Here is a 55,584-nt window from a genome sequence, read left to right as displayed (position 1 = left end):
AGGGCGGGACCAGCGAGTTCACCGCTGCTGCAATCGTTTTCGGCATCGGCGCGGCACTGGTTCTCGACGAGTTCGCGCTCATCCTGCACCTGGAGGACGTCTACTGGGCCGAGGACGGCCGCGCCTCGGTGGACGCGGTGTTCGCCGCGATCGCCGTCGCCGGGCTGCTGATCATGGGTTTCAACCCGCTGTCGTTCTTCGACATCGGGATCTGGCGGGCCGACGATTCCGTCGGCGCGCGCACCCTGGTCGTCGTGCTCGCCGTGCTGACGCTCGCGCTGGCCGTCGTGGTGCTGCTCAAGGGCAAGGTGTGGACCGGCCTGATCGGGATGTTCATCACGCCGCTGCTGATCATCGGTGCGATCCGGCTGTCCCGACCGCATGCGCCGTGGGCGCGCTGGCACTACCAGGACAAGCCCAGGAAGATGCACAAAGCCCTGGAGCGGGAACGCTACATGCGCCGCCCCGTCGTGCAGGCCAAGTTGTGGTTGCAGCACATCATCGCCGGTGAGCCGAGCTTCCCGGCCGACGCCGAGGTCGACGCCGAGCTCGACAAGGAGATTCACGCCGCGCCCGCGCCGCCGAACCGGGCCGAGGCGACGGGATAGGGTGCGGCCGGTGCGGTACTTCTACGACACGGAGTTCATCGACAACGGTCGGATCATCGACCTGATCTCGATCGGCGTGGTGGCCGACGACGGACGCGAGTTCTACGCGATCTCCACCGAGTTCGACCCGGACTCCGCAGGCCGGTGGGTGCGCACCAACGTCTTGCCGAAGCTCCCGAGCCCGTCGTCGCAGCTGTGGCGCTCGCGCCGTCAGATCCGGGAGGGTCTGGAGGAGTTCCTGGGTATCGACGGCGACGAGCCGATCGAGCTGTGGGCCTGGGTGGCCGCCTACGACCACGTCGCGCTCTGTCAGCTGTGGGGGCCGATGACCAGCCTGCCGCCGCAGATCCCGCGGTTCACCCGCGAGCTGCGCCAGTTCTGGGAGGACCGCGGCAGCCCCCGGATGCCGCCGCGACCGCAGGACACCCACGACGCCCTGGTCGACGCCCGCCACAACCGGCGCCGGTATGTGCTGATGACCACCGGCGTCGACCTGGGTGCGACGCCGGTCAGCCGGTAAAAGGGGATGCGCGGCCCGGTTACCATGGACGGGTGAACTGGACCGTTGACGTACCGATCGAGCAGCTGCCGTCGCTCCCGCCGCTCCCGGCTGACCTGCGCGGACGGCTCGATGCGGCGCTGACGAAGCCGGCGCTGCAGCAGCCCAGCTGGGATCCCGAGCAGGCCGCCGCGATGCGTACCGTCCTCGAGAGCGTGCCGCCGGTCACCGTGCCGTCGGAGATCGAGAAGCTCAAGGCGCAGCTGGCCGACGTGGCCCTCGGCAAGGCGTTTCTGCTGCAGGGCGGCGACTGCGCCGAGACCTTCGTCGACAACACCGAGCCGCACATCCGCGCCAACATCCGCACCTTGCTGCAGATGGCCGTCGTGCTCACCTACGGCGCGAGCATGCCGGTGGTCAAGGTGGCCCGCATCGCCGGCCAGTACGCCAAGCCGCGCTCCTCGGACACCGACGCGCTGGGGCTGAAGTCCTACCGCGGTGACATGGTCAACGGTTTCGCCCCCGACGCCGCGGTGCGCCAACACGATCCGTCGCGGCTGGTCCGCGCCTACGCCAACGCCAGCGCCGCGATGAATCTGGTGCGGGCGCTGACGTCGTCGGGCTTGGCGTCGCTGCACGCGGTGCATGACTGGAACCGGGAGTTCGTCCGGACCTCGCCGGCGGGTGCCCGCTACGAGACGCTGGCCAGCGAGATCGATCGCGGCCTGCGCTTCATGACGGCCTGCGGCGTCAATGACCGCAACCTGGACACCGCCGAGATCTACGCCAGCCATGAGGCGCTCGTGCTGGACTACGAGCGCGCGATGCTGCGAATGGATGCCGACGCCGTCGGTGGGCCCAAGCTGTATGACCTGTCGGCGCACTACGTCTGGATCGGGGAGCGCACCCGCCAGCTCGACGGCGCCCACGTGGCGTTCGCCGAGGTGATCGCGAACCCGATCGGCGTCAAGATCGGCCCGACCACCTCACCGGAACTGGCGGTGGAGTACGTCGAGCGGCTCGACCCGAACAACGAGCCCGGCCGGCTCACGCTGGTCAGCCGGATGGGTAACGGCAAGGTGCGCGATGTGCTGCCGCAGATCATCGAGAAGGTGCAGGCGTCGGGCCATCACGTCATCTGGCAGTGCGACCCCATGCACGGCAACACCCACGAGTCCTCAACGGGCTACAAGACCCGCCACTTCGACCGCATCGTCGACGAGGTGCAGGGCTTCTTCGAGGTGCATCGCGCGCTGGGCACCCATCCCGGCGGCATGCACGTCGAGATCACCGGCGAGAACGTCACCGAATGTCTTGGTGGCGCGCAGGACATCTCGGATTCGGATCTGGCCGGGCGCTACGAGACGGCGTGCGATCCACGACTGAACACCCAGCAGTCACTGGAGCTCGCGTTCCTGGTCGCGGAGATGCTGCGCGACTAGCCGATCAGGCCTTGCAGGTTGGTGCCGAGCGTCCAGCCGGCTGCGGCCATCCCGCCGGTCAGCAGCAGCACGATCAGAGTCCAGAACATCAGCGCCCGCCGGGCGCGCTGCCGTTCCCAGATGAATTCACCGATGTCGATACCGGCGAATTGGCTTGCGAGTTCCGGAGTCTCGTCGTCTGCGGCGTCCGGCTGCCAGTCCTGCGGGTCGCGAATGAGCTGCCGGGTGGGATTCTTGACGGCCGGTGGCGGCGCCAGCGGCGGCGGGGTCTGCGCAGGCACCGGTCGCGGGACCGGGTGGAAGTCGACGGTCGGTCGGCTGTGTAACGCGGTGGCCGCGGCGTGCTGAGCGGAGTTCTTGGGTGCAGGCACCCGGAACTTCGGCAGCGCCAACTCCACGGCGATCGCGTCCAGATCCTCGGCCATCTCCGCCGCGTCGGCGAACCGGGCCTCGGGGTCGCGAGCCGTTGCGCGCGCGATGAACTCGTCGAACTGGGGCGGCACCCCGCTGATCGCCGCACTCGGCGGCGGGACATCGTGGTCCATCCGCTGGTATGCCACAGTCAGCGGATTGTCACCGTTGAACGGCGTTGCGCCGGTGATCAATTCGTAAGCCAGCACACCGACGGCATAGACGTCGCTGCGGGCGTCGGCGGCTCCGGTGCTGACCTGCTCGGGGGACAGGTAGGCCGCCGTGCCCAGAATCACGCTGGTCGAGGTGATCCCGGCTTCGGCAACCGCACGAACCAAACCGAAGTCGACCAGCTTGACCTCGCCATCGTCGGAGATCAGTACGTTCTCGGGTTTGACGTCGCGGTGCACCAGTCCGGCGCGATGTGCGGTGGCCAGTCCGCCCAGCAGCGGGCGCAGCACCGCCGCCGCCGCGTGCGGGGGCATCGGTCCGCGCTCGCGCAGTAACTCGCGCAGTGTGCCGCCCTCGATCAGCTCCATGACGAGGAAGGGGTGGCTGCCGTCCAGACCCTGGTCGTAGACCGCGACCAGCCCGGGGTCCTTCAACCGGGCCACCGCGCGGGCTTCCCGCTGGAAGCGGGTGAGGAATTGGCTGTCTCCCGCGTACCGCGCGTCCATCACCTTCAACGCGACCGGACGGTCCAGGCGTACATCCAGACCGCGGTACACCGTGGACATGCCGCCGGTGGCGATCTTGGCGTCGACGCGGTACCGGTCTTCCAGCAACACGCCGTTGAGGGGGTCCGACGTCACCGACACATGGTATGCCGAGGCCGAACAGTTCTAGACTGGGCCGGTGAGCAGCATTCCCGCCGGCGAAGACGTGCTGGATCCCGACGAGCCGGTCTACGAGCTGTCGGCGGTCGCCGAGTTATTGCACGTCCCGGTGACCAAGGTGCACCAGCAGTTGCGTGAAGGCCATCTGGTAGCGGTGAAACGCGGCGGGGTCCCGATGATCCCGAAGGCCTTCCTCAACGCCGAGGGCGAGGTGGTGAAGAGCCTGCCCGGCCTGCTGGCGGTGCTGCGCGACGGCGGCTACCGCGACACCGAGATCCTGCGCTGGCTGTTCACCGCCGACCCGTCACTGACCGTCACCCGCGATGGGTCGCGTGAAACGGTCAGCAACGCTCGCCCGGTGGATGCGCTGCATGCTCATCAGGCTCGTGAGGTGGTTCGGCGCGCTCAGGCGATGGCGTACTGACTCTCAGCGAGTACCAGGCCGCCAGAGCGCACGCGGTGGCCAGCAGCACATGGATCCACGAGTACATCCCGTGTGAGCCGTCCGGTTTGAAGATCACCATGATCCAGGTGGAGAACCCGGCGATCAGTGCGATCGCGGTGCGGGACTGTGCCAATGCCGACAGCACCGCCAGCGGCCAGGTGTAATACCACGGCAGCGCCGCGGGGACGAAGAGCACGACCACCAGCATCGCCCACGCGATGCCGGTCAGTGCTTCGCGATCGTCGTGCCGAAACCGCCACCACAGCAGGGGAAGTGACACGGCGATGATCGCGATGCCGACAATCCGGGTGACGTCGAGCACCGCGTAGAAGTTGACCGGCATGAACAGTCCGCCGATGGCGTTGGTGAGGTTCGCGACGGCCGTCGGGATGGTCAGCCAGTTGATGATTTTCACCGATCCGGCCAGCGCGGTCAGCCAGCCCAGGCCGACCCCGGCCACCCAGGACAGCACCGCGAACACCGCGACGAAGATCGCCACCGACGCCGCCGATGCGGTCACGAAAGCCGTTATGGCTCTTTGCTTTTTCCGGTCCCGCAGGTGCCGCATCCACACCCACACCATGAACGGCAGGGCCAGTACCGCGGTTGCCTTCACCGCGACGGCGATCGCGATCAGCGCCGTCCCGGCGGCGTGGTGGCGGGCGAACGTCAGCGCGATGCCGGCCATCATCAGGCCGACCATCAGCATCTCGTTGTGCACCCCACCCATCAGGTGAATGATCACCAGCGGGTTGAGCGCGCAAATCCACAGTGCCACCGCGCCGTTCGCGCCGATGTGACGAGCCACCCGGGGCGCCGCCCAGATCAGCATCGCCAACCCGGGGAGCATGCACAGCCGTAGCAGCATGGTGCCGGCCACCACGTGGTCACCGACCAGGGTGGTGACGAACCGCGCAACCAGGATGAACGCCGGGCCGTAGGGCGCGGTGGTGGTGGTCCAGATCGGACTCACGTTGTCCAGCAACGAGTTCTGGTTCTCCACCGGTCCGACGGCGTACGGGTCGAGACCATCGCGCAGCAGCGCGCCTTGCGCCAGATACGAATAGGTGTCGCGGCTGAACAGCGGAACGCTCAGCAGCAGCGGAGCCAGCCAGAACCCGGCGGTCGCGATCATCGCGAATTCGCTGATCTCGTTGTCCCGCCGAACGACGCGGCGGCCCACCCACAGCCATGCCACCAGCATCAGCACGACGCCGCCCCACAGCAGCACCGACGACACCACCAGGCCGTGGCCGAATCGCAACCAGGACAGGTGCATCGACTCGAGCAGTGGATCGTGCTGGCGGGTGCTGCCCGCGCCGAGCCCGCCGAGGGTGAGCAGGATCGCGCCGAGGAAACCGAGCAGGGCCGGGCGGCCCTCCTCGGCGGCGGTGAACGCCGCCAGGCGCGCGAGGCCGGCCCGGCTGGTCGGTGTGGTGGGTGTGGTGGCGGACATGGGCCTAGGCGGACCGGTTGGCGGCCAATCTGGCGAGTTCGGTCAGACCGGCTTTGGCCGGTGCGTTGATGGGCGCGCTCTCCAGCAGGCTCAATGCCCGGTTGGTCAGCAGTTCGATGCGGCCCTCCACCGCGGCCAGCGCGCCCACCGACTCGATCACGTCGCAGAGTTTGCGTACGTCGGCGTCGGACAGTTCGGTGCCGATTCCGGCGCGCAGCCGGTCCGCGGCGGCCGAATCCGAGGCGGTGGCCCGCTGCACGGCCTCGGCGAGCAGCACGGTGCGCTTGCCGGACCGCAGATCATCCCCGGACGGTTTGCCGGTCACGGCGGGATCGCCGAACACGCCGAGAACGTCGTCGCGCAGCTGGAATGCCACCCCGAGGTCGGTGCCGAGTTCGTAGAAGATGCGTTGGACGTCGGGCCGGTCGGCGGCGGCCGCGGCGCCGAACTGCAGCGGCCGCGAGATCGTGTACGAGGCGGTCTTGTAGGTGTTCACGTTCATCGCCGACTCGATGGACTCCGCACCGCTGGATTCGGCGACGATGTCGAGGTATTGACCGCCGAGCACTTCGGTGCGGATGTCCGACCACACCCGCCGGACGCGACGGCGGCCGTCGTCGTCGAGATTCGCCGCGGCGATGATGTCGTCGGCCCACACCAGGGAGAGGTCACCCAGCAGGATCGCGGCCGAACGCCCGAACTGCTCGGACGACCCGCGCCAACTGCTGCTGCGGTGCAAGTCGGTGAAGTGGACGTGGACCGTCGGCCAGCCGCGCCGTGTCGCCGAATCGTCGATGACGTCGTCGTGCACCAGTGCGCAGGCGTGCAGCAGCTCCAGCGCCGAGAACAGCCGCAGAGCGTCGTCTTCCACCGGCAGATCAGGGTCGGCGGTGACGGCGCGGTAGCCCCAGTAGGCGAACGCGGGACGTACCCGTTTGCCGCCCCGGAGCACGAAATCTTCGAGGGCGCCGATCAGCGCGTCGTAGTCGGTGCCGATGTAGGCGGCGTCGGCGCGGCGGCCGGCCAGGTACTTCCGAAGTTGGTCGGTGACGGCGCCGGCCAGCTGGACGGCAGACGGAGCTGCTTCGACGCTCAGCGCAGCGCCCCTTTCTGTGTACGAGCCGACGGGAGATCCGGGTGGAACCAGACTAGAACGTCGGCTAGCTGTCGGCCTGATCGGAGTTGGCGAATCGCGGCGAACGGTCCCTGCTGACCCAGGCCAGGCTGCCGATGACGCCGCACACCGCGAGCGCACCCAGCCCGAGCCAGAGCGCCGCCCCGGTGAACGACCTGGTGCTGGGGTCGGTGGCGCGGGCCTGGGCGCTCATCGTCGACACCACGCCTGGCTTGAGCTTCCACTCGACGACGTCGGTGTCGAGGCGGTCGCCGTTCGTGGACGTCACCTCCCCGGGGAAGGAAACCGTCAGCGAAACGTCAGCGTCGGTGTCGGTGACGCTGGTCAGGTCGACCCGGCCTTCGAGGATCACCAGATTGCCTGCCCGCCGCAGCGAGATGTCCACCCCGGCGGCCTCGCGGTTGAGGTTGGCCAGCTGCGGCACCTCGGCGAAGCTCAGGTTCGAGAACACCGCCTCGGAGCCGACGAAGTCGTCGGATTTGTACTTCGACACCGAGATCTTCTGGCTGAACGGCACGTTGAGGTCGAACTGCGGCCCCTGGTCGTCTGAGTCGCGGGCTTTGGCGGCGGCGATGATCTGACCGGAGACCTGGTCGTCCGGCGACACCGTGATCGAGGCGTGCACTCGCACGCAGCCGACCGCCAACGGCGCGATGATGAGCAGCAACAACGCCAGGGCGCGTAAGCGCAGGCGGCGGGATGGGTCGCGCACGTGGGTATCGTGCCAGATCCGCGCTACAGCGGGAGGCTACGACCCAGAATCGCGAACGCCCGCGGATCGCCGGCGAAGTGGTAGCCGCGGATCACGTCGGTGAAGCCGAGCCGCCGGTACAGCCGCCAGGCCCGGTTGGCCTCGCCGATGATTTCGGGGGTCGACAGCAGTACGTGGGACTCACCGCGGTCGGCCAGCAGACGTCGGGCCAGCGCTTCGCCCAGCCCGCGGCCCTGGGCGCTCGGGTGGATGTGGAGCTCGGTCAGCTCGAAGTAGCTGCTGGTCAACCTGCCGATCTCCTCGGCGGGCACGCCGATGCGGTGCAGCCCGGCGACCACCTGCTGCTGCCACCACTGGTCGGGGGCGCCGCAGTAGCCGTAGGCGATACCGAGCAGGGGAGCCGCCGACAGCTGCGCGGTCCCGGGCTCGGCGGCGGGTGCCACGTCGGCTTCCACGGCGGCGACGCCTTTCCACCCGTGCCGGCGGGTGTGCTCGAGCCACATCGCCGCCCGCTGGCCTTCGGTGCCGCGCGGGTAGCGCATGGCGTCGACGTACACGCTCAGTGCGTCGTGAAGACGCTGCGCCATGTCGGTGGGCGACAGATCGATGAGGAAAGTCGCCAACGCCACGATGCCTTTCTGTCTGCCGATCGATCCGGGGGTGCATGGCCATTATCAGTGCACTCGCGACCCGGCTCTGCCGCTGCTGTGGTGACCAGGCCCTTACGTGGCGATGGCGGGGACAGAACAACGCCTGGACACAGCTACAATCGGGTGGACCAACTAGGTGGTACGCCGCACATCTAGCTCGTATCATTTGGTTAGTCGCCCCGTACATTGCTGGGCAGCCAAGTTCTATCGGAATCGTGACCGGCCGTGTCGGCAAGGAGGGACGAATGCCACTCTCCGATCATGAGCAGCGCATGCTCGATCAGATCGAGAGCGCTCTCTATGCCGAGGACCCCAAGTTCGCCTCGAGTGTGCGGGGCGGAACTCTGCGGGCCCCCTCCACGCGCAGACGATTGCAGGGTGCCGGCCTGTTCGTGATCGGTCTGGCGATGCTGGTTGCCGGGGTTGCGTTCAAGGCCACGATGATCGGAAGCTTCCCGATTCTGTCGGTGATCGGCTTCGTGGTGATGTTCGGCGGCGTGGTCTTCGCGATCACCGGCCCGCGTGTCGCCGGCGGCCGGGACCGGTCGGGCCCGTCGTCACCGTCGTCCGGTTCGCGTCAGCGCCGGCCCAAGGGCGGCGGCGGATCGTTCACCAGCCGCATGGAGGATCGCTTCCGGCGTCGTTTCGACGAGTGACCGTCAGCGTCTCGAATACGGGGTAGCCGCTTCGGCTGCCCCGTTTTTGTTTGCCTGAACACCGCTCGGGCTGTTCGCCCTGCGCGATATCGACACGAGGGCTGTTGATCCGCCGTCGGAGTGACCGTGGTGTCGATCTCGCCGCGCGCCGATTACCCCCACTTCGCCCCACCGGCCGTTGAGCTGCGCTTTTGTGGGTCGATCCGACGGCCGGAGTGCCCGGGCCGGGGTAGAGGTGGCAGAGAGTGGCGGATGCAGATCGAAAACAGACCATTATGTGGAGCAAAGTGGGGGATTGTGGGGTATTGTGGCGGTCAACGGAGCGACGGCTCCGGGGCGTGAGGGCAAGGAGATGTGCACAGCATGTTTCTCGGCACGTACACGCCCAAGCTCGACGACAAAGGGCGGCTGACATTGCCCGCCAAGTTCCGCGACGCACTGGCAGGAGGGTTGATGGTCACCAAAAGCCAAGATCACAGCCTTGCCGTCTACCCGCGTTCGGAATTCGAACAGCTGGCCCGGCGGGCTTCGCAGACCTCGCGCAGCAATCCGGAGGCGCGTGCGTTCCTGCGCAACCTGGCGGCCGGCACCGACGAACAGCACCCCGACTCCCAGGGCCGGATCACGCTGTCGGCGGACCACCGCCGCTACGCCAACCTGTCCAAGGAATGCGTGGTGATCGGCGCCGTCGACTTCCTCGAGATCTGGGACGCCCAAGCCTGGCAGGAATACCAGGAGACCCACGAAGAGAACTTCTCCGCGGCCAGCGATGAAGCACTCAGCGACATCATCTGAGCCGGCTGCCCAGCCGGAGGTAGCCCGTGCATCGTGGTCTCTGCCCGAACCGACCCTGACGTACTTCCCCAACGCCAGGTTCACCTGTTCGGACAGGGACCTCGATGCAAGGGCACACGGTGCCCACCCAGAACCCGGAGGTCCCGTCGTGGTTGACGAATCCGACCCCCAATCAGGACACGGGCACATCCCTGTCCTGCTGGATCGGTGCGTCGAGATCCTCGGCCCGGCGCTGACCCGCCCGGATGCGATCCTCGTCGACGCGACCCTGGGTGCCGGTGGCCACTCCGAGCGCTTCCTGACCGAATTCCCCACGCTGCGCCTGATCGGGCTGGACCGTGACCCAGGTGCCCTGGCCGGTGCGCGAGAGCGGCTGGCCCCGTTCGCCGACCGGATCACCCTGGTCCACACCCGCTACGACGGCATCGCCGACGCTCTTGCCGAAGCCGGTTGGGAGGCAACCGAATCCATCGACGGTGTCCTGTTCGACCTGGGTGTCTCCTCGATGCAGCTCGACCAGGCCGAGCGCGGATTCGCCTACTCCAAGGACGCGCCGCTGGACATGCGGATGGACACCGACGCCCCGCTGACCGCCGCGGAGATCCTCAACACCTACGGCCGCGCCGAACTGACCGACATCCTGCGCCGCTTCGGTGAGGAGAAGTTCGCCCACCGCATCGCGGGGCTGATCGTCGAACGACGCCAGCACGCGCCGCTGACCACCACCGGCGAACTCGTCGAGATCATCTACCAGGGCATCCCGGCGCCGGCGCGCCGTACCGGGGGTCACCCTGCCAAGCGCACCTTCCAGGCCCTGCGGATCGCGGTCAACGCCGAGCTGGACTCGCTGACGGCGGCACTGCCCGCGGCGCTGGCCGCGCTGCGTCCCGGCGGCCGGATCGCGGTGATGTCCTATCAGTCTCTGGAGGACCGGATCGTCAAGACGACATTCGCCGCGGCAACCGCCTCCCGGTCACCGGCCGGCCTGCCCGTCGAATTGCCCGGCTATGAGCCGGAATTCAGCGCGATCACCCGCGGTGCCGAACGCGCCGACGCCGCGGAAATCGAACGGAATCCACGCAGTGCACCGGTTCGGCTACGGGCACTGCAACGCGTGAAGTCGGTCAACCGGGGACGGGGAGGAGACAGCTGATGAAGGTGGGGCGCAAGCCGGTTGATTCGATGGATCGCGCAGGGGCCAAACGGGACGGGGCCAAGCGGGACAAGAGCGAACCGACCAAGTCGGCCAGGAAGAAGGCAGGCGCAGGCACGGCCACCGCCCGTCGCCGCGGCACCGAGGCGCCGGCACGGGGCGGGCGCGCATCGGCCCGCCGCCCGCACGAGCCGCGAGCGCTGCGGCAGGGACCGCAGACCGCGCCGGTCGCACGGCCCGCCGAACGCCCCACCCGGGCCAAGAACGTCAGTCAGGCCAAGGCGCGGGCGAAAGCGCGTAAGGCGAAGGCCCCCAAAGCCATTCGGCCGCCACTTCGCGATCGGCTGATCGCCCGGCTGGCCGGTATCGAGCTGCGTCCGCACACGCTGGTCGCGAAGGTCCCGTTCGTGGTGCTGGTGATCGGGGCCTTGGGTCTCGGGCTGGCCGTGACGCTGTGGCTGTCCACCGACGCCGCTCAGCGGTCCTACCAGTTGGGCACCGCCCGGTCCACCAATGAGGCGCTGTCCCAGCAGAAGGAGGCGCTCGAACGCGACGTCCTCGAGGCGGAATCCGCGCCCGCGCTGGCCGAGTCCGCGCGCAATCTGGGCATGATCCCGTCGAAGGACACCGCGCATCTGGTTCAGGATCCGACCGGCAACTGGACCGTGGTGGGCAAGCCGAAGCCGGCCGAAGGGGTGCCGCCCCCGCCGTTGAACAGCAAACTGCCCGACGACAAGCCGCTGCCGCCTGCCGCACCCGTGCCGCCGCCGGTGGCAGCGCCGAAGCCGGGAAGTTCACCCGAGGTTCCGGTGCGTGTCGCACCCACTCCGCTCGGTGGTCTGCCGTTGAATGGTGCGATGCCCTTCGGCGTTCCCTTGGCAACCTTGCCCGGCACGGTTCTGGCCCCCGGCGCTGTCCCGGCTCCCGGCACTGTCGCACTTCCCCCCGCCGCGGCGCAGGCGCCGTTGCCCGGCACGCTGGCGGTTCCGGCTCAGGCGCCGGCGCCTGCGGCCGCACCGGCGCCGGGCCTCGTGCTCGCACCGGTGCCCGCGCCTGCTGACGCCGCACCGCCGGCAGTCGCACCGCCGGTGGCCGCACCGCCCGCCGTGGCACCGCTCGCAGTCGCACCGCCGGCGGCCGCACCGCCCGCGGCCGCACCCGATGCCCCGGCCGCGCCCCCGGTCGATCCGCCCGTTGCGCCCGCCGGAGCCGGTCAGTGAGTCGCCGGGATTCCAAACGGCAGCGCACCTCCGCGGGCAAGGCTCAACCGGATCCCGGTCCCGGCCGTTCGGCAAAGGCTCGTCGGACCCGTGAGATCATCGAAAGCGGCTCCCGCACAGCGTCATTCGTCTTCCGGCACCGAGCGGGCAACATCGTCATCTTCCTGGCCATCGGCGTGGCCGCCATCCAGCTGTTCAACCTGCAGGTGCCACAGGCCGCCGGTCTGCGTGCCGAGGCCGCCAGCCAGCTCAAGGTGACCGATGTCGAGAAGGCGGTGCGCGGCAGCATCGTCGACCGCAATTTCGACAAGCTGGCCTTCACCATCGAAGCCAGGGCGCTGACCTTCCAGCCCGCCAAGATCCGCAAGCAGCTGACCGAGGCGAAGGAGAAGTCGCCTTCCGCGCCGGATCCCGACAAACGGCTCACCCAGATCGCCACCGAGGTCGCAGGCAAGCTCAACAACAAGCCCGATGCGGCCACCCTGCTCAAGAAGCTGCGCAGCAACGAGACCTTCGTCTATCTGGCCCGCGCGGTCGATCCGGCGATCGCCGATGCCATCACCAAGAAGTTCCCCGAGATCGGCGCCGAACGCCAAGACCTGCGCCAGTATCCCGGCGGCGCCCTGGCGGCCAACATCGTCGGCGGGATCGACTGGGACGGCCACGGTCTGCTCGGCCTCGAGGACTCGATGGACTCGAAGTTGTCCGGCACCGACGGCTCCATCACCTACGACCGTGGCTCCGACGGTGTCGTCATCCCCGGCAGCTACCGCAACAAGCACGACGCCGTCAACGGCTCCACCGTGCAGCTGACCCTCGACGACGACATCCAGTTCTACGTCCAGCAGCAGGTCCAGATGGCCAAGGACGCTTCCGGCGCCAAGGACGTCTCCGCGGTGGTGCTGGACGCGAAAACCGGTGAAGTGCTGGCGATGTCGAATGACAACACCTTCGACCCCAGCCAGGACATCGGTCGGCAGCAGGACAAGCAGCTGGGCAATCTGCCGGTCACCTCGCCATACGAGCCGGGATCGGTGAACAAGATCGTCACCGCCTCCTCGGTGATCGAGTACGGGCTGTCGAACCCCGACGAGGTGCTGCAGGTGCCCGGTTCGATCAACATGGGCGGCGTCACCGTCAACGACGCGTGGAGCCACGGCGTGATGCCGTACACCACCACCGGCGTGTTCGGGAAGTCGTCGAACGTCGGCACCTTGATGCTTGCGCAGCGGATCGGGCCGGAGCGCTACTACGACATGCTCGGCAAGTTCGGCCTCGGGCAGCGCACCAATGTGGGTCTGCCCGGTGAGAGTTCGGGCCTGGTGCCGCCGATCGACCAGTGGTCGGGCAGCACGTTCTCGAATCTGCCCATCGGGCAGGGTCTTTCGATGACCTTGCTGCAGATGACCGGGATGTACCAGGCCATCGCCAATGACGGAATGCGGATCCCGCCGCGGATCGTCAAGGCCACCGTCGCCCCGGATGGCACCCGTACTGAAGAGCCGCAGCCAGCCGGCATCCGGGTCGTGTCGCCCGAGACCGCCCGTACGGTGCGCAACATGTTCCGTGCGATTGTCCAGCGCGACCCGATGGGCTACCAGCAGGGCACCGGGGCGCCGGCCGCCGTCGACGGCTATCAGATCGCAGGCAAGACGGGAACGGCCCAGCAGATCAACCCGGCGTGCGGCTGCTACTACAGCGACGTCTACTGGATCACCTTCGCCGGCATGGCGCCCGCCGACGATCCCCGCTACGTCATCGGCATCATGATGAACAACCCGCAGCGCAACCCGGACGGAACGCCAGGTCACTCGGCGGCGCCGCTGTTCCACAACATCGCGGCCTGGCTGCTGCAGCGGCAGAACGTCCCGCTCTCGCCGGATCCCGGCGCGCCGTTGATCCTTCAGGCCACATAACCGGTTCACGGTGTCGGCTCGGTAGGGTGACAACCCAATGACCAACGCCCTGCGGCCCCGCGCCACGCCGGCGCTGACCTTGCCGACGCTGGCCGCCCGGGTCGGCGCAGTTCCGGCTTCCGGCGGCACGACGCCCGACGTGCGAATCACCGGTGTCACCCTGCGCGGCCAGGACACGGTGGGCGGGGACCTGTTCGCCGCGTTGCCCGGCTCTTCGGCTCACGGCGCGCAATTCGCCAAGGCCGCCGTCGAGGGCGGGGCCGTCGCCGTGCTCACCGACGCCGAAGGGGTGGCCGTCATCCACCGCCTGCTCGGCGAACCGGCACCCATCCCGGTCCTGCTGCATCCGCAGCCCCGCGCCGTGCTCGGTGAACTGGCCGCCGCGGTCTACGGGCACCCGTCAGACCGCGTTGTGGTCGTCGGCGTCACCGGAACCTCCGGCAAGACCACCACCACCCACCTGATCGAGGCGGGCCTGCGATCGGCCGACCGTGTTCCCGGGCTCATCGGCACCGTCGGTGTCCGGATCGCCGGGGAGGACGTGCCCAGCGCACTGACCACCCCGGAGGCCCCGGCGCTGCAGGCGCTGTTGGCGGTGATGGCCGAGAAGGGCGTCGACACCGCCGTGATGGAGGTTTCCAGCCACGCCCTCGAACTCGGTCGCACCGACGGCATCCGGTTCGCCGTCGGCGGTTTCACCAACCTGTCCCGCGACCACCTCGACTTCCATCCCACGATGGCCGCCTACTTCGAAGCCAAGGCGCGGTTGTTCGATCCGGCCTCACCGGCGCACGCCGCGGTGTCGGTGATCTGCGTCGACGACGATGCGGGCCGCGACATGGCCCGCCGGGCCGACGATTCGGTGACGGTGTCCGCCGACGGCCACCCGGCGGATTGGCGGGCCGAGGACATCATGGTGCTCGACGGCGGTGCCCAGGAGTTCACCGCGGTGGACCCCGCCGGGGTGCATCACCGGCTGCGGATCCGCCTGCCCGGGCGCTACAACGTCGCCAACGCGCTCCTGGCGCTGGCGATGCTCGACGCCATCGGGGTGTCACCCGAACAGGCCGCACCCGGGTTGCGCGCGGCGGCTGTGCCCGGCCGCCTGGAACCGATCGACCGGGGGCAGGACTTCCTGGCGGTCGTCGACTACGCCCACAAACCCGGTGCGCTGCAGGCGGTGCTGGCGACCCTCAAGCCCGCGCAGGGCCGGCTGGCGGTGGTCTTCGGCGCCGGCGGCGACCGCGATCCTGGAAAGCGGGAACCCATGGGCCGCATCGCTTCCGAGCTCGCCGACCTGGTGATCGTCACCGACGACAACCCCCGCAACGAGGATCCCGCGACGATTCGGGCCGCGATCATGGCCGGCGCCGGAGGCGCCGACGGCGCTGAGGTCATCGAGATCGGGGACCGGCGCGCGGCGATCCGGCACGCGGTGGGCTGGGCCCGCAGCGGCGACGTCGTGGTGATCGCGGGGAAGGGGCACGAGAAGGGCCAGACCGCGGCCGGACAGACCCGTCCCTTCGACGACCGTGCCGAGCTCGCGGCCGCCCTCGACGCGCGGGGAGCGGGCGCATGATCGCGCTGTCCGTCGCCCGGATCGCCGAGATCGTCGGCGGCGAACTCGCCGACATCAGCGCGGACGCGGCGGCCGAGCGGATCGTCACCGGGACCGTCGAATTCGATTCGCGCGCCGTGGGTCCGGGTGGTTTGTTCCTCGCGCTGCCGGGTGCCCGCAGCGACGGACACGACTTCGCCGAGGCCGCCGCCGCGGCGGGTGCGGCCGCGGTGCTCGCGGCCCGGCCGGTGGGGGTGCCCGCGATCGTGGTGCCGCCGGCGGTGGCCGCCGACGCGGGAGCCGGGGTGCTCGAACACGACGTCGACGGCTCCGGTGCCGCCGTGCTGGCGGCACTGTCGAAGCTGGCCGCGGCGGTCGCGGCCGAACTCGTGGCGGGCGGTCTGACGATCGTCGGGGTCACCGGATCGTCGGGCAAGACGTCGACGAAAGATCTGATCGCCGCGGTGCTGCGCCCGTTGGGCGAGGTCATCGCCCCGCCCGGCTCGTTCAACAACGAGCTCGGGCTGCCCTGGACCGTGCTGCGGGCGACCGAGGACACCGACTACCTGGTCCTGGAGATGTCGGCCCGCCACCTCGGGAACATCGCCGCGCTCGCCGCGATCGCGCCGCCGTCGATCGCGGTGGTGCTCAACGTGGGCACCGCGCACCTCGGTGAGTTCGGCTCGCGTGAGGTGATCGCCGCCACCAAAGGCGAACTGGTAGAAGCAGTTCCGGCCTCCGGGGTGGCAATCCTGAACGCCGATGATCCGCTGGTGTCGGCGATGTCGGACCGGACCGCCGCCCGGGTGGTGCGGGTCGGGCAGTCCGAGGCGGCCGACATCCGCGCCGAGAACGTTCGGCTCGACGAGCTGGCGCAGCCGCGCTTCACCTTGCTGACCCCGGCCGGCTCCGCCGAGGTGCAGCTGGCCGTGCACGGCGAGCATCAGGTCGGCAACGCCCTGTCCGCGGCGGCGGTGGCCCTGGAATGCGGGGCGACGCCGGAGCAGGTGGCCGCCGCACTGGCGACCGCGGGGCCGGCGTCGCGGCACCGGATGGAGGTGCACACCCGCGCCGACGGCGTCACCATCGTCAATGACGCCTACAACGCCAACCCCGACTCGATGAAGGCCGGGCTGCGGGCGCTGGCCGTGATGGCCCGCTCGGGTGAAACGCGCCGCAGTTGGGCGGTGCTCGGTGAGATGGCCGAGCTGGGGGACGAGTCGATAACCGAGCATGATCGTGTCGGCCGGCTGGCCGTGCGCTTAGATATCAGTCGACTCGTCGTCGTCGGAACCGGGAGGCCCATGAGCGCCATGCACCACGGGGCGGTCATGGAGGGATCCTGGGGTTCGGAATCCACCATGGTCGCCGACGCCGACGCTGCCCTGGCGGTGTTGCGTGCCGAACTGCAGCCCGGTGACGTCGTCCTGGTGAAGGCCTCCAATTCGGCGGGCCTCGGCTCGCTGGCCGAAGCCCTGCTCGACGAGGGCGCCTCATGAGACTGATCCTCGTCGCCGTCGCGATCGCGCTGGCGGTCTCGATCCTGCTGACGCCGGCGCTGATCAAGCTGTTCACCCGCCAGGGTTTCGGCCACGAGATCCGCGAGGACGGGCCGCCGAGCCACAAGACCAAACGCGGCACACCGTCGATGGGCGGCGTGGCGATCATCGTCGGGATCTGGGCCGGCTATTTCGGCACCCACCTGGTCGGTCTCGCGCTCGACGGCGACGGCCCGTCGGCCTCCGGTCTGCTGGTGCTGGGCCTGGCCACCGCGCTCGGCGCGGTCGGATTCATCGACGACCTGATCAAGATCCGCCGCTCCCGCAACCTCGGCCTGAACAAGACCGCCAAGACGGTCGGGCAGATCACCGCCGCTGTGCTGTTCGGCATCCTCGTGCTGCAGTTCCGCAACTCCGACGGGCTCACGCCGGGCAGTCCAGAGCTGTCCTATGTGCGCGAGATCGCCACGGTCACGCTGAGCCCGCTGCTGTTCGTGCTGTTCGCCGTCGTTGTGGTCAGCGCCTGGTCCAACGCGGTGAACTTCACCGACGGCCTGGACGGGCTGGCCGGCGGCAGCATGGCCATGGTCAGTGCCGCGTACGTGCTGATCACGTTCTGGCAGTACCGCAACGCCTGCGCGACCGCCCCCGGACTGGGCTGCTACAACGTGCGTGACCCGCTGGATCTGGCGCTGCTCGCGGCGGCCACCGCCGGGGCGTGCATCGGCTTCCTGTGGTGGAACGCCGCACCGGCCAAGATCTTCATGGGCGACACCGGGTCGCTGGCCCTGGGCGGGATGATCGCCGGCCTGTCGGTGACCAGTCGCACCGAGGTACTCGCGGTGGTGCTGGGCGCGCTGTTCGTCGCCGAGGTGACGTCGGTGGTGGTGCAGATCCTGGCGTTCCGCACCACCGGGCGACGGGTGTTCCGGATGGCGCCGTTCCACCATCATTTCGAGCTGGTCGGCTGGGCGGAGACGACGGTGATCATCCGGTTCTGGTTGCTCACCGCGATCGCCTGCGGCCTCGGCGTGGCGCTGTTCTACGGCGAGTGGCTGTCGGCCATCGGGGCCTGACATGCCCGGGCTGGAGCCGCTGACCCCAGGGGCGCAGGTGCTGGTGGCCGGCGCCCGGGTGACCGGGCGTGCGGTGGTGTCGGCACTGGCGTCGCTCGACGTGCACATCTGGGTCTGCGACGACAACGCCGAATCGTTGAAAGCGTTGGCCGACAACGGAATCCATGCGATCACCCCGGCCGAGGCGGTCGTGTCCATCAGGGACTTCGCCCTGGTGGTGACCAGCCCGGGCTTTCCGCCGACCGCACCGGTGCTGGCCGCGGCCGCCGGGGCCGGACTGCCGATCTGGGGTGACGTCGAGCTGGCCTGGCGCCTTGATGCCGCAGGCCACTACGGTCCGCCGCGGCGCTGGCTGGTGGTCACCGGCACCAACGGCAAGACCACCACGACGTCGATGCTGCACGCCATGCTGGTCGCCGACGGCCGTCGCGCGGTGTTGTGCGGCAACATCGGCGACCCGGTACTGGACGTGTTGGATCAGCCGGCGGACATCCTGGCGGTGGAGCTGTCGAGCTTCCAGCTGTTCTGGGCGCCGTCGCTGCGCCCGGCGGCCGGGGCGGTGCTCAACGTCGCCGAAGACCACCTGGACTGGCACGGGTCGATGGAGGCCTACGCCGCCGCGAAGGCCCGGGTGCTCGACGGCCGGGTCGCGGTCGTCGGTCTCGACGACCCGGTTGCGAGCGGTCTGCTGCCGGGCGCGGCCGCAGCCGTGAAGGTCGGTTTCCGGCTGGGGGAGCCGGACACCGGGGAACTCGGCGTGCGCGACGGCATGCTCGTCGACCGCGCGTTCGCCGACGATCTCGAACTGGCCCCGGTCGAGGCGATCTCGGTGGCGGGTCCGGTCGGTGTCCTCGACGCGCTGGGCGCGGCGGCGCTGGCCCGCGCCGTCGGCGTCGCGCCCGCCTCGATCACCGACGCGCTGAGCACGTTCCGGGTCGGGCGGCACCGTGCGGAGGAGGTGGGCGTCGTCGACGGGGTGGTGTACGTCGACGACTCCAAGGCCACCAACCCGCACGCCGCGCAGGCATCGATCACCGCGTATCCGCGGGTCGTGTGGGTGGCCGGCGGCATGCTCAAGGGCGCATCGGTCGACGACCTGGTCGCCCGGGTGGCGGACCGGCTGGCCGGTGCGGTGCTGATCGGCCATGACCGTGCGGTGGTTGCCGAGGCGTTATCGCGACACGCGCCCGATGTCCCCGTCATCCAGGTGGTGACGCGGGAGGATGCTGTGGTGCATGAGACCAATGAGTCAGGTGTTACTCATGAGACTCGAGTGGTCGACGCCTCTGCTCCGGGCCTGGGCGCCCGGGTGATGACCGAGGTCGTCGCCGCCGCCGCGAGCCTGGCCCACACCGGCGACACGGTGCTGCTGGCCCCCGCCGGCGCGTCGTTCGACCAGTTCGCCGGCTACGCCGACCGGGGCGACGCGTTCGCCGCCGCCGTGCGCGCCACGGCGCGGTAAAGGCCGTGCCCACGATGCTGTCCCGGCTGCGCCGTCGCGGCTCGGCCGACACGACCGACTCCACCGTCGAGGCCGACACCGACGCCGTCGACGCACCGGACACCGAGGCCACCACCGCGCCGGTCGCCGCCACCGAGGCGCCTGCCAACCACCGCTTCGAGGTGCACCGCAGGTTCGGCGCCTGGCTGGGCCGGCCGATGACGTCGTTCCACCTGATCATCTCGGTGGCCGCGCTGTTGGTCACGCTCGGCCTGACGATGGTGCTGTCGGCGTCGGGCGTGCACTCCTACGACGAGGACGGCTCGCCCTGGGCGATCTTCGGCCGCCAGGTGATGTGGACGGTGCTGGGTCTGTTCGCCTGCTGGATCGCACTGCGGTTGCCGGTGAACTTCTTGCGCCGCACCGCGTTCGCGTCGTTCGCCATCACGATCGTGATGCTGGTGCTGGTTCTGATCCCGGGTATCGGTCACGAATCCAACGGTTCCCGCGGCTGGTTCGTCGTCGCCGGGCTGTCGATGCAGCCCTCGGAGCTGACCAAGATCGCGTTCGCCATCTGGGGCGCGCACCTGCTGGCGACCCGGCGCCTGGAACACGCGTCGCTGCGCGAACTGCTGATCCCGCTGATCCCCGCCGCCGTGGTCGCGCTGGTGCTCATCGTCGCCCAGCCCGACCTCGGGCAGACCGTGTCGCTGGGCATCATCCTGCTGGCGCTGCTCTGGTATGCCGGCCTGCCGCTGAAGGTGTTCGTCACCTCGCTCGGCGCCGCGGTCGCGGCCGCCGCCGTACTGGCGGTCTCCGAGGGCTACCGCTCCGACCGGGTGCGGTCGTGGCTGGATCCCGGCGCCGACGCGCAGGGCTCGGGATACCAGGCCCGGCAGGCCAAGTTCGCGCTGGCCAACGGCGGTGTCTTCGGCGACGGGCTGGGGCAGGGCACCGCGAAGTGGAACTACCTGCCCAACGCCCACAACGACTTCATCTTCGCGATCATCGGTGAGGAACTCGGCTTCGTCGGCGCCTTCGGGCTGCTGGCCCTGTTCGGGCTGTTCGCGTACACCGGCATGCGGATTGCCCGCCGCTCGGCTGACCCGTTCCTGCGGCTGCTCACCGCCTCGGCCACCATGTGGGTGGTCGGCCAGGTGTTCATCAACGTCGGCTACGTCATCGGCCTGCTGCCCGTCACCGGAATCCAGCTGCCCCTCATCTCCGCCGGTGGAACATCAACGGCGACAACGCTGTTCATGATCGGCCTGATGGCCAACGCGGCCCGTCACGAACCGGAGGCGGTCGCGGCGCTGCGCGCGGGCCGCGAAGACCGGATGAACCGCATCCTGCGACTCCCGCTGCCCGAGCCCTATGCGCCCTCCCGGGTGGAGGCGGTGCGCGACCGGCTGCGCAGCAGGCCGAACGCCGCCAAGGCCACCAAAGCCGCCAAACCCGCGCGGCCGGCCCGCCCGGCCAGGCCGGAGAAGAAACCGGCCAAGAAACCGGCCCGCGCAACCCAGTCCACCCGCGACCGTGCCGCTCTACCTGCCAAAACCAGGACGGCTCAGCGACCCACCCGACGCTCAGGGCATCATGGTGACGCTCCGCGTAACAGCGCGCAGCAGCCGAAAGAGGGAAGCAGTCGCGCACGGCGGTCCCGCACATTGGAAGGTCAGCGTTACGGGTGAGTGACTCGGTGTCGGTTGTGCTTGCCGGTGGAGGCACCGCCGGGCATGTCGAACCGGCCATGGCGGTGGCTGACGCGCTCAGAGCGCTGGACGCGGATATCCGGATCACCGCATTGGGCACCCCGCGCGGTCTGGAGACCCGGCTGGTGCCCGACCGCGGCTACGACCTGGAACTCATCACCGCTGTGCCGCTGCCGCGCACGTTCAACGGCGACCTGATGAGCCTGCCGCTGCGGGTCCGCCGCGCGGTGCGGGAAACCCGTGCCGTGCTCGACGACGTCGCCGCCGACGTGGTGATCGGGTTCGGTGGGTATGTCGCCGTTCCCGCCTACCTGGCGGCGCGGCGCCGTCGCATTCCCGTCGTCGTGCACGAAGCCAACGCGCGCGCCGGGATCGCCAACAAACTCGGCGCCCGCGGCGCCCGCAGAGTGCTGGCCGCCGTACCCGATTCGGGGCTGCGGCACGCCGAGGTGGTGGGCATGCCCGTGCGGGCGTCGATCACCTCGCTGGATCGGGTCGGGTTGCGCGCGCAGGCCCGCGAGTATTTCGGATTCGCCGACGACGCCACCGTGCTGCTGGTGTTCGGCGGTTCGCAGGGCGCGGCGTCGATCAACCGTGCGGTGGCCGCTGCGGCCGCCGATCTGGCCGCGGCGGGCATCGCGGTCCTGCACGCCCACGGCCCGAAGAACACCCTCGACCTGCGCAGCACCCAGCCGGCCGACCCGCCGTACGTCGCGGTGCCCTACCTGGACCGGATGGACCTGGCCTACGCCGCCGCCGACCTGGCGATCTGCCGCTCCGGCGCGATGACGGTGGCCGAGGTGTCGGCGGTCGGATTGCCCGCGGTCTACGTACCGCTACCGATCGGCAACGGCGAGCAGCGCCTCAACGCGCTGCCGGTGGTCAACCCCGGCGGCGGGCTGCTGGTCGAGGACGCCCAGCTCACCCCCGAGTTCATCGCCCGCGAGGTGGTCGGCCTGCTGACCGACCCGCCGCGACTGCAGGCGATGACGGCGGCCGCCGCGCGGGTCGGCCACCGGGACGCCGCGCAGCGGGTCGCCGCGGTGGCCCTCGACGTCGCGCACGCCGGAAAGGTCCGCCGATGACCGCGCCGACGGGTCCCCGGGCGCTGCCACCGGAACTGCAGCGCGTGCACATGGTGGGCATCGGCGGCGCGGGGATGTCGGGTATCGCCCGGATCCTGCTGGACCGCGGGGGCCTGGTGTCGGGTTCCGACGCCAAGGACTCCCGCGGTGTGGTGGCGTTGCGGGCGCGCGGAGCGCTGATCAGCATCGGTCACGATGCGGCCAACCTCGACCTGCTGCCGGGCGGCCCGACCGCGGTGATCACCACCCACGCGGCGATCCCGAAGACCAATCCCGAACTGGTGGAGGCACGCAAGCGGGCGATCCCGGTGATTCTGCGCCCGGTGGTCCTGGCCAAACTGATGGCCGGTTTCCGCACGCTGATGGTGACCGGCACCCACGGCAAGACCACGACGACCTCGATGCTGATCGTCGCGCTGCAGCATGCCGGGCTGGATCCGTCGTTCGCCGTCGGCGGTGATCTCGGCGAGGCGGGGACCAACGCGCACAACGGAAGTGGCGACTGTTTCGTCGCCGAGGCCGACGAAAGCGACGGCTCGCTGCTCGAGTACACCCCGGATGTGGCGGTGGTGACCAACATCGAGGCCGACCACCTCGACTTCTTCGGTAGCGCAGACGCCTACACCGCGGTGTTCGACGCGTTCGTCGAACGCCTGGCGCCCGGCGGCGCCCTGGTGGCGTGCGCGGACGATCCCGGTTCGGCCGCACTGGCCGAACGCAGTGCGGCCCTTGGGGTTCGGGTCTTGCGCTACGGGGAAGGCCCGGCAGACGGACTGGCCGGTGCGCTGATCGGCTGGGAGCAGCACGGCACCGGTGCGGTCGCCCACATCCAATTGGCCGGCGAGGCTCATCAGCGGGTGTTGCGGCTGGCGGTGCCGGGCCGGCACATGGCACTCAATGCCCTGGGCGCGCTGTTGGCCGCGGTCGAGGCCGGTGCGCCGATCGACGAGGTGCTCGACGGGTTGGCCGGGTTCGAGGGGGTGCGGCGGCGCTTCGAGTTGGTCGGCACGGCCGACGGGGTGCGGGTCTTCGACGACTATGCCCATCATCCGACCGAGGTCAGGGCCGCGCTGACCGCGCTGCGGGCGGTCGCCCAGCAGGACCGGACCGGGCATCCCACGATCGTCGGCGCGCGCAGCATCGTGGTGTTCCAACCGCATTTGTATTCGCGCACAAAGACTTTCGCGCGTGACTTCGGCAGCGCGCTCGATACCGCCGACGAGGTGTTCGTCCTCGACGTCTACGCGGCGCGTGAGCAGCCGATCGCCGGGATCAGCGGCGCGACGGTGGCCCAGCACGTCAGCGTGCCGGTGCATTATGTCGCCGACTTCTCGGCGGTGGCCGCGCAGGTCGCCGCGTCGGCGCGCCCGGGTGACGTCGTGGTCACGATGGGCGCCGGTGACGTCACGATGCTGGGGCAGGAGATCCTGACGGCGTTGCAGGACAAGGGGAATCGATGAGCGATCCCGAGGCGGGCGAAGACGCCCCCATTCTGCCCAAACCGACAGATGGCAGCGAAAGTGCGAGTGAAGACGAGCAAAACGTCGATCTCGGCGACGCAAAAGAAGGCCCCCGCATGCGGGAACGTCGCGAGCGTGCCGAGCGCCGCGCCGCGCAGATCCGGGCCACCGCGATCGAAGAGGCTCGCCGGGAGGCCAAGCGCCGGGTTCGCGGCGAGGCCACCGAAGTGCCGAAAGCTGTGGGCAAGGGGACCGTTCGCGGTCTGCGGCTGTTCATCTGGCTGATCGTTCTGGCGATCATCAGTGTCGGGCTGGGATTGATCCTCTATTTCACTCCGGTCATGTCGGCCCGCTCGCTGGTGATCACCGGGATCGGTGCGGTGACCCGCGAGGAGGTCGTCGACGCGGCGAAGGTCCAGCTGGGAACGCCGCTGCTGCAGATCAACACCGACCAGGTGGCCGATCGGGTGGCCGGCATCCGGCGGGTGGCCAGCGCACGGGTCCAGCGCGAGTATCCGTCGACGTTGCGCATCACGATCGTCGAGCGAATCCCGATCGTGGTGAAGGACTATCCCGACGGTCCGCACCTGTTCGACAAGGACGGCGTGGATTTCGCGACGGCGCCGCCGCCGCCCGGCCTGCCCTACATCGACGTCGACAAGCCCGGCCCGAGCGATCCGCCGACGCGGGCCGCGCTGGAGGTGATGACGGCGCTGCGCCCGGAGGTGGTGGGTCAGGTCAGCCGGGTCGCCGCGCCGTCGGTGGCGTCGGTGACGCTGACGCTGACCGACGGGCGCACGGTGGTGTGGGGGACGACGGACCGCACCGAGGAGAAGGCGGAGAAGCTGGCCGCGCTGCTGACCCAGCCGGGCAAGGTGTACGACGTGTCGAGCCCGGATCTGCCGACGGTCAAGTAGCCGGTCGGCGCAGGCCGGTGAGGAAATTCGCCGGCGACACCCCGGCGCGCCTCCCACATCCGGGCACCACCGGCCATACCGTTCTGGTTGCACGGCACTACTTGACATAACTCTAAGCCTCTGGTTGAGGTTGAGGGTTTGCCGGAAGGGCCGAAGACCCGATCCCCACCTGGGAGGAAGACAGACGATGACCCCCCCGCATAACTACCTCGCCGTCATCAAGGTCGTTGGCATTGGCGGCGGCGGCGTCAACGCCGTCAACCGCATGATCGAGCAGGGACTCAAGGGCGTGGAGTTCATCGCGATCAACACCGACGCCCAGGCGCTGTTGATGAGCGACGCCGACGTCAAGCTCGACGTCGGCCGCGACTCCACCCGCGGTCTCGGCGCCGGCGCCGACCCCGAGGTCGGCCGCAAGGCCGCCGAGGACGCCAAGGACGAGATCGAGGAGCTGCTGCGCGGCGCCGACATGGTCTTCGTCACCGCCGGCGAGGGGGGTGGCACCGGCACCGGTGGCGCACCCGTGGTGGCCAACATCGCCCGCAAGCTCGGCGCGCTGACCGTCGGTGTGGTGACGCGGCCGTTCTCCTTCGAGGGCAAGCGCCGCTCCAACCAGGCCGAGAACGGCATCCAGGCGCTGCGCGAGAGCTGCGACACCCTGATCGTCATCCCCAACGACCGGCTGCTGCAGATGGGCGACGCCCAGGTCTCGCTGATGGATGCCTTCCGCAGCGCCGACGAAGTGCTCCTCAACGGCGTGCAGGGCATCACCGACCTGATCACCACCCCGGGTCTGATCAACGTCGACTTCGCCGACGTCAAGGGCGTCATGAGCGGTGCGGGCACCGCCCTGATGGGTATCGGCTCGGCCCGCGGTGACGGCCGCGCGCTCAAGGCCGCCGAGATCGCGATCAACTCGCCGCTGCTGGAAGCCTCGATGGAAGGTGCGCAGGGCGTGCTGCTGTCGGTGGCCGGCGGCAGCGACCTCGGCCTCTTCGAGATCAACGAGGCCGCCTCACTGGTGCAGGACGCCGCGCACCAGGATGCCAACATCATCTTCGGCACCGTGATCGACGACTCGCTCGGCGACGAGGTCCGGGTCACGGTCATCGCCGCCGGGTTCGACTCCGCCGGCCCGAGCCGCAAGCCGGTCGTCGGGGCGGCCGGGGCCGCCACCGGAGCGCAGCCCATCGCGCCCGGTGCGGCAGGCAAGCTCAGCTCGTCGCTGTTCGACCCGATCGACGCCGCGAGCGTGCCGGTGCACACCAACGGTGCGACGGTGAGCATCGGTGGCGGCGACGACGGCGGAATCTCCGACGACGACGTCGACGTGCCGCCGTTCATGCGGCACTGACGCTTTCCGCACTGCCGCAATACTGGGTTTGTGACAGTCATCCGTCGCGTGACCACCACCCGTGCCGGTGGTGTCTCGGTCCGACCGTTCGACACCTTCAATCTCGGTGACCACGTCGGCGACGACCCGAAAGCGGTTGCGGCCAACCGGACACGGCTGGCCGCCGCGATCGGGCTGCCCGAGGACCACATCGTGTGGATGAACCAGACCCACAGTGATCACGTCGCCGTGGTCGACGGTCCGCGTGCCGACGCCGTCGACGACACCGACGCGCTGGTGACGACGACGCCCGGGCTCGCCCTGGCCGTGGTGACCGCGGACTGCGTGCCCGTGCTGATGTCCGACGCCCGCGCCGGGGTGGTCGCCGCCGTCCACGCCGGGCGGGTCGGCGCCGCCGACGGTGTGGTGCTGCGAACCCTGGACACCATGCTGGCCAACGGTGCGCACGCGCACGACATCTCGGTGCTGCTCGGCCCGGCCGTCAGCGGCGCCAACTATGAGGTGCCCGAACAGATGGCCGCCGATGTCGAAGCGCGGCTGCCGGGCAGCCGGACCCGGACCGCGAAAGGCACCCCGGGACTGGATCTGCGGGCCGGAATCGCCCGGCAATTGCGGAACGCCGGGGTGAAGGCCATCGACGCGGACCCGCGCTGCACGGTGGCCGACACCAGATTGTTCAGCCACCGCCGCGACGCCCCGACCGGTCGCCTGGCGTGTTTGGTGTGGATGGAATGACGAGCCCCACCGACCGGGAGGCCGAACTGGCCACCGCCCTGGCCGCACTGACCGACCGGCTCGCGGCGGCCGCGCGCGACGCCGGCCGCGACGTCGCCGAGATCGACCTGCTGCCGATCACCAAGTTCTTCCCGGCGACCGACGTCGCCATCCTGTGGCGGCTGGGTTGCCGGGTGTTCGGTGAATCCCGCGAACAGGAGGCCTCGGCGAAGATCGCCGAGGTGGCCGATCTCACCGGTGCCGGTGACCTGCGCTGGCACATGGTCGGTCAGATCCAACGCAACAAGGCCAAAGCGATTGCGGCGTGGGCGGATACGGTCCACTCGCTGAGTACGGGCAAGGTGGCCGCGGCGCTGGACCGCGGTGCCGCGCTGGCTATCGAGCAGGGCGTGCGGAGTGCACCGATCAACGTGTTCGTCCAGATCAGCCTCGACGGTGACACCTCACGCGGCGGTGTGGACATCGGCGATCCGGGCGCCGTCGACGAGCTGTGCGCCCTGGTCGCCGAGGCGGGCGCGCTGCGGCTGGCCGGGCTGATGGCCGTCCCGCCGCTGGGTGCCGATCCCGACGCGGCATTCGCGGCGCTGGCCGACGAACACCGCCGGATATTGCGCAATCACCCTGGTGCGACAGCGTTGTCGGCGGGGATGTCGGGCGACCTGGAGGCGGCGGTGCGACACGGATCTACGTGTGTGCGTGTCGGAACCGCGCTTATGGGACAACGTCCTCTAACGTCTCCCTGAGTAGTCACTCCAGTCACATCTTCATCACAGACACCGCACTTCACGCTTTCAGAAGGGTCCAGCGATGAGCACTCTCCACAAGGTCAAGGCTTACTTCGGTATGGCCCCGATGGACGACTATGACGACGAGTACTACGACGACGACGACCGCGGCGCTCACCGCGGTTACGCCCGCCGTGAGCGCTTCGCGGACGACGAGTACGAGCGCCCCGGCCGCTTCGACGACCGCGACCCGCGGATGGGTCGCGAGTATGACGATCTCCGGGACCCGCGCGAGGCCGACTACGCGCCGACCGGTGGCTTCCGCGCCCAGTACGGCGACGAGCCGCGCTTCCGTCCGCGCGAGTTCGAGCCCCACCCCCACGACATGCCGCGCTCGTCGCGGTTCGGCTCGCTGCGCGGTTCGACCCGCGGCGCACTGGCGATGGACCCGCGCCGGATGGCCGAACTGTTCGAAGCCGGCAGCCCGCTGTCGAAGATCACCACCCTGCGCCCCAAGGACTACAGCGAGGCCCGCACCATCGGCGAGCGTTTCCGCGACGGCCAGCCGGTGATCATGGACCTGGTCTCGATGGACAACGCCGACGCCAAGCGGCTGGTCGACTTCGCCGCCGGTCTGGCCTTCGCCCTGCGCGGGTCGTTCGACAAGGTGGCAACCAAGGTGTTCCTGCTGTCGCCGGCCGACGTCGACGTCAGCGCCGAGGAGCGCCGGCGGATCGCCGAGGCGGGTTTCTACAGCTACCAGTGATCGACGGCGGTGGTCCGACGTCTCGGAGCACCGTAGGTCTTAGGTAGGCTGACTGCGTCGCGCTGGCCTCAAACCAGCGATGTCGGCAATGTCACATCCGCTGTTGATTAAGGACCGGCTCTAGTTGTCGCTGTTCTTCGAAATCCTTGGCTTCGCGCTGTTCGTGTTCTGGCTGCTGTTGATCGCCCGGGTCGTCGTCGAGTTCATCCGGTCGTTCAGCCGGGATTGGCATCCGCGAGGGCTCACCGTGGTGATCCTCGAAGTGATCATGACGGTCACCGACCCACCGGTGAAGCTATTACGTCGGCTTATCCCGCAGCTGACCATCGGCGCGGTCCGGTTCGACCTGTCCATCATGGTGCTGCTGCTGCTCGCGTTCATCGGAATGCAGCTGGCATTCGGGGCAGCCGCCTGAGGGCGGCAAGCTACCCCATCGGGCCGCGAAATGCGATTAGCCACGCCGTGGAAGCGGTATGCAGAAAATTGAAATTAGCTCTTAATTAGGCAACCGGCGGTTCTGGTGTGACAGGATGGACGCCAGTTACAGTACGGACCGACGAACGTTCGACACGTTCTAGACTTTGCACCCGTTCAACCGTTCAGACCCGAGGGGGCAGATGATGCCACTTACACCGGCCGACGTGCACAATGTGGCGTTCAGCAAGCCGCCCATCGGCAAGCGAGGCTACAACGAGGACGAGGTCGACGCCTTCCTCGACCTGGTAGAGAACGAGCTGACCAGGCTCATCGAGGAGAACTCGGATCTGCGCCAGCGGGTCGCCGAGCTCGACCAGGAGTTGTCCGCCACCCGCTCCGGCGGAGCGGTTCCGCAGCCGACGCAGGCCATCCCGATGTATCAGCCCGAGCCGGAGCCCGAGCCCGCCCCGGCCCCCGCGCCGCAGGCGGCTCCCGCCCCTGCGCCGGCGCCGAGCCCGGCCGCCAGCGAGGAGCAGGCCATCAAGGCCGCTCGGGTGCTGGCACTGGCCCAGGACACCGCCGACCGGCTCACCGGCACGGCCAAGGCCGAGGCCGACAAGCTGCTCGCCGATGCGCGCAGCAATGCCGACCAGATCCTGTCGGAGGCCCGCCACACCGCGGAGACCACGGTCGCCGACGCCAAGCAGCGCGCCGAAGCACTGCTCAGCGATGCGCAGAACCGGTCGGAGACCCAGCTGCGGCAGGCGCAGGAGAAGGCCGACGCCTTGCAGGCCGACGCCGAGCGCAAGCACACCGAGATCATGGGCACGATCAACCAGCAGCGGACTGTCCTCGAGGGACGGCTGGAGCAGCTGCGGACGTTCGAGCGCGAATACCGCACCCGGCTCAAGACCTATCTGGAGTCCCAGCTCGAGGAGCTCGGACAGCGTGGCTCGGCCGCACCGGTGGATTCCGGTGCTGCCAGCGACGGCGGTGGGTTCAACCAGTTCAACCGGGGCAACAACTGAGCGCTGCGCGCGCTGGAGGTTGATCGATGCTGATCGTTGCGCTGGTGCTGGCGGTGATCGGCCTCGCGGCCCTGGTCACCGCGGTTGTCACCAGCAATGAGCTGGTCGCATGGGTGTGTATCGCGGCCAGCGTCGTCGGAGTGATCCTGCTGATCGTCGACGCGATCCGGGAGCGCCAGCAGCGTCGCATCGATGAGGTGGAGCCGGCGACCGTGACGACCTCCGACGAGTCGGTGGAGTCCTCGGCGACCGCCGAGACCACCGCCTACTCGGAAACGGACGAGACGGTCGACACGACCTATTCGACGTTCGACGCCGACTACCCCGACGACGAGACGCCGGCGGCGACGGAGCCGGAAACTGTCGAGGACGCCCCCGACGAGCCAGACGAAGCCGCCGATGAAGCCGCATCCGAGGGCGAGACCGAACCGGTCGCGGACGAGCCCGACGAGCAGAAGTCCGGCGAGTCCGGGTCACGCTGACCTTTTCGTGACCCCTGCGGGGCGCCCGGTCAATCGGGTGTCCACACGGGTAAAAGGGAGCCATGGGCATCCACTACTCGAGCATCGTCGACCACCCTGTTGACGAGGTCTTCGCCTGGCACACCCGGCCCGGCGCGATGCGGCGGCTGGTTCCGCCCTGGCAGCCGATGCAGGTCATCGCCGAAACCGAATCGCTGGCCGACGGCCGGGCGGTCCTGGGTCTGCCCGGCGGTCTGCGCTGGGTGGCCCGGCACGACCCCTCCGGCTACGACCCGCCACATCAGTTCGTCGACGTGCTGTCCTCGGACGGGCTGATGACACTGCCGCCGCGGATCATCGGATGGTGGCGGCACACGCACACGTTCGCCGACGCCGGTGCGGGCCGTACCGAGATGCGCGACGAGGTGGACACCACGGTGCCCGGTGCCGCGCTGCGCTCGACGTTCGTCTACCGGCACCGGCAGCTGGCAGATGACCTCGCCGCCCACCGGGATGCCCGGCAGGCCGGCGCCGGCCAGTTGTCCGTCGCCGTCACCGGGTCCACCGGTCTGGTCGGCACCGCGCTCACCGCCCTGTTGTCCACCGGCGGGCACCGGGTGATCCGGCTGGTCCGCCGTGACCCGGTCCGACCCGACGAAAGGCGTTGGGAGCCAAGTGATCCCGCGCCAGATCTGCTCGCGGGGGTGGACGCCGTCATACATTTGGCAGGCGAGTCGATCGCCGGGCGCTTCACCGAGGAGCATCGCCGCGCGATCCGCGACTCCCGCATCGAGCCGACCCGCAGGCTGGCCGAGTTGGCCGCCGGCGCGAGGGTGAGCGCCTTCGTCAGTGCTTCGGCGATCGGGATCTACGGGTATGACCGCGGCGACGCCGAGCTGTCCGAGGACAGTGCGCGCGGTGACGGTTTCCTGGCCGACGTGGTCGCCGACTGGGAGGCCGCCACTGAGCCCGCCGCGACCGCGGGGGTTCGGACGGTCTGCGTGCGCACCGGCATCGTGCAGGCTGCCCGGGGCGGCACGCTGCGGTTGATGCGCCCGCTGTTCGCCGCCGGCCTCGGCGGCCGGTTGGGCAGCGGCGAGCAGTGGCTGTCGTGGATCGGCCTGGACGATCTGCTGGACATCTACTATCGCGCCGTCTACGACGAGGCGATGGTGGGTCCGGTCAACGCGGTCGCGCCGAATCCGTTGCGCAACAAGGCATATACGAGGGCACTCGCGGCGACGCTGCATCGCCCGGCGGTCTTGCCGGTGCCGTCGCTCGGCCCACGGCTGCTGCTGGGTAAGCAGGGCGCCCAGGAACTGGCCGAGGCGAATCAGCGGGTGCTGCCGGCCAAGCTGGCGGAGCTGGGCCACCGGTTCCGGCAGCCGGAGGTCGAGGGCGCGCTGGCCCACGAACTCGGACACGACCCCGGATAGCTCAGTCGGTGGCCCGCCACGAGTGCAGACTGCGCAGCAACGAACTCTTCTTGTGCTCGTGGCCGGCCATCCGCCCCAGCACATCGTCGAGGGTGACGACCGCGTCGGTGATGTAGGGACCCTTGTTGAGCATCACGCACTCGGCGCGTTCCGCCATTGCCGCATCGGTGATTTCGGCCCGGGACGGAAGGCCGGTGGTGGCGAGCTGCTCGAGCACCTGGGTCGCCCAGATCACCGGCAGGTGCGCGGCTTCACAGAGACACAGCGTCTCCTCCTGCAGCTCCGCCATCCGTTCGTAGCCCACCTCGACGGCCAGATCGCCGCGGGCGATCATCACCCCGACCCGGCGTCGGCGCATCGCGGTGAGCAGCAGCCGCGGCAGATGCTCGAACGCCAGCCGGGTTTCGATCTTGAGCACCACTCCGAGGTCACGGTCACCCAGACGGTCCAGTTCGTCGAAGAGGCGGATGACGTCGGCGGGTTCGCGGACGAACGACAGCTCGACGAAGTCGGCCAGCTCGACCACCGTCGCCAGGTCCGCGATGTCCTTGTCGGTCAGTGCCGAGATCGGAAGGTCGGTGTCGGGAACGTTGATTCCCTTGCCGGCCCGCAACTTCGCCGTCCCGTGTGCGGGGCGCTCGATGCGCACGTCGAGGGCGTCGGCGGTCACCGCGACCACCACGCCGCCGAGCTTCCCGTCGTCGAAGAACACGCGTTCACCCACCTCGGCGGTGTCGAACACCTCGGGCAGCGTGCACCCGATCTGCGGTGGGCGCCCCTCGTCGACCGGTGCGGGTGTGCAGTCGCGGGTCACCCGGACGACGTCGCCCGCGGCCAGCCGCAGGCTCTGCTCGACGGCGGGTAACTCACCGACCTTGGTGGAGTCTTTCCTTCCGGCCTTGAGTACCGTCCCGGTGCCCACATATGTGGTCTTCTCCGTGGTGACGATGAAGCCGCCGGGCGCCGCGGCGGCCAGCAGCAGCCGTCGCTTCGATCCGCGCGTGTCGCGCAGCACCAGCTCATCGCCCTCGGCGCGGTTGGCCAGCCAGTCCGCTTTGACCGGCAGGGTGGCCAGATCCGGCTCCGGCGGGCGGGCCGGCCGTCGCGCCGAGGTCAGCCAGCCGCGCCCGGCGGCGACCACTTGACCCTGGTCGTTGCGGGTCGGCCGAAGGCGCAAAACCCGGGGTCCCGGCTGCAGCGGGCCGGTGCGCAGTTTGGGCCCGCCCAGGTCCATCGCCACCAGGCAGGTCCGGCCGGCCGCCTCGGCGGCGGCGCGGACGTTGGCCGCCATCGCTCTCCATGCGGCGGCGTCGTCGTGGGCGCAGTTGATCCGGGCGATCCGCATACCGGAGTCGATCAGTGTGCGGGACAGGGTGGGGTCGGTGGCCGCCTCCGAGGGCAGGGTGACCATGATCCGGGCCGCGCGGTCCTCGGCCGCGGGCCCCAGCAGCTCGGTGGCGTTGCGCTCGAGCAGGCGGCTGCCCTCGGCGACCTCCACGCAGACCTGGTCGTTCGGTGTCCAGCCCTGTCCGCGCATCGCGGCGAGCGCGGCCGACACCAGGCGCAGCGTCGCCTGGACGTGTGCTTCGCTGCGGCCGAGCGAGGAGAGCCCCACGGCGGTCAGCTGCTGCTGGATATCACGGAGGTCGACCTGCCGCATCGCCCAGTAGTGCACCAGGTTTGTTGCACTGCACCGGTTCTCGTCGGCAACCGGGTCGGTCCACGGTTGCCATCGCAGCTCGGCATCGGCCAGCTGAGCGAGCAGCGCGTCGACGTCACTCTGCAACCTGGCCAGCTGCTGCGCGTCTGCGGACATGGTCTGGGACGCTAGTCACTCCAGGTTGCGGTTGGGTGAACGGTTGCCTGTTGGCAGTCGGCCCACACCGGGCTGACCATGTAATCGCCGGCGCGGACCTATTTCGCAGGCGGCAGGGGTGGGGCGTCGTCGGGAGCCATTTCCGCACCGATCTTGCGGAACAGCGTGTCGGCGGCGTTGGTGTAGTCGCCCGACGCATCGAACGCATCCTGGTCGTAGGTCACCGCCACGGCGATCGCTATGTTCCGGCTCGGCAGGTAGCCCTCCGCAGCGGCGTAACCCGAGAACAGCGGGTTCTGCAACAACCAGCTCCCGGAGACGACGATTCCCAGCCCGTAGGTGTACACGTCATTTTGGACCGCGCACGTGGCGCAGCCCGATAACGCAGTGGTCTTCCCGCGCAGCTGTGGCGAGATCATTCGTTGGTACGACTCATGCGAGAGCAGGCGTCCCGAACCGATGCCCTCGGCGGTGGCGGCCAAGTCGTAGATATCGGTGGTCTGGATTGCGCCATGGGTGATCGTCCAGGACGGATTCCAGAACGTGGATTCCTCGTAGAACGGCGTGCCGGCCGGGATGCCAAGGGCAGCGCGTCGCTCCGAGGAGAACGCATGAAGCACCGGATCGGGGATGTTCGGTGTGAACGAATTCGACGTATTCTTCAGCCCGAGAGGGCCGAGCACCTTCTGGCTCAACAGCGTCGGCATGGCCTGGCCGGTCGCTTTTTCCAGAGCGAGTCCGAGCAGCACATAGTTGGTATGGGCATAGTTCCAGTTCGTGCCCGGTTCGTAGAGCAACGGCTTGTCTACGGCGTAGCTCAGCAGCTCATGGGTCGTCCACTGCCGGAACGGGTTGCGGTACAGCTCGGCGTTCATCGGCCCGTTGCCGATGACGTAGTCGACGTAGCCGGAGGTCATCTGGGCGAGTTGACCCAGGGTCACCTGATCGGAGTGGGGTACTTCTGGCAGCCATCGGGAGAGCTTGTCGGAGAGGGCGACCTTCTTTTCGTCAACGAGCCGCAGCAGCAGGGTTGCCACATACGAGATCGCCACAGCACCGTTGCGGAAGTGCATTGCGGTCGTGGCGGGCACACCGGTCATCGATTCACCGTCTGCCCGGGTCAGCACCTCCTTGCCGTCCACGGTGACCCGCACCAACGCCGCCCTCAGATGCGCCTGCGCCATCGTGTCGCGCACGATTGTTGTGATTGCCGCGGCGTGAGGCGACGGGTGTGGCGCACTCGGGGTGGCCGGCGACCCGCAGGCGGTCGGCACCAGCAATGCTGCCAACGCGGCCGCGAGGGTGGACCGGACTGCCGTCATGGCAGTCAGCGAGCCACCTTCGCGACGAATCCGCGCACCAGCTGCCTGAGCCGTCGCGCGGCATCGTCGACATGGGTGGTGGTGTCGGCGCGCAGGTCCTCGGCGCGCAGCCCGAGCCGGGTCAGATCCCCGCCGCCGCGGGTGCGGTCATCGTCGATCCACAACTCCAGCAGCTTGTGGTCGAGTTCGGGGTGGAACTGCAGACCGAGAGCCGGTCCGTGTACGAAAGCCTGTGTGGCGCGGCTATTCTGGGCGACCACGGTGGACCCTGGCGGGGCGGTGAAGCGGTCGAAATGCCACTGGAACCACGGCCCGGCGTCGGGCACCAGTTCGGGGTCGCTGCTGCGCACCTGATGCCAGCCGATCTCGGGATCGGGGGAGCGCTGCACCGAACCGCCCAGCGCGGTCGCCACCAGCTGACCGCCGAAGCACACTCCGAGCACCCCGACACCGGAGTCGACAGCCCGTCGCACGACGTCGATCTCACCGGCCACCCACGGCAGCCGTTCGTCATATACCGCCCACCGTGAGCCCAACGGAACGATCACGTCGTAGCCGGTGGGGTCGGGGAAGGTCACGTCTACGGTGGGGTCGCCGGCTCGCTCCGCCGGGACGACCTCGAATGTGTCGACGTCGAAACCGAGTTCGGTGAACGTCTCGCCGAGCAGCGCTTCGGGCGCGATCGGATCGTTGTAGATGAACAGGACCTGACGGGGCACCCGCATACGGTACGGCAGGGGTGCGGCTACACGCAGTCCGAGGCGCCGTCGACGACCAGCACCGCGCCGTTGATGTAGCTGCTCTGCGCCGTGCACAGGAACGCAATGGCCGGTGCGACCTCGTCGACCCGGCCCATCCGCCCGGCCGGGATGTGGGCGATCTCGGTCGCCATGATCTCCGGGACGGCATGCATCGGCTCGGTCATGGCGGTCTCGATGGTGCCCGGCGCGATCGCGTTGACGCGGATGCCGTACTTGGCCCACTTGACCGCCAGGTTGCGGGTGATGTTGACGATCCCCGACTTGGCCGCACCATAACCGGGGACCATCGTGACCGCACGCAACGCCGACATCGAGGCGAGGTTGACCACGCTCGCGCCTCCCGCCGCGGTCGACGCCGTGAGCGCGCGGCGCAGCCCGACGGTGAGCCGGTAGGGCCCGGTGAGGTTGAGTGCGACGGAGGCGGCGAACCCGTCGGGGGTGGATTCGTCCAGGCCGCCCGGGAAGTTGGCGCCGGCGTTGTTCACCAGCACATCGAGCGACGAGATGCTCTCGGCCAGGCTGTCAATGGATGCATTGTCGGTGAGCACAAGTTGCCGATAGGTCATCCCGGACAGGTCGGTGTCGTAGTCGCCGGCACCGGGCCTGGTGCCCGTCACGGTGACTGTCGCGCCGGCGTCGCGCAGCAGCACGGCCACAGCGTGACCGATGCCGCTGGTCGCCCCGGTGACCAGTGCCCGGGTCCCGGTGAAGTCGAAGCTCAGCTGGGCGGTCATGTGTACCTTTCGATCTGCTTGGTCAGCCAGGCGCTTTCCCAGAAGTTGACGCTGTCGGCCAGCAGCCGCTCATGGGCGTCCTTGAGCACCGCCCGCGCCGCGGCGTCATCGGGCGCGGTGGTGGTGACGACTTCGGCGAGGTGGATGGCTTCCAGTGGGCGGCCATCGGCGAGGTGGCGCCGGGCCCGGGCGGTCAGGGCCTCGGCGCCGGCGAGTTCCACCAGGTCCGCGCTGACGGCCTCGGTTCCGATCGGGTACAGCTCGGTGGTCGACCGGTGATGGAACCACCCGGAGTAGTTCTCCCAGATCGCCCGCACATCCCAGGCCACCTTGCCGTAGCCCTGGCCGACCTCCAGGTGGTCGGGCAGCGTGATCTCGCGCATCAGCGTCCGGACGTCTTTACCGGCGTTCATCCCGGCCACCGTCTCGTCGTGCAGGTACTGCACGGCATCGCGCAGCCGGGTCAGCTCGGCGTCGATCAGGTCGGCCCCGCGGATGGGGTCGAAGTGTCCGGTGAGCAGCACCTCGGGGCGCAGTGACCGAACCCGTTCGATGGTGTCGATCACGGTCAGCGCATCCCGATAGCGGTCGCCGCGGATGGTGACCAGATTGGGGATGTGGCCGAAGATGGGTCCGAAGGTGTTGCTGCACAGGCAGACCCGCTCATCGGGTAGCCAGATCACCAACGAGTCGGTGGTTTCCCCACCGGGAGTGGCGATCAGTTCGAGGCGGCGGTCTCCGACGGTCAGCGACAACCGGTCGTCGACCACGATGTCGGCGCACCCGGCGCTCTGCGGCGGCAGCTTTGTGCCGAAGCGCTGCTGGATCTTGGCGATACCGCCGGCCAGTCGGTCGGAGAACGCGAACGCGCTGCGATTGGCCCGGTAGGGCAGCAGCCGCTCATTGTCGTCGCGCCATTGCTCCCAATTCGCCTGTGCCACAACCGTGGTATCCGGGTCACGCAGGGTGTCCAGCCCGCCGACGTGGTCGTAGTGGCCCTGGGTGATCAGGATGTAGCGCACCGGCGACGAGTCGACGGCGTCGAAGACCGCGCGGTGCACCGGGGCTTCGAATCCCATCCCGGTGTTGACGACCACCCGGCCCTCGGAGGTGGTGAGCAGGTAGGCGTTGGTCAGTCCGGGCGAGCACCAGATCCCGGGGGCGACTTCCTCGGCGTGTTCGGCGGCGGCAGGAGCCATGGCGTCGGCGCCGGGCCGGCTGCGGTACAGGGGTTCCACTGAGTTCCTTCAGATCTCGGGGCGGACGTCGAAGCGGTCGAAGTAGAACGCGAACCGTGACCGCATGTCATCGGGCTCGACACCGAAGTGTCGTCGCAGGTCGTAGGGGATGCGCCCCTTGGCGCCGCGACGGTTGTCGTCGATGTAGGCCAGGAATCGGGTGGCCACTTTGGGCGGGATGTCGATCCCGGCTTGCTCGTAGAACGAGGTGAGTACCGGCATCTCGTTGCCGTTGAGGTGATGGAAGCTGATGTCGACGCTGCGGTCGGCAGCCACCAGATCCCGGTCCCGCACGCAGGCGGTCAGCAGGCGGTGGATCCGGTCAGTCCAGTAGTCGACCAGCCAGTCCGGGTCGATGCTGGTGCGGCGCAACCGATCCGAGTACGCCATCATCGTGATCGCCGACTGGATCACCGCGACGGGGTCGCGATGGGTGAAGGCGACGGTGGCATCGGGAAAAGTGGTCATCAGCGGACCGAGCTGCTCGGCATGTTGCGGCGACTTCAGCACCCACGTGCGCGGGCCGCGCAGGAACGTCAGCGCCTGCAGGATCTTCTTCAGGTAACCGTAGTGACGGACGTGGTCCAGGCCGAGGTAGAAGTCGCGCCAGCCCGGCACGCGAGCGTGCCACTCGAGGACGTAGCCGGCCATGTCGAGGTCGAGCAGTTCCACCTCCTCCTCGATGGCCTCGGGGAACCTGTCGTGCATCGCCGCGACGTACGGCGTGCTGGCCATCAGCGCCTCGTGCTCGGCCTTGACCCGGGTGTAGCGGGGATCGACACCGAACACGTCGGGTCCCTGCCCGAGCGTCGGAATCGGGTCCTCGGCCTCCCAGTACGGCAGGGCCCGCCGGCGCCGGTCTTGGGCGATCAGGTTGACCAGGTGGGTGGTGCCCGAGCGGGGCATGCCGACCACGATCAGTGGCCGCTCGATCGGGATGGATTCGATCTCCGGGTAGCGCTTGAGCAGGTCGGTCAGCGACAGCCGATTGCGAAGCTTGCGAATCACTCTGGCGCGCAGACTGCTTCGGATCAGCTGGCGTAGCCCGGTGTCGGACTCGATGGCCGCCACGTGGGCGGCCAACCGGTCGGCGAAACCGTCGCCGTCGGCCAGATCATCACTGCCGGCCTGCTGCACCGCTTCGGCGAGCATCTCGTCGATATCGAAGGTGATGTGCTGCGACTCGGTGTAGTCGAGGATTTGGCGCTGGGTTTCGGTCAGCACGGGGTCGGTGAGGTCGTCGAGGTTCAGGGTCTCCAGTGCTGACCGCGTCGCCATGTCCAGGCACTTTAATGCTCGGCGGCGGTCCCGGACGGCAATTCTCGCTGGGCGGGATCAGGCCTAGAACTCAGCTCCAGCCGTCGTCGCGCCAGCACACCCAGTCGATCTCGACGCGGGCACCCACGGCCAGACCGGTCGTGCCGACGCAGGTTCGGCTCGGCAGCCGGTCGGGGAACCACGGTGCGTAGGCGGCGTTGAAATCGGCGTAGTCGTCCCAGTCGAGCAGAAACGCCCGCACCGAGACCACGTCGGCCAGGCCGCCGCCACACAGCTCGGTGACGCGCAGCAGATTGGTCAGCACCTGATCGGTCTGCGACGCGACATCCGCACCGACCACCGTGCCGCTGGTGTCGGTCGGCATCTGGCCGGTGACGTAGAGGGTCTGGCCTGCGGTCGTCGCGTGGGCGAATGGCGCCACCGCGGGCGGGACACCGTCGGCCGGGGTGAACGTGAACGCCCGAATACCGGTCATGCAGCGGGATTCTGCCACCGCGGGAAGCATCGCTTGTCGATTCGGCCGTGCACGCCCTGACGCTGGTCGACCACCTGAGTCACGGTGAAGTCCACCGCCACCGACATGAACGAGTACGCGTCGGCCCGCGACAACCCGAAGTGACAACGCAGCAGCTGCAGAGTGCGCAGCGTCGCGCATTTCATCGCCGCGTCCAGGCTGTCTCCGAAGCCGTGCACCAGCAGCTCGGTGGCGGTTTCCAGAACCGGCACGGTGAACGGCAGATCACGGCGAATCGTCAAGCGCAGCAACCCGTTCAGCGATGACTCCAGCGCGGTACCGCTGACTTCACCGTCGCCCTGCGAGACATGCGGGTCGCCGACCGAGAGCAGCGCGCCGGGCACCTGGACGGGGTAGTACATCCGGCCGCCTGCGCCGATGCGCCAGTTGTCCACGTTGCCGCCGTGGTCGCCCGGCGGCACCGAGGAGACACGCACCGGATCCGCCGGTGCCACACCCATGGTGCCGAAGTGCGGTCGCAGCGGAACCACGACTCCCGGCAGCGCAGGCTCGCGGCTCGCGGGGTCGGGCGCCACGATCGTGCCCGGCTCGTTGGCCAGCGGGGTCGCCGTCCAGTCGTAGCCGAACAGCGCCCGTCCCTGCAGCGCGTTGACACCGAGTTCATAGATGGTGACCCGCTCGACGGGGATCTCGTCGTAGAGGTAGCCCCAGTGGCCGGCCAGGTTGGATCCGTACGGCAGGCGCGGGGTGGCCTCCAGGATGTCGACCTGCAGCACATCACCTGGTCGGGCGCCGCTGACCGCGATCGGCCCGGTGAGGATGTGCGGTCCCGGCCCGCGGTCGTCGACCTCGGCGAACACCCGCGAAATGCGCTCGTCCATCAGCAGATCGGGTGCGTCGCCGGCGTGATGGGTCAGCGTCTCGATCGTCACCAGGTCGCCGGATTCGACGGTCAGTGCCGGAGCCTGCCGTGGGTCGAAGAAGCCCCACTGCACCGACTGCGCGGTCGCCGGGAGGTGGTGCACTGCCATAAGCGACAGATCATGCCAGCAGCCCGGCCCGGGCGCGCGCTGAAGAATTACACCGCGTGATAGCGACGCTCAGGGCGCCCGGCCCCGTACTGCAATCGCAGTCCGACCGCACCGGTGGTCAGGAAGTGTTCGAGGTGGCGGCGCGCGCTGACCCTGGAGATGCCCACCAGGTCAGCGCATTCGGCTGCCGACAGCTCGCCGGCCCCGCGGACCGCGCGAGGACCAGTCGCGCGGTCTCGGCTCCCAGCTCTTTGGGCATCGGTGCTGAGTCGCCGGATGCGGGGGAATGTCCGACCAGAGTGTCGACGAAACTCTGGTCGATGCCACGGTCTGCGCCCAGCGCATCGGCGCGGGCGGCGAATGCCGCCAATTTGGTTCTCAGCTGGTCGAACTCGAACGGCTTGATCAGATAGTCGGCGGCACCGCCGTCGAGAGCTCCGCTGACGGTGTCCAATTCGCGTGCGGCAGTGATCATGATGACGCGCACCGGGTCACCTTCGGCGCGCAACGTCTGCAGCACCTGCAGGCCCGTCATGTCGGGGAGGTAGACGTCGAGCAGGATCAGATCCGGGCGCTCGGTTCGGGCGGCGTCGAGCTGCCCACGTTCCTGAGCTACATCACCGAGAAGAGGCTGTCCAAGCATCCGGAGGAGTTCCGACGCACTGCTGCAGGCGATGGAGCACCCCGATGCCGAGCTACTGGTAATCGGCCTGCGGCACCGCAACCCTGTTGGCAAACTGCTGCTCGGCAGCGTCGCGCAACAAGTGCTGATGGAATGCCCGAAACCTGTGCTCGCGGTCAAGGCTGGCTAATAACGAATAATGGATGTCATGGACATCACCGGATCGGTCTGGTTCATCACGTGCGCAGTCATCCTCGGGCTGTTCGTGTTTGACTTCTACGCCCACGTGCGGGTGCCGCACGAACCGACGTTCAAAGAGTCGGCGATCTGGTCGTCGGTGTACATCGGCCTGGCGGTGGCATTCGGGTTCGTCGTGTGGTGGCTGTGGGGTGGGACATTCGCCGGCGAGTACTTCGCCGGGTACGTCACCGAGAAAGCCCTATCCGTCGACAACCTGTTCGTGTTCACGGTCATCATGGGCACGTTCGCGGTGCCGCGGGAATTCCAGCAGAAGCTGCTGCTGATCGGGATCGTGCTGGCGCTGGTGATGCGCGCCGGGTTCATCGCCGTCGGCGCCGCGGCCATCAGCACGTTCAGTTGGGTGTTCTACCTCTTCGGACTCTTCTTGGTGCTCACCGCGATCAAGCTCGCGAAGGAGGCCGGTCACGAGAAGGAGGTCGAGGAGAAGCGCGACAGCCGCATCATCGCCCTGGTGCGCCGCCTCGTCCCGACGACCGACACCTACGACGGCGATAAGTTCCTCACCACGGTCGACGGTAGCCGCGCCGTCACACCGATGTTTTTGGCGCTGATCGCAATCGGCTTCACCGACGTACTGTTCGCCCTCGACTCGATCCCGGCGATCTACGGGCTGACCGAGCAGCCCTACATCGTGTTCACCGCCAACGCGTTCGCCTTGATGGGGCTGCGGCAGCTGTACTTCCTGATCGGTGGTCTGCTGGACCGCCTGGTGTACCTGTCTTACGGGCTGGCGCTGATCCTGGCGTTCATCGGTGTCAAGCTCGTGCTGCACGCCTTGCACGAGAACAGCCTTCCGTTCATCAACGGCGGCGAACATGTCGCGGTCCCCGAGATTTCCACGGGCATGTCGATCGGCGTGATCGGGGTGGTGCTGCTGGTGACGACGGTGGCGAGTCTGGTCAAGACGCGGGGGCGCGCGAGCACGCCTGACTCGGTCTAGGACTGGCTCGCCGGGCGGATGCTCACAGTCGGTTTCATCGCCGCGCGTGCCACCCGGACCCCGTAGGCAACCGCGCTCGCCCCGAACAGCGCTGCCGTCAGCAGAAGCCAGCGTCCCAGATAGGGGGCCTGGGTCAAGCCGGTGGCCGCATGAAAGTTCACGGCGCCCTGCTCGACGATGCCGGGCAGGAAGATGACAAACGTCAACGCCGCACCCATCAGCGGGACCCGCACATAGTTGATCAGCGGGACGGTCGCCGTGGTGGTGATGGGGACTGGTCGGTGATGGAGCGCGGCCACCAGAACGCGGTCGACAAGCGAATAGAGCGGAAACAAGACCAGATCATGAGCGACGATGGTGGCCGCGAACCACACCGCGATCGACTGCCACCACGTGGTGGGGTTCCATAGCTGGTCAGGACCCAGCGTGACGAGAACATAAGTGAACAGGGCGAATCCGGCTGTCAACGTGAGCAGGTGGAGCGGATGCGAGCCATAGACGTCGCGGAACACCGACCTGAACGACGACATCTCACACCGTCCTGAAGTCGATCGACGTGACCCACTTGGTGCTGTGCACGCCGGGCAGGGCGGGGACGATGATGCGCGCCGGGTACCCATGATCGGGGGACAGGTCGGCACCGTTGACTTTCAACGCCAACAACGAATCCGGGGCTGACACCTGATTTCCTTGGAGCGTCGCCTGGTTGAAGCCGTACCGCTCGAGCGAGCGGACGTACGCCGAGACCGGATTGGGCACCCCGGCCAACACGGCCAGACTGCGCAGCGGTACCCCTGTCCAGTCCTGAGTGCTGGACCACCCCTCGACACAGGCGATCGGCAAGGTGGCGGTGTGCTGCGTCATCGCCAGCAACGCCGCACGATCGAGCACCACAGGCCGCGGTCCACCGGTCACGGTGAGCCGCCAGGCGTCGGTCGTGGCACGGGGATCGATCAGCGATGCGGCGAAGGTCTTGTTCACCTCGAAGTCGTTCGGTCCGTTGCCGAGGTCCCGGCCACGCGGCAGGAGGAGCGCGAGATGCCGCGTGACCCCGCCGATCGTCTGCCCGGCGGTGATCGCGGCGATGAACGCCGAGCCCGCGCCGACGAGAAGCAGTGCACCCCGACGGCTCACGGTGGCCGGTGCGGGGTCAGCGGCGACCAGCCCGTCGGGGTCCGCTGGTTCCGCACGGGTTTCGGCCACCGGGGTGGTCAGCACCTGCCGAAAAGGTAGTGACCGCAACCCGGCTCGCATCTTCGGGATTTTGATGGCGATGTGAACGAGGAATCCCGCGATGAACACCCACGCGCCGAAGTAGTGCGCGGTATAGAAGCTGAACCCGAAGATGTAGTCGTACTGGATGTTCAGGACGCCGGTCACAATTTCGAAGAGGATCCCGCCGACCAGCATGATCAGCGACAGACGTTCGATCAGCTGGGCCGGCGAGCGCGAGGGCGGCCAGGAGAAGAAGCGCGGGATCACCGACCACAACTTCGCCAGGACCACCGGGATCAGGATCAGGCCCAGCCCCACATGCAGACCCTGGGTGAGCCGATACAACCAGGACGGGTTGGTCGGCCAGTCGAATGTCGGCAGTTTCAGAAACCCGACATCGACGGGTATCGCCTGTCCGAACTGGGGGCCGTACGCGATGTACGAGAGTAGGCCGGTGATGATGACAACGGGCAGGGTGATCAGCAGCACCAAGCCGAATACCGAGGTCAACCACGGGCCGCGCAACGGGCTGCGCCATCGGCGGAGATGTCCCGCCCCGGGTGGCGGATGTTTGTCCACAGTGCGCCACAACACCTTTGGGAACCCATAACCACCCGGGTCGACGGGTGGCTCGTCGCGGTCGTCGCCGTTCATGTGGACTAGTTGCCGATCGGGCAGGAGAGGTCTACGTAGGCCACGCCGGGGTTGGCTGGATCCATGCGCATCGTCAGAGAGCCGTCGGCCATCATCATGACTGTCAGGCCGTGCACGCCGTTGACGGTGCACCGGGACAGCGGCATGGTCGTCGATGGTCCGTTGAATTGCACGCTGTAGCCCTGGTCTTGCAGAGCTTTGACAACGTCTGCCGCCGATCCGCTGGTGATCGGGACGGCCATCGCAATGCCTGCAGTGCATAAACCGACGCCAACGGCGAGGCCGAGCGCGGCAGCGGGAAGGGCGATCTTCACGGGGAACTCCTGCGGGTCGTGCGCCGCGTCAGGTGAGGCGCCGGATGGTACGACCCAGAGTGTTCAGCGGATGCGGATGCGTTACACCGATCGGCAGAAGCGGTCAGTGCCAGTCGCGGAAAGCGTTGAGCAGCTTGGCCCGGAAGTCGGGGTCGACGTGTTCATGATCGATTCGGCCCACTGTTTCTATGGTGATCCGGAACTGCTGCAAGTAGTTCTCGCACCCGTCGCAGTCGAGCAGGTGCGTGTCGAACCGTGACCTGGTCGTCGGGTCCAGCGATCCGTCGAGATACGCGGTGACGAGCTCGACCAATTCGTTGCAGTTCATGCCTTTGGCGTTCATCGCGCCTCCCGCACGTAGTCCTCGAGCGACTGTCTGATCGCGGCGCGGCCGCGATGCAGCAGAACGCGCTGGTTGGCGACGCTGAGTTCGAGCAGTTCGCACACCTCTGCAGAGTCGAACCCCAGAAGGTCGCGCAAGGTGACGACCATACGTTGGCGTTCGGGGAGCTTGTCCAATTCGCGACGTGCGAGCTCGAGAAATTCCGCTCCCAACACGGAGCCTTCGGGAGTGTCGGGGAACGGGACCGGCGCCCGGTCGTCCTTCCAATGTCCGGGCCAGTCCGGGTCGCTTACGGGACGGAATCTGCTCGAGTCGACAGTGCCCCCCGCCGCCGCCATCTCGGCATCGGAGTGCCGCTGATCTCGGACGCCGCGGGTCTTGGCGATGTTGATCATCACCGTGAAAAGCCAAGTGCGAAGCGATGATCGGCCTTCAAACTTCTCGATGCCTTTGATCAGGGCGATCCAGGTCTCTTGGACCACCTCTTCGGCCGATTCGTGGGTGCGCACATAGCCGCGGGCCACCCGCAGCATAGCGGGAGTGTAGCGGTCGACGAGCCGGGCGAAGGACATCTCGTCGCCGGCCCGCAGTGCTGCGACGAGTGCTGTCTCGTCGTCTTCCGTCCCGGGCATCGAGACGGAATGTTATCCGCTCAGCGGTATTCCGGATTGGCGAAATCAAAGCGGCAGCCCGCGTCCCAGCCCGACCGCACATTCCCGTAGGCGGGTAGGCCACCGGCGCTGCGCAGCAACTGCGCCATATGCATCAGATTCCATGTCATGAAGGTGGTGTTGCGGTTGGTGAAGTCGTTCTCCGGGCCGCCCGAACCCGGGTCGAGGTAAGACGGTCCGGGACCTGCTTCGCCGATCCATCCGGCGTCGGCCTGCGGGGCGATGGTGTAGCCGATGTGCTGCAGGGTGTAGAGGACGTTCTGTGCGCAGTGCTTCACCCCGTCCTCGTTGCCGGTGATCAGGCACCCGCCGACGCGGCCGTAGTACAGGTATTGCCCAGCGTCGTTGAGGAGGTGTGAACCGCCGTAGAGTCGCTCGTGCACCCGCTTCATCACCGAGCTGTTGTCGCCGAGCCAGATCGGCCCGGCGAGCACCAAAATGTCTGCGGCAAGGACTTTTTCGAACACCTGCGGCCAGTCGTCGGTGGCCCATCCATGGTCACGCATGTCAGGCCATACACCGGTGGCGATGTCGTAGTCGACAGCTCGCACCACGTCGACGGCCACTCCGTGCCGAGCCATGATCGAGGTGCTGATGTCGATCAACCCCTGGGTATTGCTCGGCTCGGGTGAACGTTTCAGGGTGCAGTTGATGAACAATGCGCGCAGACCCGCGAAATCGTAGCTCGGACCAGTCATCGGGGCGTTCTCCCTTCGTCACCGTCCCCACGTAGTGGGCCGGGCGATCGACACCGTTACGCCGCTGCTCACAGTGCCTCCCGCACGCACTGCCGGAGCCAGCGATGTGCGCCGTCGGCATCGTGGCGGGGATGCCACGCCATGCTGATCGTCAGCGGGGGCAGCTCCAGCGGGATCGGGAAGCTTTTGAGGTTCAGCGCTTCGATCGCGGACTGTCCCAGTCCGGCCGGCATCATGGCGACCAGGTCGCTTCCGCGAACGAGGAACAGCCCGCCCGCGGGAGTGGGTGCACACACCGCGACGCGTCGGTGCAGGCCGTGCTCGGCGAGAAGTTCGTCGACCGGCCCGCGCAGCCGCCCGCGGCGGGAGAACACGACGTGTTCGGCATCGGCGAACCGTCTGACCGTGACACGCCGCTTCAGGAGTGGATGGCCGGCCCGGACGACGCCGACCATCCGGTCCGTGACGAGATCCTCGACCCGGATCTCCGGGTCGAGATGACTCGTCTGTCCGATCTCGAGGTCCACGCTGCCGTCCCGCAGGGAGTGGGTGTCTTCGTGGCTTTCGCCGACGAAGCGCACGACCACGTCCGGAGCTTCAGTACGCACTCGCGTGAGGAGCCTTTCGGCGAGGGTGCTCAGCATCCCGATGTCGCCGACCTGCAACGAGAACGTGCGCGACAACCAGCGAGGTTCAACGGCTTCGGGTGGTGCGAAAAGTGTTCGGGCGCGGTCGATCACATCGCGAACGTCGGCTTGCATGGCCAGCGCCCGAGGCGTCGGCGTCATCTGTCTGCCGGCTCGCACCAGCACCGGGTCGTCCAGTCGGCGCCGTAGCCGGCCGAGTGTGCGACTCATCGCCGGCGCCGAGGTGTGCAGTCGCTCGGCCGCCACACCGACGCTGCGGAACTCGAGCAGAGCGTCGAGCGCCAGCAGCAGGTTCATATCGAGGTCGTGTGTGGATTCCATTTCTGATAATCCCTACTTATCAATGATGCACTGGAGGTAATCCAGCATCGAGCATACGTTGAGCTCATGACAAACAACTCCCTGACAAGCCCCGCGGTTTCGGTTGTCCTGCAACGCCTTCTGTCGAGTGAAGAGACCGGTGACGAGGCCGTCATGGCGACGGTGCTCGACGCACCGCGCTCGCCGTGGGACCTTGACGCCGCCCAGCGCGCTGACATGTTCAAGGACGTCTACATGTCCGTCTCCGGCGCCGGCGGGCAGCTGCTGTATCTGCTGGCCAGGGCGATCGGCGCCCGCAACGTCATCGAATACGGCACGTCGTTCGGGGTGTCGACGATCCATCTGGCGAGCGCCGTCCGCGACAACGGCGGCGGCCGGGTGATCACCACCGAACTGCAGCAGGACAAGGCCGACGCCGCGCTGGCCAACTTCGCCGAAGCCGGTGTCGCCGACCTCATCGAGCTGCGCCGCGGCGACGCCCGCGAGACGCTCGCGGACATCCCGTGGGCCCCGGACCTGGTGCTGCTGGACGGCTGGCCGGATTTGGCGCTCGATGTCCTGCGGGTGCTGGAGCCGAACCTGCGGGCCGGCACCCCGATCCTGATCGACGACGTCACCGCCGACTTCGGCCGGGACGTGCACGGACCGCTGCTGGCTTACCTGGGTGATCACGCCAACGGCTACGCGACGATGACGTTGCCGATCGCCGACGGCATTCAGATCGCCGTCCGGCTCTAGAGAAAGTGTCCGAGGGGGGACTTGGCCATCTGCGACACGGGTTGTGACTTGGCAATTGAGGCGGTGACCGCATCGCCCCCTGGCGCCGAATACCCGCGCCGAGTGCCCCCGCGTCAGCGGCCATGACGCCGTCGACCTTATGCGCGCGATCATCGTCACCCCTGATAAGCGGGCCCGCACTGCACAAAACGTCGCACCCGTTGCCGCCGACCGCGACCAACTACCGGACCGCGTGCGTGCATCAACACGGCATTCACACAACCTGACAATGCCGCCCAGACGACCAGTGATCACCCCGATCAGGCAGGGTCCCCCAGCATGCTTAAACCGGTGCGGGACCGATGAATTCGACGCCCGCACGAATCGCGGGGCGGTGCCTCAGGATTCGGAAATGCGCCAGCCGGCCGAGCCCCCGTGTCGTCATCAAACGCGCGCCTGGCCAGGACGCGACAACTTTTTCGCTTGTCGAATATGGAGTCTCGGGGTCATCGGGGTCGTGGATGAGCAGCAGCGGCGGATAGTTGGTCCGGGCGGCCACCCGGACCATGTTGGTGTCCTCTAAAGGCATGCCGATACGGCGTTCGAGACGGCGATGCAGGCCGGCGCGTATCCGTCGGCCGAAGCCGTGTCGCGCGGCGAAGAGATCCAGATAGATCGGGAACTCTCCCATTGGCGCGAGGAACACCAAACGCCCGACCGTCGTGCCCCACGCCGCCGCGAATACGGTCGCGTTGGCCCCGAGGGAGTGGGCGACGACAGCACGGGCCGGCCCATGCTCCCGGATGATCGCTGCAACCGCTTCGGCGCACTCGATAGCGGTGGTGCGGCCCGGTGCCAATGAGCCCGGATCGGAGTCGTTATGGCTGGGCAGGTCGAATGCGATGACGCGATACCCGCACTCGACGAGAGGTTTGATGAACATGCCAAGGTGCGGGCGGCGCCCGCCCCAGCCGTGCACGAGATAGACCGGCGGCCCCTCGCCCCAGGCCTCCCCGACGATGCGATGCCCGTTCCAGAGCGCTTCCAGTGGGCGGCCGGGCGGAACGCCGGGCGGCATGCGCAGACTTGACTCCATGACCGGTGGGGTGCACCACAGCTCGATTGCCCACCGCGACCCCAATGCGGGCACGAAGCGCTCCAGCAGCCAGAACGCCCGACGGACCCGAGTGGCCACCGGCGGTTGGACACCGGAACCCTGGACATCGAGAACGGTCGGGCTCGAAAAACCGCCGCCGCCCTCATCCGTGCTCTCCCGATTGATCATGTACCGCCTGCCTTTCAGATCGCCGACTCACGGCTGCAAAGCAGCTGAGCCGCCGCTGGTGGTGCAAGGTACCAAGGGCGTCCTGGCCCGGTAACGTGCCGGTATTGTCGGAGGGGAAGTACGTGTCCGTGTGGAAAGCCGAGTTCCTCGGACAGTCCGGAGATAGACGGCGCATTCGGCACATGAGAAGCCTGTGCTGTACGCGCTGGTGCGGTGTTAGGCGGGCAGCAATTGACGACCTGCCAGTAAGCACAATCGGGGCGGCCGTGGAGGCAGATCTAGACGACGACAGCCCAACTGTGATGCACGTAAGAGTCGTAGGACAGAGCTGGACATCAACGCGATCCCAATCGACGTTAGCAAATATAAAAACCCCGACCTAGTCGAGCTCAGACCGATTCTGCTGCCCTAATGGCTAACAAATTGTGTCCGAGGGGCTTGGCCATCTGCGACACGGGTTGAGACCTGACGAATCGGTACCTGATCGTCCGCGCTGCTGTTGACTCACTCTAAACGTCGGGCGGTCGGGCTAGTTGTCGAGCTGGGCGGGAGCGACTCGGCACCCGGCGGCTTGGGCTCCGGTGTGCAGGCTCCGGTCCCAAACGGCGACGATCAGGCTGCGGTCGCCGACTGCCAAAGCGCTGGCCAGATGGGCAGCGTGGGCTCCGCGTAAGGCATGGGCTCGGGCGAGGTGGCCGGCGTGCTGTTCAACTGTCGCGGTGAATTCAACTGGGCGCGTGGCGGCCCAGAAGTCCTCTCAGTCACGCTCGGCTTCCGCGTGTTCTGTTCGGCAATGGCGTAAATTTGGTATCTGTGAATTCGAGGCTGTGGATCGGCTGGGTCGCGGTAGCCATCGGCGTCTGCGCTGCGGTGTTGGCGTTCGCGGTCAGTTCGACTCAGTTTGGCCAGGGATCCGCATTCGGCTTCGGCGCATTCATTGCCCTATTCGGGGCACTGTCCATCCTCGCCCACAACCGGACTCCCGATCACTGGGGCTTGGTAGTGGTCGGCCTGGCCATGTTCGTCGCTCCGTTCGCTGGCAACGCCTACAACTACGACCCGGGGGCCTCCTGGACGTGCTGGGTGGCTGGGGGCCTAACGGCAATCCTCGGTGGCATCGGCTGGACGCATGACAGGACGCCGACCGAGTACGGCATCAGTGAGCCGGGAGACAGCCAACGACTGCGGAACCCTTGGAGTTACTGGATTGGGCGGCTGGCGTTGATCGTGGGACTCACCAGCGTCCTTCTGGGTATCGCGTTCCACTCGACGGCAGCCGGGACCGCAGTCACCGTCGGTCTGGGCGGGTTGATCGCCGTGGTCGCCGTCTGGTCGTTGCTCTCCTCCGAGCCAACCCACGATTTCCTGACGCTCGCCTTGATCGGCTTCGCGCTCTTCTTGTCGCCCTGGGTGGCCGGGTTCGCGGGGTCCAATATTGCTTGGACGGCCTGGGTGGCTGGGGCACTCGCTACGGCCCTTGGCATTGTGGGCTACCTGCGAGATGAGCGTCTGGACTTCGCAACCGCCGTCCGCGACGATTCGGCTGAGCGGTATCGCGGACGGTACCGCTGACGCTCCGCCGGCACGTCGATGCTTGCCTTAGCCTGAGAAGTTGTCGGCGGAGTCCCCGCCCCGTCGCAACCATCGTTGACCGGCGTCACCTTCAACGCCCACATCATCGCGACCGGCACCCAGTCCGATCGCCGGGTGGGTGGCAATGGATCGAGTTGGTGACGAACAGTCCGGGCTTCTCCTTTCCAGCTCGTTTGTAACAGCGGTCAAGGATGCGGCCGGTTCCCTCGTAGAAGAGTTCCTGCTGCTCCATGCATGCCCGGCGCAGCGCCTCGCCAGCCCACATACTGGGCCACGACTCCGAAAAATGTGGTCAGTCTGTTCGGAGGGCCAGGGCTAATAGGGGCCGTGGCCGGCCATTTGGTGATGGTGAACGAGGTGCCGGGAACACATCACGGTTGTCCGACTGGCACGACACCGTGTCTCGTTTGTAGAGAAACGAGATGTATTTGGTTCCTGTCTCGAAGTCGGCGCGATTGGGGGTTATGCCAGTATCGCGATGGCCCAGAGCAGCAAGAGCCCGGTGGCGAAGCTGAGGGTGTGCGTGATCTTTTTTCGGGGGATCGGTGAGGTGGTGATTTCGGGTAGGAGATCGGTGAGTGCGATGTAGATGAAGTTGCCGGCGGCAAATGGTACGAGGACCGCGACATTGACCTGCCCGGCGAGGCCGTATGCCAGCAATCCGCCAAGCGGGAAGGTCAGTGCCGAGGCGACGTTGTAGAGCAAGGCATGTCGCACACTCCAGCCGCTGTGTACAAGAATCCCGAAATCGCCGAGCTCTTGGGGGATTTCGTGGGCCGCTGCCACCAACCAGGTCACGATGCCCAGGCGGATATCGACAATGAATGCACTACCGACCGCCAGTCCGCCGATGAGGTTGTGTAGCCCATCGGCGGCAAGGATCATATAGCCCAGGGGGCGGTGCTCGGTGATCGGGCGATGACAATGGTGCCAGTGCAGGAACTGTTCGAGCACGTGAAAGGAGACGATTCCTGCGGCGACCCACGCATATACCGAGAGGTGGTTGCCGATCAGCGCAATCGATTCGGGCAGCATGTGAAACAGCGCCCCACCCAGTAGTGCCCCGGCCGCCAGCGCCACCAACGGCATCACGATCGGCGAGAACAGCCGTTCCGGCATCAGCAGGGCCGCGCCACCAATGAGCGCCACGGCGCTCATGGCCAGCCCCGCCACCACGATCCAGCCCAACACCGACATGGACAAACACTATCGGCCCGGACCTCTCGCCGATGCTCGGTCATGAAGGGTCGCTTGGCCCTACCAGCTCGGTTCACGAGGCACTAATGTCCATGGGATAGGGACTAACGGCGTCCTGCCCCGATTTCTGCGGCTGCTAAGCCGATGGACTCCGGGAGCGGCTGGTCTGTCATTGACTTTCTGCGGGCGGCGTTCGAAGAGGAGGCTCGAATGTCAGTTCAACATCGCCGCCTGGGCATCGTGGTCGGTGTCGATGGTTCACCGCCCTCTACCGCGGCACTCGGATGGGTCGCGCGCGATGCACAGATGCGCAACGTTGCACTGAAGTTGGTGCACCGGTGATCATCGCCCGAGTACCGCACGACAATGGCGCGATGCCCGGGCCGAAATAGAAAACAAGAAGGGAGACGCTCATGAGTTGTTGGTGTGGACACGGCCCGTGGCACCACCAGGGGTATGCCTATCCGCCCCCGGCGGGGTATGCACCCCCGCCGCCGGTGTACTACCCGCCCGCCGAACCGTACGGCCACCGCCGGCGCCGCCGAGCTAATGCCGAGGAACTGGCCGACCACCTGCACGAGCTCGAAGCAGAAATCACAAGCATCCGCCGTGAACTCGGCGAACTCCGCGAAACGGACACCAGCGAAAGCTGAACCCGACAGCCCCTCCGGGTGCTGCGCGGCAACGCCGACCAAGCAACACAAGGTGGGAAGACGGCCCGGGCAGAGCCCGAGCCACGGTGCGCGAGCTGATTGCGGCCCAGCCCACAGCCCCGAGCCTAGGACGCCTGGTTCGACAAGCCCCCCAGCGTCGCTGGGGACCACGGGGAGGTTGAGTGGATGCGCACACCGATACTCGTCGCCTCGGTTTTGCCGGCGGACTTTTCAGAGCTCGGCCAGCAAGTCAAGCAGCTGGAGAAGGCGGGCGTCGACCGCATCCAGTGGGACGTGATGGACGGCCGATTCGTGCCGAACCTGACGTTCGGGCCCGACGTTATCGCCGCTAATCGCAGACATGTGAGCGTGGGCTTTGAAGCGCACCTGATGGTCGACGATCCCGACCCGATGCTGCCCAGATGGGTCGAAGCAGGGTGCGAGATCGTCATCGTGCACGCCGAGGCAACTCGGAAGCTGCAACACACACTTTCTGCCATTCGTAATCTGGGCGCGCGGGCCGGGGTAGCGCTGAATCCCGCCACACCCCTGCAGGCGGTGACCAACGTGCTGCACTTGACCGACCTGCTGCTGGTGATGACCGTCGACCCGGGCTTCGGCGGCCAACAGTATCTGGCGGCGATGGAACCCAAGATCGCCGCGGCTCACGCCGAAATCGAGCGCCGCGGTTTGCAAGTCGAACTCGAAGTGGACGGCGGAATCAACAGCGCAACGATCGGGGCGGCTGCCCGCGCCGGTGCGACGGCTTTCTGCGCGGGCTCGGCGTTGTTCAACGGTCCCGGCACGACGATCGACCGGGTTGCGGCACTGCGAGCGGCAGCCGTCGCCGGGATGAAGCAAAGTTGAGCAGCGCCCTACGGCTACTACTGTCAGACACTCACTGGCCAAAACGTGCGGTGGGCGCGCCGCGCAACCCGTTCGTGGATGGGTCCCGACAGTTCTTTTGACTACTACGTCACGTGCTTCATCTGCTTCTCGCAGCAAATTTCGGCGTGTCCCTTCCCCGGCGGGCAGGGGCACGCCTTCTCATAGACGAGCAGCGCTCCACATTCTTCGCACTCATATCGTTCACCGACGCTTCTAGGCATTTGAGGCTCCTTGCTGACGAGTTAGGGACTAATCGAGGCCCAGCCAGGTTATGGCTCCGGACGACAGATCGGTTGAGTTTGCGGCTTAACGCGCGCCGGGTTCCGTGGTCATACCACTGAGTCGACGTCGAACCACCCATTGACGCGGGCGCCCTAGCCAACCCGGATCGTCGACTCGACCTCGTCGGCGGAGAGCTGTTTGGTGCAGAAGAACCAATCTTCGCATTCGACACCATCTTCGGCGCCGGCCATCCTGTCGGTGGCCACACCGCAAGATCCGGCGGGCGGGACGATCACCGGGTCGCCCGGGCGCCAGTCGGCCGGTGTCGCGACCCCGAAGGCGTCCGCGGTCTGCAGGGCCTTGATCAATCGCAGCAGCTCATCGAAATTGCGGCCTGTGCTCAGGGGGTAGTAGATGATCGTGCGGATCGTGCCGGCCGGGTCGACGACGAACACCGCCCGAACGGCCTTGGTAGAAGCCTCGCCCGGCATGATCATGCCGTATTTCTTCGCGACCTCCATGGTGATGTCCTCGATCAGCGGGAATGTCACCTCCACACCGCTCAAACCGTTGAAGGTGATCTTCTCCTTGATGGTGCGCAGCCAGGCGATGTGACTGTAGAGACCGTCCACCGACAGTCCGACCAGTTCGGTGTTGTAGGCACGGAACTCCTGCTGCATCGAGGCGAAAGTGATGAATTCGCTGGTGCACACGGGGGTGAAGTCGGCCGGGTGTGAGAAGAGAATGGCCCACTTCCCCTTGTAGTCGGCGGGGAAGTTGATCGGACCTTGGGTGGTCTCCGCGGTGAACTCAGGGGCTGGGTCGCCGATCCTGGGCATGCTGGTTGCGGGTGCCGGATTCTCGGTGGTTGTCATGGCAGTTCCTTCCGTATGGCTACTCACCCACAATATACCCGTAGGGGTATTATTCATGTCGCTCGGCCTCGGTGTTCCAGCCCTGAAGGCCGCTGGATTCGTGCATGACCCACTGACCCGTCCCGGCAATTCTGGTCCGCTGATCCCGCAGTTCGGTGTGGCCGTCACCGAAGCAGCGAACGCTCCGCAGCGGCAATTAGACACACCAGCGGTGGGCGGTTCGATACCGTCCGCGCCCACCAGCGTTATTGCAGCTCAGAGCCTTAGCGGCAATTGATCAACCGTGGCGACTCAGATGGTGCTTACGGTGTTGTCGCCCGCATGTTTGGCCTGATACATGGCTGTGTCGGCGCGTGCGGTGGTATCGGTGACGGATTCGCCGGGGACGGCGAGGGTGACCCCGATGCTCAGTGTCCAGGAGGTGGTAGCCGCTGCGACGCGGCATCATCAGCCGCATGGCGAGACGACCGGATTGGGTGAAGCCCGTAGAGACGAAGACCGACGCCGGTACGACGTGCGGGTGCACGCCGAGCGCCCGGACGGTTCCCGGTTCCAGCACCGGCGATGTTTCCGGGCTCTTCCGACTTGGTGGGGGTCTGGTGTGACCGATCGGATTCGTGTCGGTGACTGATTGAGGGCTCGCGCCCTTGTCAACTGGGTGTTCTCTACGCATCCAGAAGCAAAGGCGCGAGCATGCCCCAGACTAGTGGTTCCCTGCTGTTCGGACTCGACGGTGTCGTCGTGCAGTCCGTGTATGTCGGTGCCGATCAGATCCGCACCGTGCACGTTGTGACCGCCGCCCAGTGGGTCGGAGTGTGCCCTGGTTGCGCGGTCCGGTCGTTGCGATCAAAGGGCTGGGTGAGCACCCGGCCCCGGGACATCAGGATCGGCCACGATGCTCCCCGGATCGTGTGGCGCAAGCGGAAATGGTTATGCACCAACGCATCCTGCAATCGGAGATCGTTTACAGAGTCGACTCCATCGATCCCGCCGCGGGCCCGAGTGACGGTGCGAGCCAAGGGTGAAATGGCTTCAGTGGTCCTCGACGACCACCGTTCGGTCAAGGCGGTGGGTGCCGCCTACGGCTGTAGCTGGAACACCTGCCATGACGCGGTCGTCGCTACCGCGGATCCGGTTCTGGCCGGTGAACCGACTGTTGCCCGTCGCTATGGATGAGGATGTCGGCGTCATTGGCGGTGATGATGGGTG

Annotated in this window: 55 protein-coding genes and 5 pseudogenes (1 of these 60 only partly in view); 34 read left to right on the top strand and 26 right to left on the bottom strand. The window is 67.8% G+C overall.

Going from position 1 to position 55,584, the window contains the following annotated elements:
* The 3 genes in view from CRM90_RS02520 to CRM90_RS02510 are tightly spaced (at most 32 nt apart) and all read left to right on the top strand, a layout consistent with a single transcriptional unit that may run on beyond the window.
* On the top strand, positions 1–608 hold the 3' portion of the coding sequence (locus CRM90_RS02520; RefSeq protein ID WP_233209153.1) for a hypothetical protein. Its footprint begins 208 nt before the window's first position; 608 of the gene's 816 nt are visible here — the last part of the coding sequence; the start codon falls outside the window, past its left edge; its stop codon occupies positions 606–608.
* Positions 609–618: 10 nt separating this feature from the next.
* Positions 619–1,128: a polyadenylate-specific 3'-exoribonuclease AS gene (locus CRM90_RS02515; protein WP_083122835.1), complete on the top strand. Its 510-nt coding sequence runs from the start codon at positions 619–621 to the stop codon at positions 1,126–1,128.
* A gap of 32 nt (positions 1,129–1,160) precedes the next feature.
* On the top strand, positions 1,161–2,549 hold the full coding sequence (locus CRM90_RS02510; RefSeq protein WP_102805447.1) for a class II 3-deoxy-7-phosphoheptulonate synthase: 1,389 nt from the start codon (positions 1,161–1,163) through the stop codon (positions 2,547–2,549).
* On the opposite strand, the gene CRM90_RS02505 is transcribed toward CRM90_RS02510, so the two are convergent.
* On the bottom strand, positions 2,546–3,778 hold the full coding sequence (locus CRM90_RS02505; RefSeq protein ID WP_102805446.1) for a protein kinase domain-containing protein: 1,233 nt from the start codon (positions 3,776–3,778) through the stop codon (positions 2,546–2,548). The two genes, CRM90_RS02510 and CRM90_RS02505, sit on opposite strands and share 4 nt — an antisense overlap.
* Before the next feature lie 37 nt (positions 3,779–3,815).
* Here CRM90_RS02505 and CRM90_RS02500 point away from each other — a divergent pair, with 37 nt between their 5' ends.
* A complete protein-coding gene (locus CRM90_RS02500; RefSeq protein WP_102805445.1) occupies positions 3,816–4,220 on the top strand; it encodes an Rv2175c family DNA-binding protein in 405 nt (134 codons plus the stop codon).
* On the opposite strand, the gene CRM90_RS02495 is transcribed toward CRM90_RS02500, so the two are convergent.
* The 4 genes from CRM90_RS02495 to CRM90_RS02480 all read right to left on the bottom strand — a co-directional run bounded on the left by CRM90_RS02495 (position 4,138) and on the right by CRM90_RS02480 (position 8,167).
* On the bottom strand, positions 4,138–5,697 hold the full coding sequence (locus tag CRM90_RS02495) for an alpha-(1->6)-mannopyranosyltransferase A (protein ID WP_102805444.1): 1,560 nt from the start codon (positions 5,695–5,697) through the stop codon (positions 4,138–4,140). The two genes, CRM90_RS02500 and CRM90_RS02495, sit on opposite strands and share 83 nt — an antisense overlap.
* Before the next feature lie 4 nt (positions 5,698–5,701).
* A complete protein-coding gene (idsA2, locus tag CRM90_RS02490) occupies positions 5,702–6,760 on the bottom strand; it encodes a bifunctional (2E,6E)-farnesyl/geranyl diphosphate synthase (RefSeq protein ID WP_199189767.1) in 1,059 nt (352 codons plus the stop codon).
* A gap of 97 nt (positions 6,761–6,857) precedes the next feature.
* Entirely contained in the window at positions 6,858–7,544 is a 687-nt protein-coding gene (locus tag CRM90_RS02485; RefSeq protein WP_036344673.1) for an LppM family (lipo)protein, read from the bottom strand.
* 23 nt (positions 7,545–7,567) lie between these two features.
* Entirely contained in the window at positions 7,568–8,167 is a 600-nt protein-coding gene (locus CRM90_RS02480) for a GNAT family N-acetyltransferase (RefSeq protein ID WP_199189766.1), read from the bottom strand.
* 272 nt (positions 8,168–8,439) lie between these two features.
* On the opposite strand from CRM90_RS02480, the gene CRM90_RS02475 reads away from it, so the two are divergent.
* The 21 genes from CRM90_RS02475 (at position 8,440) to CRM90_RS02375 (ending at position 31,604) form a co-directional block, all read left to right on the top strand.
* The gene (locus tag CRM90_RS02475) at positions 8,440–8,850 is read left to right on the top strand and encodes an SCO2097 family morphological protein (protein WP_102805742.1); all 411 of its coding nucleotides are present in this window, start codon (positions 8,440–8,442) and stop codon (positions 8,848–8,850) included.
* 363 nt (positions 8,851–9,213) lie between these two features.
* Positions 9,214–9,645 (top strand): division/cell wall cluster transcriptional repressor MraZ, encoded by a 432-nt coding sequence (gene mraZ / locus CRM90_RS02470; protein ID WP_036347573.1) that lies wholly within the window; start codon positions 9,214–9,216, stop codon positions 9,643–9,645.
* Positions 9,620–10,798: a 16S rRNA (cytosine(1402)-N(4))-methyltransferase RsmH gene (gene rsmH, locus CRM90_RS02465; protein WP_102805442.1), complete on the top strand. Its 1,179-nt coding sequence runs from the start codon at positions 9,620–9,622 to the stop codon at positions 10,796–10,798. The genes mraZ and rsmH overlap by 26 nt, the downstream gene beginning before the upstream one ends.
* Positions 10,798–12,018 carry a cell division protein FtsL gene (gene ftsL, locus CRM90_RS02460; protein WP_102805441.1) on the top strand — a complete coding sequence of 407 codons (1,221 nt, stop codon included), beginning with the start codon at positions 10,798–10,800 and terminating at the stop codon, positions 12,016–12,018. Before rsmH ends, ftsL begins: the two co-directional genes overlap by 1 nt.
* Positions 12,015–13,934, top strand: coding sequence for a peptidoglycan D,D-transpeptidase FtsI family protein (locus CRM90_RS02455; RefSeq protein WP_102805440.1), 1,920 nt, complete (start codon positions 12,015–12,017; stop codon positions 13,932–13,934). The genes ftsL and CRM90_RS02455 overlap by 4 nt, the downstream gene beginning before the upstream one ends.
* Positions 13,935–13,971: 37 nt before the next feature.
* Complete coding sequence (locus CRM90_RS02450) at positions 13,972–15,513, top strand: UDP-N-acetylmuramoyl-L-alanyl-D-glutamate--2,6-diaminopimelate ligase (RefSeq protein WP_102805439.1); 1,542 nt, start codon at positions 13,972–13,974, stop codon at positions 15,511–15,513.
* Positions 15,510–16,991 carry a UDP-N-acetylmuramoyl-tripeptide--D-alanyl-D-alanine ligase gene (locus tag CRM90_RS02445; RefSeq protein ID WP_102805438.1) on the top strand — a complete coding sequence of 494 codons (1,482 nt, stop codon included), beginning with the start codon at positions 15,510–15,512 and terminating at the stop codon, positions 16,989–16,991. Before CRM90_RS02450 ends, CRM90_RS02445 begins: the two co-directional genes overlap by 4 nt.
* Positions 16,988–18,067, top strand: a complete 1,080-nt coding sequence (mraY, locus tag CRM90_RS02440; RefSeq protein ID WP_102805437.1) for a phospho-N-acetylmuramoyl-pentapeptide-transferase — start codon at positions 16,988–16,990, stop codon at positions 18,065–18,067. The genes CRM90_RS02445 and mraY overlap by 4 nt, the downstream gene beginning before the upstream one ends.
* Before the next feature lies 1 nt (position 18,068).
* Positions 18,069–19,529, top strand: a complete 1,461-nt coding sequence (murD, locus tag CRM90_RS02435; protein ID WP_102805436.1) for a UDP-N-acetylmuramoyl-L-alanine--D-glutamate ligase — start codon at positions 18,069–18,071, stop codon at positions 19,527–19,529.
* A gap of 197 nt (positions 19,530–19,726) precedes the next feature.
* The gene (gene ftsW / locus CRM90_RS02430) at positions 19,727–21,199 is read left to right on the top strand and encodes a putative lipid II flippase FtsW (protein ID WP_502693224.1); all 1,473 of its coding nucleotides are present in this window, start codon (positions 19,727–19,729) and stop codon (positions 21,197–21,199) included.
* The gene (gene murG, locus CRM90_RS02425) at positions 21,175–22,305 is read left to right on the top strand and encodes an undecaprenyldiphospho-muramoylpentapeptide beta-N-acetylglucosaminyltransferase (RefSeq protein ID WP_199189765.1); all 1,131 of its coding nucleotides are present in this window, start codon (positions 21,175–21,177) and stop codon (positions 22,303–22,305) included. The genes ftsW and murG overlap by 25 nt, the downstream gene beginning before the upstream one ends.
* A complete protein-coding gene (gene murC / locus CRM90_RS02420; RefSeq protein WP_102805435.1) occupies positions 22,302–23,765 on the top strand; it encodes a UDP-N-acetylmuramate--L-alanine ligase in 1,464 nt (487 codons plus the stop codon). The genes murG and murC overlap by 4 nt, the downstream gene beginning before the upstream one ends.
* A complete protein-coding gene (locus CRM90_RS02415) occupies positions 23,762–24,682 on the top strand; it encodes a cell division protein FtsQ/DivIB (RefSeq protein WP_102805434.1) in 921 nt (306 codons plus the stop codon). The genes murC and CRM90_RS02415 overlap by 4 nt, the downstream gene beginning before the upstream one ends.
* Positions 24,683–24,869: 187 nt before the next feature.
* On the top strand, positions 24,870–26,036 hold the full coding sequence (ftsZ, locus tag CRM90_RS02410; RefSeq protein WP_036344681.1) for a cell division protein FtsZ: 1,167 nt from the start codon (positions 24,870–24,872) through the stop codon (positions 26,034–26,036).
* A gap of 30 nt (positions 26,037–26,066) precedes the next feature.
* The gene (gene pgeF, locus CRM90_RS02405) at positions 26,067–26,771 is read left to right on the top strand and encodes a peptidoglycan editing factor PgeF (RefSeq protein WP_102805433.1); all 705 of its coding nucleotides are present in this window, start codon (positions 26,067–26,069) and stop codon (positions 26,769–26,771) included.
* Positions 26,768–27,514, top strand: a complete 747-nt coding sequence (locus tag CRM90_RS02400) for a YggS family pyridoxal phosphate-dependent enzyme (RefSeq protein WP_102805432.1) — start codon at positions 26,768–26,770, stop codon at positions 27,512–27,514. Before pgeF ends, CRM90_RS02400 begins: the two co-directional genes overlap by 4 nt.
* Before the next feature lie 64 nt (positions 27,515–27,578).
* Positions 27,579–28,262, top strand: a complete 684-nt coding sequence (locus CRM90_RS02395) for a cell division protein SepF (RefSeq protein ID WP_102805431.1) — start codon at positions 27,579–27,581, stop codon at positions 28,260–28,262.
* Between the two features lie 124 nt (positions 28,263–28,386).
* Entirely contained in the window at positions 28,387–28,677 is a 291-nt protein-coding gene (locus CRM90_RS02390; protein ID WP_102805430.1) for a YggT family protein, read from the top strand.
* A gap of 205 nt (positions 28,678–28,882) precedes the next feature.
* The gene (gene wag31 / locus CRM90_RS02385) at positions 28,883–29,707 is read left to right on the top strand and encodes a DivIVA-like cell division protein Wag31 (RefSeq protein WP_102805739.1); all 825 of its coding nucleotides are present in this window, start codon (positions 28,883–28,885) and stop codon (positions 29,705–29,707) included.
* A gap of 26 nt (positions 29,708–29,733) precedes the next feature.
* Positions 29,734–30,189, top strand: coding sequence for a phage holin family protein (locus tag CRM90_RS02380; RefSeq protein ID WP_102805429.1), 456 nt, complete (start codon positions 29,734–29,736; stop codon positions 30,187–30,189).
* A gap of 62 nt (positions 30,190–30,251) precedes the next feature.
* The gene (locus CRM90_RS02375) at positions 30,252–31,604 is read left to right on the top strand and encodes a TIGR01777 family oxidoreductase (protein WP_102805428.1); all 1,353 of its coding nucleotides are present in this window, start codon (positions 30,252–30,254) and stop codon (positions 31,602–31,604) included.
* 1 nt (position 31,605) lies between these two features.
* On the opposite strand, the gene CRM90_RS02370 is transcribed toward CRM90_RS02375, so the two are convergent.
* The 9 genes and pseudogenes from CRM90_RS02370 to CRM90_RS02330 form a co-directional block, all read right to left on the bottom strand.
* Positions 31,606–33,420 (bottom strand): pyruvate kinase, encoded by a 1,815-nt coding sequence (locus CRM90_RS02370; protein ID WP_102805427.1) that lies wholly within the window; start codon positions 33,418–33,420, stop codon positions 31,606–31,608.
* 98 nt (positions 33,421–33,518) lie between these two features.
* Positions 33,519–34,742, bottom strand: a complete 1,224-nt coding sequence (locus CRM90_RS02365; RefSeq protein WP_102805426.1) for a serine hydrolase domain-containing protein — start codon at positions 34,740–34,742, stop codon at positions 33,519–33,521.
* A 5-nt stretch (positions 34,743–34,747) separates the two neighbouring features.
* Positions 34,748–35,461 carry a type 1 glutamine amidotransferase gene (locus CRM90_RS02360; RefSeq protein WP_102805738.1) on the bottom strand — a complete coding sequence of 238 codons (714 nt, stop codon included), beginning with the start codon at positions 35,459–35,461 and terminating at the stop codon, positions 34,748–34,750.
* A 26-nt stretch (positions 35,462–35,487) separates the two neighbouring features.
* On the bottom strand, positions 35,488–36,237 hold the full coding sequence (locus CRM90_RS02355; RefSeq protein ID WP_102805425.1) for an SDR family NAD(P)-dependent oxidoreductase: 750 nt from the start codon (positions 36,235–36,237) through the stop codon (positions 35,488–35,490).
* Positions 36,234–37,436: an alkyl sulfatase dimerization domain-containing protein gene (locus tag CRM90_RS02350; RefSeq protein WP_102805737.1), complete on the bottom strand. Its 1,203-nt coding sequence runs from the start codon at positions 37,434–37,436 to the stop codon at positions 36,234–36,236. The genes CRM90_RS02355 and CRM90_RS02350 overlap by 4 nt, the downstream gene beginning before the upstream one ends.
* A 48-nt stretch (positions 37,437–37,484) precedes the next feature.
* Positions 37,485–38,753 carry a sulfotransferase family protein gene (locus tag CRM90_RS02345; RefSeq protein ID WP_102805424.1) on the bottom strand — a complete coding sequence of 423 codons (1,269 nt, stop codon included), beginning with the start codon at positions 38,751–38,753 and terminating at the stop codon, positions 37,485–37,487.
* Between the two features lie 70 nt (positions 38,754–38,823).
* Positions 38,824–39,228, bottom strand: coding sequence for a RidA family protein (locus CRM90_RS02340; protein WP_102805423.1), 405 nt, complete (start codon positions 39,226–39,228; stop codon positions 38,824–38,826).
* Positions 39,225–40,259 (bottom strand): acetamidase/formamidase family protein, encoded by a 1,035-nt coding sequence (locus CRM90_RS02335; RefSeq protein WP_102805422.1) that lies wholly within the window; start codon positions 40,257–40,259, stop codon positions 39,225–39,227. The genes CRM90_RS02340 and CRM90_RS02335 overlap by 4 nt, the downstream gene beginning before the upstream one ends.
* Before the next feature lie 47 nt (positions 40,260–40,306).
* Positions 40,307–40,902 (bottom strand): annotated as a pseudogene (locus tag CRM90_RS02330) (response regulator).
* Between CRM90_RS02330 and CRM90_RS02325 the strand changes: the two are divergent.
* Positions 40,833–41,071: pseudogene (locus CRM90_RS02325) on the top strand (universal stress protein); the annotation flags it as partial. The pseudogenes CRM90_RS02330 and CRM90_RS02325 sit on opposite strands and share 70 nt — an antisense overlap.
* Before the next feature lie 18 nt (positions 41,072–41,089).
* Entirely contained in the window at positions 41,090–42,082 is a 993-nt protein-coding gene (locus CRM90_RS02320) for a TerC family protein (protein WP_102805736.1), read from the top strand.
* On the opposite strand, the gene CRM90_RS02315 is transcribed toward CRM90_RS02320, so the two are convergent.
* From CRM90_RS02315 to CRM90_RS02285, 7 genes are all read right to left on the bottom strand, one after another.
* Positions 42,079–42,612 (bottom strand): hypothetical protein, encoded by a 534-nt coding sequence (locus CRM90_RS02315; protein WP_102805421.1) that lies wholly within the window; start codon positions 42,610–42,612, stop codon positions 42,079–42,081. The two genes, CRM90_RS02320 and CRM90_RS02315, sit on opposite strands and share 4 nt — an antisense overlap.
* A gap of 1 nt (position 42,613) precedes the next feature.
* Positions 42,614–43,951 carry a molybdopterin-dependent oxidoreductase gene (locus CRM90_RS02310; RefSeq protein ID WP_102805420.1) on the bottom strand — a complete coding sequence of 446 codons (1,338 nt, stop codon included), beginning with the start codon at positions 43,949–43,951 and terminating at the stop codon, positions 42,614–42,616.
* Between the two features lie 5 nt (positions 43,952–43,956).
* Positions 43,957–44,265, bottom strand: coding sequence for a hypothetical protein (locus CRM90_RS02305; RefSeq protein ID WP_142391313.1), 309 nt, complete (start codon positions 44,263–44,265; stop codon positions 43,957–43,959).
* Between the two features lie 103 nt (positions 44,266–44,368).
* Entirely contained in the window at positions 44,369–44,608 is a 240-nt protein-coding gene (locus tag CRM90_RS02300; protein WP_102805418.1) for an anti-sigma factor family protein, read from the bottom strand.
* Positions 44,605–45,240 carry an RNA polymerase sigma factor gene (locus CRM90_RS02295; RefSeq protein WP_102805417.1) on the bottom strand — a complete coding sequence of 212 codons (636 nt, stop codon included), beginning with the start codon at positions 45,238–45,240 and terminating at the stop codon, positions 44,605–44,607. The genes CRM90_RS02300 and CRM90_RS02295 overlap by 4 nt, the downstream gene beginning before the upstream one ends.
* 20 nt (positions 45,241–45,260) lie before the next feature.
* A complete protein-coding gene (locus tag CRM90_RS02290; protein ID WP_102805416.1) occupies positions 45,261–45,977 on the bottom strand; it encodes a flavodoxin family protein in 717 nt (238 codons plus the stop codon).
* Positions 45,978–46,045: 68 nt separating this feature from the next.
* Positions 46,046–46,945, bottom strand: coding sequence for a LysR family transcriptional regulator (locus CRM90_RS02285; RefSeq protein ID WP_102805415.1), 900 nt, complete (start codon positions 46,943–46,945; stop codon positions 46,046–46,048).
* 66 nt (positions 46,946–47,011) lie between these two features.
* Between CRM90_RS02285 and CRM90_RS02280 the strand changes: the two genes are divergently transcribed.
* On the top strand, positions 47,012–47,683 hold the full coding sequence (locus CRM90_RS02280; protein WP_102805414.1) for an O-methyltransferase: 672 nt from the start codon (positions 47,012–47,014) through the stop codon (positions 47,681–47,683).
* Between the two features lie 322 nt (positions 47,684–48,005).
* Here the strand turns inward: CRM90_RS02280 and CRM90_RS02275 are convergent, their stop codons facing one another.
* A complete protein-coding gene (locus tag CRM90_RS02275; RefSeq protein ID WP_102805413.1) occupies positions 48,006–48,947 on the bottom strand; it encodes an alpha/beta fold hydrolase in 942 nt (313 codons plus the stop codon).
* A gap of 529 nt (positions 48,948–49,476) precedes the next feature.
* Positions 49,477–49,734: pseudogene (locus CRM90_RS02270) on the bottom strand (type II toxin-antitoxin system VapC family toxin); the annotation flags it as partial.
* A 26-nt stretch (positions 49,735–49,760) separates the two neighbouring features.
* Here CRM90_RS02270 and CRM90_RS02265 point away from each other — a divergent pair.
* The gene (locus tag CRM90_RS02265; protein WP_233209133.1) at positions 49,761–50,519 is read left to right on the top strand and encodes an SPW repeat domain-containing protein; all 759 of its coding nucleotides are present in this window, start codon (positions 49,761–49,763) and stop codon (positions 50,517–50,519) included.
* A 483-nt stretch (positions 50,520–51,002) separates the two neighbouring features.
* On the opposite strand, the gene CRM90_RS02255 is transcribed toward CRM90_RS02265, so the two are convergent.
* The gene (locus CRM90_RS02255; protein WP_233209132.1) at positions 51,003–51,737 is read right to left on the bottom strand and encodes a ZIP family metal transporter; all 735 of its coding nucleotides are present in this window, start codon (positions 51,735–51,737) and stop codon (positions 51,003–51,005) included.
* 210 nt (positions 51,738–51,947) lie between these two features.
* On the opposite strand from CRM90_RS02255, the pseudogene CRM90_RS02250 reads away from it, so the two are divergent.
* The 3 genes and pseudogenes from CRM90_RS02250 to rpe form a co-directional block, all read left to right on the top strand.
* Positions 51,948–52,070 (top strand): annotated as a pseudogene (locus CRM90_RS02250) (universal stress protein); the annotation flags it as partial.
* A gap of 80 nt (positions 52,071–52,150) precedes the next feature.
* The gene (locus CRM90_RS30190) at positions 52,151–52,390 is read left to right on the top strand and encodes a hypothetical protein (protein WP_142391312.1); all 240 of its coding nucleotides are present in this window, start codon (positions 52,151–52,153) and stop codon (positions 52,388–52,390) included.
* A 186-nt stretch (positions 52,391–52,576) separates the two neighbouring features.
* Complete coding sequence (rpe, locus tag CRM90_RS02245) at positions 52,577–53,257, top strand: ribulose-phosphate 3-epimerase (RefSeq protein ID WP_102805410.1); 681 nt, start codon at positions 52,577–52,579, stop codon at positions 53,255–53,257.
* A 395-nt stretch (positions 53,258–53,652) separates the two neighbouring features.
* Here the strand turns inward: rpe and CRM90_RS02240 are convergent, their stop codons facing one another.
* On the bottom strand, positions 53,653–54,375 hold the full coding sequence (locus CRM90_RS02240) for a peroxiredoxin (RefSeq protein WP_102805409.1): 723 nt from the start codon (positions 54,373–54,375) through the stop codon (positions 53,653–53,655).
* A gap of 55 nt (positions 54,376–54,430) precedes the next feature.
* On the opposite strand from CRM90_RS02240, the gene CRM90_RS30185 reads away from it, so the two are divergent.
* Positions 54,431–54,652, top strand: coding sequence for a hypothetical protein (locus tag CRM90_RS30185; RefSeq protein ID WP_142391311.1), 222 nt, complete (start codon positions 54,431–54,433; stop codon positions 54,650–54,652).
* Between the two features lie 14 nt (positions 54,653–54,666).
* Here the strand turns inward: CRM90_RS30185 and CRM90_RS02235 are convergent.
* Positions 54,667–54,789 (bottom strand): annotated as a pseudogene (locus CRM90_RS02235) (diguanylate cyclase domain-containing protein); the annotation flags it as partial.
* A gap of 279 nt (positions 54,790–55,068) precedes the next feature.
* On the opposite strand from CRM90_RS02235, the gene CRM90_RS02230 reads away from it, so the two are divergent.
* On the top strand, positions 55,069–55,551 hold the full coding sequence (locus tag CRM90_RS02230) for a transposase family protein (RefSeq protein WP_102805408.1): 483 nt from the start codon (positions 55,069–55,071) through the stop codon (positions 55,549–55,551).
* Positions 55,552–55,584 lie beyond the last annotated feature (33 nt).

The organism is Mycobacterium sp. ENV421, assembly GCF_002887815.1.
GTDB lineage: Bacteria > Actinomycetota > Actinomycetes > Mycobacteriales > Mycobacteriaceae > Mycobacterium.
This window is presented reverse-complemented; position numbering and strand designations above follow the sequence as displayed.

What these genes read in the sequence shown, in the direction of transcription:
- CRM90_RS02495 (WP_102805444.1), bottom strand. Translation starts at nt 5,697, where the DNA reads ATGTCCGCCACCACACCCACCACACCGACCAGCCGGGCCGGCCTCGCG.
- CRM90_RS02475 (WP_102805742.1), top strand. Translation starts at nt 8,440, where the DNA reads ATGCCACTCTCCGATCATGAGCAGCGCATGCTCGATCAGATCGAGAGC.
- mraZ (WP_036347573.1), top strand. Translation starts at nt 9,214, where the DNA reads ATGTTTCTCGGCACGTACACGCCCAAGCTCGACGACAAAGGGCGGCTG.
- rsmH (WP_102805442.1), top strand. Translation starts at nt 9,620, where the DNA reads ATGAAGCACTCAGCGACATCATCTGAGCCGGCTGCCCAGCCGGAGGTA.
- ftsL (WP_102805441.1), top strand. Translation starts at nt 10,798, where the DNA reads ATGAAGGTGGGGCGCAAGCCGGTTGATTCGATGGATCGCGCAGGGGCC.
- CRM90_RS02450 (WP_102805439.1), top strand. Translation starts at nt 13,972, where the DNA reads ATGACCAACGCCCTGCGGCCCCGCGCCACGCCGGCGCTGACCTTGCCG.
- CRM90_RS02445 (WP_102805438.1), top strand. Translation starts at nt 15,510, where the DNA reads ATGATCGCGCTGTCCGTCGCCCGGATCGCCGAGATCGTCGGCGGCGAA.
- mraY (WP_102805437.1), top strand. Translation starts at nt 16,988, where the DNA reads ATGAGACTGATCCTCGTCGCCGTCGCGATCGCGCTGGCGGTCTCGATC.
- murD (WP_102805436.1), top strand. Translation starts at nt 18,069, where the DNA reads ATGCCCGGGCTGGAGCCGCTGACCCCAGGGGCGCAGGTGCTGGTGGCC.
- ftsW (WP_502693224.1), top strand. Translation starts at nt 19,727, where the DNA reads ATGACGTCGTTCCACCTGATCATCTCGGTGGCCGCGCTGTTGGTCACG.
- murC (WP_102805435.1), top strand. Translation starts at nt 22,302, where the DNA reads ATGACCGCGCCGACGGGTCCCCGGGCGCTGCCACCGGAACTGCAGCGC.
- CRM90_RS02415 (WP_102805434.1), top strand. Translation starts at nt 23,762, where the DNA reads ATGAGCGATCCCGAGGCGGGCGAAGACGCCCCCATTCTGCCCAAACCG.
- ftsZ (WP_036344681.1), top strand. Translation starts at nt 24,870, where the DNA reads ATGACCCCCCCGCATAACTACCTCGCCGTCATCAAGGTCGTTGGCATT.
- CRM90_RS02400 (WP_102805432.1), top strand. Translation starts at nt 26,768, where the DNA reads ATGACGAGCCCCACCGACCGGGAGGCCGAACTGGCCACCGCCCTGGCC.
- CRM90_RS02395 (WP_102805431.1), top strand. Translation starts at nt 27,579, where the DNA reads ATGAGCACTCTCCACAAGGTCAAGGCTTACTTCGGTATGGCCCCGATG.
- wag31 (WP_102805739.1), top strand. Translation starts at nt 28,883, where the DNA reads ATGCCACTTACACCGGCCGACGTGCACAATGTGGCGTTCAGCAAGCCG.
- CRM90_RS02380 (WP_102805429.1), top strand. Translation starts at nt 29,734, where the DNA reads ATGCTGATCGTTGCGCTGGTGCTGGCGGTGATCGGCCTCGCGGCCCTG.
- CRM90_RS02375 (WP_102805428.1), top strand. Translation starts at nt 30,252, where the DNA reads ATGGGCATCCACTACTCGAGCATCGTCGACCACCCTGTTGACGAGGTC.
- CRM90_RS02370 (WP_102805427.1), bottom strand. Translation starts at nt 33,420, where the DNA reads ATGTCCGCAGACGCGCAGCAGCTGGCCAGGTTGCAGAGTGACGTCGAC.
- CRM90_RS02365 (WP_102805426.1), bottom strand. Translation starts at nt 34,742, where the DNA reads ATGACGGCAGTCCGGTCCACCCTCGCGGCCGCGTTGGCAGCATTGCTG.
- CRM90_RS02355 (WP_102805425.1), bottom strand. Translation starts at nt 36,237, where the DNA reads ATGACCGCCCAGCTGAGCTTCGACTTCACCGGGACCCGGGCACTGGTC.
- CRM90_RS02350 (WP_102805737.1), bottom strand. Translation starts at nt 37,436, where the DNA reads ATGGCTCCTGCCGCCGCCGAACACGCCGAGGAAGTCGCCCCCGGGATC.
- CRM90_RS02345 (WP_102805424.1), bottom strand. Translation starts at nt 38,753, where the DNA reads ATGGCGACGCGGTCAGCACTGGAGACCCTGAACCTCGACGACCTCACC.
- CRM90_RS02340 (WP_102805423.1), bottom strand. Translation starts at nt 39,228, where the DNA reads ATGACCGGTATTCGGGCGTTCACGTTCACCCCGGCCGACGGTGTCCCG.
- CRM90_RS02335 (WP_102805422.1), bottom strand. Translation starts at nt 40,259, where the DNA reads ATGGCAGTGCACCACCTCCCGGCGACCGCGCAGTCGGTGCAGTGGGGC.
- CRM90_RS02320 (WP_102805736.1), top strand. Translation starts at nt 41,090, where the DNA reads ATGGACATCACCGGATCGGTCTGGTTCATCACGTGCGCAGTCATCCTC.
- CRM90_RS02315 (WP_102805421.1), bottom strand. Translation starts at nt 42,612, where the DNA reads ATGTCGTCGTTCAGGTCGGTGTTCCGCGACGTCTATGGCTCGCATCCG.
- CRM90_RS02310 (WP_102805420.1), bottom strand. Translation starts at nt 43,951, where the DNA reads ATGAACGGCGACGACCGCGACGAGCCACCCGTCGACCCGGGTGGTTAT.
- CRM90_RS02300 (WP_102805418.1), bottom strand. Translation starts at nt 44,608, where the DNA reads ATGAACGCCAAAGGCATGAACTGCAACGAATTGGTCGAGCTCGTCACC.
- CRM90_RS02295 (WP_102805417.1), bottom strand. Translation starts at nt 45,240, where the DNA reads ATGCCCGGGACGGAAGACGACGAGACAGCACTCGTCGCAGCACTGCGG.
- CRM90_RS02290 (WP_102805416.1), bottom strand. Translation starts at nt 45,977, where the DNA reads ATGACTGGTCCGAGCTACGATTTCGCGGGTCTGCGCGCATTGTTCATC.
- CRM90_RS02285 (WP_102805415.1), bottom strand. Translation starts at nt 46,945, where the DNA reads ATGGAATCCACACACGACCTCGATATGAACCTGCTGCTGGCGCTCGAC.
- CRM90_RS02280 (WP_102805414.1), top strand. Translation starts at nt 47,012, where the DNA reads ATGACAAACAACTCCCTGACAAGCCCCGCGGTTTCGGTTGTCCTGCAA.
- CRM90_RS02275 (WP_102805413.1), bottom strand. Translation starts at nt 48,947, where the DNA reads ATGATCAATCGGGAGAGCACGGATGAGGGCGGCGGCGGTTTTTCGAGC.
- CRM90_RS02255 (WP_233209132.1), bottom strand. Translation starts at nt 51,737, where the DNA reads ATGTCGGTGTTGGGCTGGATCGTGGTGGCGGGGCTGGCCATGAGCGCC.
- CRM90_RS30190 (WP_142391312.1), top strand. Translation starts at nt 52,151, where the DNA reads ATGAGTTGTTGGTGTGGACACGGCCCGTGGCACCACCAGGGGTATGCC.
- rpe (WP_102805410.1), top strand. Translation starts at nt 52,577, where the DNA reads ATGCGCACACCGATACTCGTCGCCTCGGTTTTGCCGGCGGACTTTTCA.
- CRM90_RS02240 (WP_102805409.1), bottom strand. Translation starts at nt 54,375, where the DNA reads ATGACAACCACCGAGAATCCGGCACCCGCAACCAGCATGCCCAGGATC.
- CRM90_RS30185 (WP_142391311.1), top strand. Translation starts at nt 54,431, where the DNA reads ATGTCGCTCGGCCTCGGTGTTCCAGCCCTGAAGGCCGCTGGATTCGTG.
- CRM90_RS02230 (WP_102805408.1), top strand. Translation starts at nt 55,069, where the DNA reads ATGCCCCAGACTAGTGGTTCCCTGCTGTTCGGACTCGACGGTGTCGTC.